The 57,671-nt window shown below is 54.5% G+C and carries 40 protein-coding genes, 4 tRNA genes, 3 rRNA genes and 1 pseudogene (1 of these 48 running past the window's edge); 5 read left to right on the plus strand and 43 right to left on the minus strand.

The annotated features are described in order from the left end of the window. Window positions 1–26: 26 nt before the first annotated feature. Window positions 27–1,121 carry a DUF1648 domain-containing protein gene (locus tag D3H35_RS23335; protein ID WP_119151570.1) on the minus strand — a complete coding sequence of 365 codons (1,095 nt, stop codon included), beginning with the start codon at window positions 1,119–1,121 and terminating at the stop codon, window positions 27–29. Continuing rightward, a complete protein-coding gene (locus D3H35_RS23340) occupies window positions 1,118–1,516 on the minus strand; it encodes a GntR family transcriptional regulator (RefSeq protein ID WP_119151571.1) in 399 nt (132 codons plus the stop codon). The genes D3H35_RS23335 and D3H35_RS23340 overlap by 4 nt, the downstream gene beginning before the upstream one ends. A gap of 223 nt (window positions 1,517–1,739) precedes the next feature. Between D3H35_RS23340 and D3H35_RS23345 the strand changes: the two genes are divergently transcribed. The 3 genes from D3H35_RS23345 (at window position 1,740) to D3H35_RS23355 (ending at window position 3,795) form a co-directional block, all read left to right on the plus strand. Continuing rightward, window positions 1,740–2,888, plus strand: coding sequence for a glycerate kinase (locus D3H35_RS23345; protein ID WP_119151572.1), 1,149 nt, complete (start codon window positions 1,740–1,742; stop codon window positions 2,886–2,888). 76 nt (window positions 2,889–2,964) lie between these two features. Beyond that, window positions 2,965–3,041 (plus strand) — tRNA-Pro (locus tag D3H35_RS23350). A 106-nt stretch (window positions 3,042–3,147) separates the two neighbouring features. Continuing rightward, entirely contained in the window at window positions 3,148–3,795 is a 648-nt protein-coding gene (locus D3H35_RS23355; protein ID WP_158594243.1) for a LysE family translocator, read from the plus strand. Between the two features lie 147 nt (window positions 3,796–3,942). Here D3H35_RS23355 and D3H35_RS23360 read toward each other — a convergent pair whose 3' ends face one another. The 40 genes and pseudogenes from D3H35_RS23360 to glpK form a co-directional block, all read right to left on the minus strand. After that, window positions 3,943–14,937: an Ig-like domain-containing protein gene (locus tag D3H35_RS23360; RefSeq protein ID WP_233568152.1), complete on the minus strand. Its 10,995-nt coding sequence runs from the start codon at window positions 14,935–14,937 to the stop codon at window positions 3,943–3,945. 452 nt (window positions 14,938–15,389) lie between these two features. Then, window positions 15,390–16,508, minus strand: a complete 1,119-nt coding sequence (locus D3H35_RS23365; protein ID WP_119151575.1) for a hypothetical protein — start codon at window positions 16,506–16,508, stop codon at window positions 15,390–15,392. 132 nt (window positions 16,509–16,640) lie between these two features. Then, a pseudogene (locus tag D3H35_RS33670) lies at window positions 16,641–17,508 on the minus strand (YitT family protein). Window positions 17,509–17,653: 145 nt separating this feature from the next. After that, entirely contained in the window at window positions 17,654–17,803 is a 150-nt protein-coding gene (locus tag D3H35_RS23375; RefSeq protein WP_119151576.1) for a small acid-soluble spore protein P, read from the minus strand. A gap of 12 nt (window positions 17,804–17,815) precedes the next feature. Beyond that, the gene (locus D3H35_RS31430) at window positions 17,816–17,992 is read right to left on the minus strand and encodes a hypothetical protein (protein WP_199728588.1); all 177 of its coding nucleotides are present in this window, start codon (window positions 17,990–17,992) and stop codon (window positions 17,816–17,818) included. Between the two features lie 18 nt (window positions 17,993–18,010). Next, window positions 18,011–18,358: a hypothetical protein gene (locus D3H35_RS23380; protein WP_119151577.1), complete on the minus strand. Its 348-nt coding sequence runs from the start codon at window positions 18,356–18,358 to the stop codon at window positions 18,011–18,013. Window positions 18,359–18,489: 131 nt separating this feature from the next. Continuing rightward, window positions 18,490–18,578 (minus strand) — tRNA-Ser (locus D3H35_RS23385). A gap of 84 nt (window positions 18,579–18,662) precedes the next feature. Continuing rightward, a complete protein-coding gene (gene serS / locus D3H35_RS23390; protein WP_119151578.1) occupies window positions 18,663–19,949 on the minus strand; it encodes a serine--tRNA ligase in 1,287 nt (428 codons plus the stop codon). A gap of 14 nt (window positions 19,950–19,963) precedes the next feature. Then, a complete protein-coding gene (pdxT, locus tag D3H35_RS23395; RefSeq protein ID WP_119151579.1) occupies window positions 19,964–20,557 on the minus strand; it encodes a pyridoxal 5'-phosphate synthase glutaminase subunit PdxT in 594 nt (197 codons plus the stop codon). Between the two features lie 102 nt (window positions 20,558–20,659). Continuing rightward, window positions 20,660–21,544: a pyridoxal 5'-phosphate synthase lyase subunit PdxS gene (pdxS, locus tag D3H35_RS23400; RefSeq protein ID WP_233568154.1), complete on the minus strand. Its 885-nt coding sequence runs from the start codon at window positions 21,542–21,544 to the stop codon at window positions 20,660–20,662. Window positions 21,545–21,618: 74 nt separating this feature from the next. Beyond that, window positions 21,619–22,956: a D-alanyl-D-alanine carboxypeptidase family protein gene (locus D3H35_RS23405; RefSeq protein ID WP_233568111.1), complete on the minus strand. Its 1,338-nt coding sequence runs from the start codon at window positions 22,954–22,956 to the stop codon at window positions 21,619–21,621. Between the two features lie 115 nt (window positions 22,957–23,071). Further along, the gene (guaB, locus tag D3H35_RS23410) at window positions 23,072–24,529 is read right to left on the minus strand and encodes an IMP dehydrogenase (RefSeq protein ID WP_119151581.1); all 1,458 of its coding nucleotides are present in this window, start codon (window positions 24,527–24,529) and stop codon (window positions 23,072–23,074) included. Window positions 24,530–24,680: 151 nt separating this feature from the next. Then, a complete protein-coding gene (locus D3H35_RS23415) occupies window positions 24,681–25,874 on the minus strand; it encodes a putative glycoside hydrolase (protein ID WP_119151582.1) in 1,194 nt (397 codons plus the stop codon). Window positions 25,875–26,115: 241 nt separating this feature from the next. Then, window positions 26,116–29,045: ribosomal RNA gene (locus tag D3H35_RS23420) — 23S ribosomal RNA — on the minus strand. Window positions 29,046–29,209: 164 nt separating this feature from the next. Beyond that, window positions 29,210–29,285: transfer RNA gene (locus D3H35_RS23425), tRNA-Ala, on the minus strand. A 16-nt stretch (window positions 29,286–29,301) separates the two neighbouring features. Beyond that, window positions 29,302–29,378: transfer RNA gene (locus tag D3H35_RS23430), tRNA-Ile, on the minus strand. Between the two features lie 66 nt (window positions 29,379–29,444). Then, window positions 29,445–29,561: ribosomal RNA gene (rrf, locus tag D3H35_RS23435) — 5S ribosomal RNA — on the minus strand. Between the two features lie 103 nt (window positions 29,562–29,664). Beyond that, window positions 29,665–31,217, minus strand: a 16S ribosomal RNA gene (locus D3H35_RS23440). Together the 16S, 23S and 5S rRNA genes with 2 tRNA genes alongside form the textbook arrangement of a ribosomal RNA operon. A 374-nt stretch (window positions 31,218–31,591) precedes the next feature. Continuing rightward, on the minus strand, window positions 31,592–33,106 hold the full coding sequence (lysS, locus tag D3H35_RS23445) for a lysine--tRNA ligase (RefSeq protein WP_119151583.1): 1,515 nt from the start codon (window positions 33,104–33,106) through the stop codon (window positions 31,592–31,594). Between the two features lie 88 nt (window positions 33,107–33,194). After that, on the minus strand, window positions 33,195–33,671 hold the full coding sequence (gene greA / locus D3H35_RS23450; RefSeq protein WP_119151584.1) for a transcription elongation factor GreA: 477 nt from the start codon (window positions 33,669–33,671) through the stop codon (window positions 33,195–33,197). Window positions 33,672–33,859: 188 nt separating this feature from the next. Then, window positions 33,860–34,912 carry a tRNA dihydrouridine synthase DusB gene (gene dusB, locus D3H35_RS23455; protein ID WP_119151585.1) on the minus strand — a complete coding sequence of 351 codons (1,053 nt, stop codon included), beginning with the start codon at window positions 34,910–34,912 and terminating at the stop codon, window positions 33,860–33,862. Window positions 34,913–34,933: 21 nt separating this feature from the next. Further along, a complete protein-coding gene (folK, locus tag D3H35_RS23460) occupies window positions 34,934–35,419 on the minus strand; it encodes a 2-amino-4-hydroxy-6-hydroxymethyldihydropteridine diphosphokinase (RefSeq protein ID WP_119151586.1) in 486 nt (161 codons plus the stop codon). Between the two features lie 7 nt (window positions 35,420–35,426). Further along, a complete protein-coding gene (gene folB, locus D3H35_RS23465) occupies window positions 35,427–35,831 on the minus strand; it encodes a dihydroneopterin aldolase (protein WP_119151587.1) in 405 nt (134 codons plus the stop codon). Then, window positions 35,831–36,688 (minus strand): dihydropteroate synthase, encoded by an 858-nt coding sequence (folP, locus tag D3H35_RS23470; RefSeq protein WP_378125516.1) that lies wholly within the window; start codon window positions 36,686–36,688, stop codon window positions 35,831–35,833. Before folP ends, folB begins: the two co-directional genes overlap by 1 nt. A gap of 2 nt (window positions 36,689–36,690) precedes the next feature. Further along, window positions 36,691–37,575, minus strand: a complete 885-nt coding sequence (locus tag D3H35_RS23475) for an aminotransferase class IV (protein ID WP_119151589.1) — start codon at window positions 37,573–37,575, stop codon at window positions 36,691–36,693. After that, complete coding sequence (gene pabA, locus D3H35_RS23480; protein WP_119151590.1) at window positions 37,572–38,153, minus strand: aminodeoxychorismate/anthranilate synthase component II; 582 nt, start codon at window positions 38,151–38,153, stop codon at window positions 37,572–37,574. The genes D3H35_RS23475 and pabA overlap by 4 nt, the downstream gene beginning before the upstream one ends. Beyond that, window positions 38,150–39,757 carry an anthranilate synthase component I family protein gene (locus D3H35_RS23485; RefSeq protein WP_147355941.1) on the minus strand — a complete coding sequence of 536 codons (1,608 nt, stop codon included), beginning with the start codon at window positions 39,755–39,757 and terminating at the stop codon, window positions 38,150–38,152. Before D3H35_RS23485 ends, pabA begins: the two co-directional genes overlap by 4 nt. Window positions 39,758–39,851: 94 nt before the next feature. Further along, window positions 39,852–40,793, minus strand: coding sequence for a cysteine synthase A (gene cysK / locus D3H35_RS23490; RefSeq protein ID WP_119151592.1), 942 nt, complete (start codon window positions 40,791–40,793; stop codon window positions 39,852–39,854). Window positions 40,794–40,917: 124 nt separating this feature from the next. Continuing rightward, the gene (locus D3H35_RS23495) at window positions 40,918–41,883 is read right to left on the minus strand and encodes a peptidylprolyl isomerase (protein ID WP_119151593.1); all 966 of its coding nucleotides are present in this window, start codon (window positions 41,881–41,883) and stop codon (window positions 40,918–40,920) included. Window positions 41,884–41,907: 24 nt separating this feature from the next. Continuing rightward, entirely contained in the window at window positions 41,908–42,795 is an 888-nt protein-coding gene (gene hslO / locus D3H35_RS23500; protein ID WP_119151594.1) for an Hsp33 family molecular chaperone HslO, read from the minus strand. Between the two features lie 14 nt (window positions 42,796–42,809). Next, window positions 42,810–43,574 carry a type III pantothenate kinase gene (locus D3H35_RS23505; protein ID WP_119151595.1) on the minus strand — a complete coding sequence of 255 codons (765 nt, stop codon included), beginning with the start codon at window positions 43,572–43,574 and terminating at the stop codon, window positions 42,810–42,812. A 3-nt stretch (window positions 43,575–43,577) separates the two neighbouring features. Next, entirely contained in the window at window positions 43,578–44,474 is an 897-nt protein-coding gene (nadC, locus tag D3H35_RS23510) for a carboxylating nicotinate-nucleotide diphosphorylase (RefSeq protein WP_119151596.1), read from the minus strand. After that, window positions 44,467–46,080 carry an L-aspartate oxidase gene (gene nadB, locus D3H35_RS23515; RefSeq protein ID WP_119151597.1) on the minus strand — a complete coding sequence of 538 codons (1,614 nt, stop codon included), beginning with the start codon at window positions 46,078–46,080 and terminating at the stop codon, window positions 44,467–44,469. Before nadB ends, nadC begins: the two co-directional genes overlap by 8 nt. Before the next feature lie 36 nt (window positions 46,081–46,116). Further along, window positions 46,117–47,055, minus strand: a complete 939-nt coding sequence (gene nadA, locus D3H35_RS23520; RefSeq protein WP_119151598.1) for a quinolinate synthase NadA — start codon at window positions 47,053–47,055, stop codon at window positions 46,117–46,119. A 578-nt stretch (window positions 47,056–47,633) separates the two neighbouring features. Continuing rightward, window positions 47,634–49,646 (minus strand): ATP-dependent zinc metalloprotease FtsH, encoded by a 2,013-nt coding sequence (gene ftsH / locus D3H35_RS23525; protein WP_119151599.1) that lies wholly within the window; start codon window positions 49,644–49,646, stop codon window positions 47,634–47,636. Between the two features lie 97 nt (window positions 49,647–49,743). Then, window positions 49,744–50,286: a hypoxanthine phosphoribosyltransferase gene (gene hpt, locus D3H35_RS23530; RefSeq protein ID WP_119151600.1), complete on the minus strand. Its 543-nt coding sequence runs from the start codon at window positions 50,284–50,286 to the stop codon at window positions 49,744–49,746. A 52-nt stretch (window positions 50,287–50,338) separates the two neighbouring features. After that, window positions 50,339–51,796, minus strand: coding sequence for a tRNA lysidine(34) synthetase TilS (tilS, locus tag D3H35_RS23535; RefSeq protein ID WP_233568112.1), 1,458 nt, complete (start codon window positions 51,794–51,796; stop codon window positions 50,339–50,341). A 35-nt stretch (window positions 51,797–51,831) separates the two neighbouring features. Continuing rightward, a complete protein-coding gene (locus D3H35_RS23540) occupies window positions 51,832–52,761 on the minus strand; it encodes a protein kinase domain-containing protein (RefSeq protein WP_233568113.1) in 930 nt (309 codons plus the stop codon). After that, window positions 52,745–53,500: a vWA domain-containing protein gene (locus D3H35_RS23545; RefSeq protein WP_119151601.1), complete on the minus strand. Its 756-nt coding sequence runs from the start codon at window positions 53,498–53,500 to the stop codon at window positions 52,745–52,747. The genes D3H35_RS23540 and D3H35_RS23545 overlap by 17 nt, the downstream gene beginning before the upstream one ends. A gap of 249 nt (window positions 53,501–53,749) precedes the next feature. Then, entirely contained in the window at window positions 53,750–55,246 is a 1,497-nt protein-coding gene (gene glpK / locus D3H35_RS23550; RefSeq protein ID WP_119151602.1) for a glycerol kinase GlpK, read from the minus strand. 168 nt (window positions 55,247–55,414) lie between these two features. On the opposite strand from glpK, the gene D3H35_RS23555 reads away from it, so the two are divergent. Beyond that, entirely contained in the window at window positions 55,415–55,840 is a 426-nt protein-coding gene (locus tag D3H35_RS23555) for a type IV pilus modification PilV family protein (RefSeq protein WP_119151603.1), read from the plus strand. Window positions 55,841–55,849: 9 nt separating this feature from the next. Continuing rightward, window positions 55,850–56,485, plus strand: a complete 636-nt coding sequence (locus D3H35_RS23560) for a PulJ/GspJ family protein (protein WP_119151604.1) — start codon at window positions 55,850–55,852, stop codon at window positions 56,483–56,485. A 10-nt stretch (window positions 56,486–56,495) separates the two neighbouring features. Here D3H35_RS23560 and D3H35_RS23565 read toward each other — a convergent pair whose 3' ends face one another. Further along, window positions 56,496–57,671 carry the 3' portion of a hypothetical protein gene (locus D3H35_RS23565; RefSeq protein ID WP_119151605.1) on the minus strand. It continues 219 nt past the right edge of the window, so 1,176 of the gene's 1,395 nt are visible here — the last part of the coding sequence; the start codon falls outside the window, past its right edge — the gene reads right to left on this strand; its stop codon occupies window positions 56,496–56,498.

Consider the following 57,671-nt stretch of genomic DNA (forward strand, 5'->3'; position numbering starts at 1 on the left):
TTTTCATGAATTTCAGTATTGAAAAATTAACTGAACAGCACGGCAAAGAGTACAATGATCAATGGAATGGCGATAGTCCCCCCCATGATAACCCAGCTCATTGGACGCGCGAAGTTCAAGGTCCAGCCCATGCCGAAGCGCTTATCCACGAACAGCGCCGCATCGTCGGGATTGTAATAGATCATTCCCCCGCCTCGCCAATGCCGTTCGTCCTGAACGGGAGCGTTCGATTGCTGGTCCAGTCCTTTATTTGTAAGGTAGATGACCAATCCGATCACCGAACCGATCAGGAGAAGGGGCAGCGCTATCACGATGCCGTTCAACGCGTCCTGCGGCCAATCGTAAATCATGAAGGCCTGCACGATTCCGAAAAAAGTGACGATAACCAAGGACAGCGCCCATAGAAAAATGGAGTTGATTCGCCGGAATTTCCGCTGTTTCTCCAATGACTTCTCCGGATCCTTCGGGTCGAGCTGCAACTTGCTGACTCGAATGGAGTAATTAATGAACCAGAAGAGCCCGGCAAGAAACAACTGGATAAAATTCAGCATAAAGACGAATCCGATCGACTTGGGCGACACCGTGTCCGGCTTACCGTTCATACCGTAATGGGTGACCACCGTGTCGGGAATTCGATCCCACAGAGCGATAGCGAAAATAACGCAAACCGCTATAACAAGAACATGCACCAAAAACCAGCCATTGTGCAGCGTCATATTTTGCGGTCTGGGGAGGAGCGATGCCACTCTCCTTTCGGAAGGCGTAACGACCCAGCCCCGTTCGGATTTGAGCTTCAAAGCCGCTTGGCGGCACATTCCGAAAATGGATCCGAATAAAATCAACTGCAGGAAGGTGACTGTCAGGATAATCGCCGCTTCATCACCGCTCAGCGAATAGCTGACTCCGCCGCCCGCTCCGAAAGCAACGATTGCCGTTATCCAGATCCGCCATGCGAACCGTTTCCGGAGCGCCCGGATTTGGTCAAGCTCCCGATCTTCCTCCGGAACGGCCACCCCGAACAACACCGTCTTCATGCCATAATAAGGCTGTAAGCTGAATAAGAGTACTATTAACAACTCCACGATCCCAAGGGTCGTCCAATTCCACATTGCCATCGTCATGACAATCGCCCTCCCCCTTCTACCGCTGTTCGGAATACTTCCTTGCACCTATCGGCGAACGCTTCGGCGCTCATTCCCCTAACCGCGGATTCGGCTGCCAATACCTTGAGCTGTCTGGTCAGTTTGTCATCGAACGCGCTCGTTATTCCCGGCATGCCGCCCGGATTAACGACGACCCCTTGCTTGCGATGAACCTGCAGGAAGCCTTCTTGCTTGAGCAGCGTATAAGCTTTGTTCACAGTATGCAAATTAATGCCGAGATCGGCAGCCAAACCGCGCACCGACGGTAGCGGATCGCCGGGCTTGAGAGCGCCCGAGGCGATTCCTTCGATCAAGCTATCGACAAGTTGAGCGTATAAGGGCACTTCCGATTGCAAATCCATTTCCACGAACATGATAGCTTCCTCCTCCCTGATATGCTCTTCTCCAGCGAATCGTTCTTTGGCCTTTCGACTTATGCGAGTAGGCGATTACGGACATTCCGGGTAGTATAATGAGTAGAGCGATAAACTGTATCCCTATTCATCTTTGTTAATCTGTTATGCTATATATATAACAGATATAACGAATGAACACAACAACCAGTAACCTACTCACATGGAAAAAGGGGCGACCCACATGAAAATTGTCGTAGCTCCGGACAAGTTTAAGGGCAGCCTCACCGCCAAACAGGTTGCCGAAGCTATTCGTCGAGGCCTATTAGATGCGCATCCGAATTGGAACGTACGGACTTTTCCGATGGCTGACGGCGGGGATGGGACTATGGAGTGCCTAGTCGATGCGACAGGCGGGCACTATGGGTCTACAGTAGCGAAGGATCCTATCGGCAGATCCCGTAATGTCGAATATGGAATTCTTGGCGACGGCCTCACTTGCGTTGCAGAGCTTGCCTCTTCATCGGGTCTAACGCTATTGGCTCCCCACGAACGGGATCCTCTACGCGCCTCAACATTCGGCTTCGGGCAACTGATTCGGGCGGGACTTGACGCTGGCGCCCGACGCTTCATTCTATGTCTCGGCGGCAGCGCGACTAACGATGGCGGCGCCGGCATGCTGCAAGCGCTCGGATTCGGACTGCTGGGCGATAAAGGACTTCCGATAGGACTTGGCGGCGAGGAGCTGCGCGGACTGCGCATCCTTACTCGAGACGGTGCAGATCCGCGCCTCACGCAATGCGAATGGATCGCAGCCTGCGATGTCAACAATCCTCTTCTCGGCCTTCACGGGGCCTCGGCCGTCTTCGGTCCGCAGAAAGGCGCGACTGCCGAAATGGTCGGGCGGCTGGACGAGGCACTGTCGAATTGGGCAGACATCCTGACCGCGACGACTGGCATCCGCGTTCATGATATGCCCGGTGCAGGAGCGGCCGGCGGCGTAGCTGCAGCGTTGGCGGCTGCGCTCGGTGCCCGATTGGCACCGGGAGTGCGGATTTGCTTGGAGGCAAGCGGCATCGAGAGGGAATTGGCCGGAGCCGATCTCGTTATCACCGGCGAAGGCCGGATCGACTCGCAGACGCTTTCTGGAAAAACGCCGCTCGGCGTCGCCCAAGCGGCCCGCAATTTCGGAGTGCCTGTCCTTCTTGTGGGAGGAGACATAGCTGATGACGTAACATTGGAGCATTGGCAACAATATGGAGTTCGCCGAATTATCGGATTAAGAGAGAAGGAGATGTCTATGTTGGAGGCGATATCCCAGGCATCTCGGCTTCTGGAAAACCGTATGTTTTGCTTCTTCCGGGATGAATCCGAAAAATTTTTTCTTGCATAAATTTACGAAACTACCTCTTTCCTTTTGAAATCTGCTGTGCTATAATCTGTAATGTTCGCCGAAAAAGGCAGCCTTTCGAGACGTAGCTCAGCTTGGTAGAGCACCTGGTTTGGGACCAGGGGGTCGCATGTTCAAATCGTGTCGTCTCGACCATCAATACATCATTAATGCGACCTTCGCGGGTCGCATTTTTTGTTATATTCATTTGGAGCATTATGCTAGAATGGGAAAATCAAACAGGTCGAGAGGAACTATTCCAATGGCTGCCCTTCATTCTTTCACGCAAGGATTTTTGTTCTCACTCTCCCTGTGCTTCGATCTTGGCATCGTGAACGTTGCAATCATGAAGACCGGTATCGAGCGAGGTATCAAGCCTTCCTTCCTCATTGGTTTTGGCTCATGCTTTGGCGATCTGACTTATCTTGCCTTGGCGCTCCTCGGAGTCGGCGTTATTTTTCAAATTGCATGGGTCGAGTGGACGTTGTGGATCGTTGGATCAGTTGCGCTATTCTACTTGACGTTCAAGGCGCTTCGAGAGACTTGGCGTCCGAAGGAATTCGGCGCCTTGGGTGCAGCCGTCGTCCGATCGCCCGTGAAAGATTGGACCGCCGGTCTCGGTCTCGCCCTATCGTCGCCTTCGGTCATTGCGTGGTTCGCGTTGGTCGCAGGCCCCATCGTGTCCAGTATGCGCATCCACAGTGGATTTGACCTCACTTACTTCGTCCTCGGCTTCTTCGCCGCAGGAGTACTCTGGTCTCTGGCAGTCGCTCTCGTCAGCAGTTCGACCGGCAAGCTATTCCGCGGCTCCATCGTCCGTTTCCTCTCGCTTGGCTCCGCTATACTCTTCCTATACTTCGCTATCCGGATTTTTGCAGGCGGCCTGCAAAACCTGGTCCTTGCCCCTTAAAACAAAAGCGACCGCTTTTCGGAATGAACCCCGAAAAGCGGTCGCTCTGCATAGAAGACTAATTCTTGCCCCTGCTGGACGGAGCTTAGCCCCGTCTTGCAGAAAGCGTTTGTTCCGGTAGAAAAGCTCGTTTCAAGCTTCTCCGCGTTATTGCAGGTTATCCTCGATACTCTTCACAAACACTTCGCTGCCGTCCGGATTGCGCGTGGATTCGTGCGAACGGGACGCCTCCTCGACATACCCGAATCCCCAATTGGACTTCAGAACGTCCGGGAAGGATGGCGAGACGTTCGTCAACGGTCCGCGGAACAGCATGCGGTCGATCATCGTTACAGCTTCCAGACGCGGAATATTGTTGCCCGGTCTGAAGGAGCCGTCCGGATAGCCCGAAATCAGGCTGTTCCGGTTGAGCGCTTCGATGTACGGGGACGACCAGCGGCCCTTCGCATCTCCAAAGCGCGATTCGATTGGCTTGGCTACATCCAACTGCAAGTATTTCGCCATAACGACCGCCAGCTCTTCTCTCGATACCGGGTCGTTAGGGTGGAAGCTTCCATCGGGATAGCCCGAGAAGATGCCGTGGCGAGTTACCGTCTGGATGTACTTGTATGCCCAGAATTTGTTCGAAACGTCGGAATAATTTTTCGTAGTGCCGCTGTCATATTCGCCGAGCAGATGCGCGATAATGGTCGCCAGCTCAGCGCGGGTAAGCGATTTCTCCGGTTTGAACATCAGATCCGGGTACCCCATGACGAATCGGGTATGCCGTTCGTTGCCGTAGCGGTTGGAGAACACCAGCGCTTTGACGGACGATTTGGCGTTCTCCGGATGCAGGAGCTCTCCATCGACGACGAACTCCGCTTTTAGCGTCACTACCTTTTCGACGGCGTCGATATTCGGGAATTTGACCCGAATCCGATGGCTTACGATTTGACCGGCCGCCAGATCCTTCACTTCCCACACGATGACGTTGCCGGTCACCTTGCCGCCGTCTGCATCGATTACCGTCACATTGTCCGGCAGCGTCACCTTGAGTTGTCCAGCAGCAAGCGGCTTGTCCGCCTCATTCTTATAGAGAATGACGACAGGCGCTTCGCTGCCTTCCTCGTAGGTGCTGCGCTCCACCGCGATATTCACGGTGATGTCCGCTACCACTTTTTCCGTTACCGGTTCTTCAGGATCCACTGGCGGGAAAATAATCGGACCACCGCCACCGCCTCCAGGAGTCGTAACGACAGGGTTCATCTCGAAATCCCAACGGACGATATCCTGCTCAACCGAGATCACGGTGCTTCGATACTTTTGATAACCGGTTGCGGTCGCTTCGATCACATAGTCCGTATTGCCGTACACCATGAACGCGTAGTTCCCGGTCGAGGAACTGTTTTGCGGGTTGGCGTTATTCGCCGGCTCGAAGCCCGCAAGCGTAGGCAACAGGACGGTTGTGCCTGGCGTAATTCCTTTGCTGCGGTTTCTGGCCGTATCGGCATATTTCAAGACAACATGCGCATTTGGAATAATTGCATGGGTTACGCTGTCCGTAATTACGCCGAACGGATCGATAAGCTCTTCATTGATGTTCATCTCGCCGCTAACGCTGACTGTTACCGTCTTCTTGGCAATGACGATGAACTCACGCGTCACGCTGCCGTTTCCGTTCCTCACGTCGTAATAGTAACGGACTTGCAATTCATAAGTCTTGCCCGCCGTCAAACCGCCGGCTACGAATACCCCTTGACCGTTAATCGAAAATCCGTCGCTTTCGCCAGGTACGTCAACCGTACCGCCCGAAGAACTGACGTACTCGGCTCCGTCCTTGAGGAACATTCCGAATCCCGGATTTGCTCCTCCGTTGTTATTGCCTACGAAAGATCCGAAATCGATTGGCTGCATCGAACCGTCGGGACGCTTGCCGCCGATAATGCCGGCAATCGTCTGATCCGATACAAATTGCTGCCCCAAGCCGGAAATGCCGTCGTTAACCGCTACTTCTTGCACATAGGTAACGACAACTGCAGAGCTTCCGGTTCCTACCGTTTTCGATACTTGGACCTTATAAGTCTGATTTCCTTCCGTAATAGGAAGGGTGTACCTTCCATCCTCATCCGTTACGGCGGTCCGGCCTGGAATCGGCTGATCGTTCGCATCCAGCAACGTTACCGTTACTCCGGCAAGCGGCTGGTGATTCGCGCCATCCGTAATGATACCGGAGACTACAGCCGGTTCGAATACGACCGTAATTGTCGACTCGGCATGGATGTCGTGAACAGTGTCATGGACAGCTGCCTTTATGTCCACATTGACCGAGACGACGCTATGAATGGATTCGGATTGGAATCGAATCGTCGCAACGCCATTGACCGTAGTTGCTCTAGGTGTACCAAGCACTTGGCCGGCAGCGTCAACGAAGCGGCCTTTTGGCGTCGATGTACCCTGAATGACTGCGCTGAAATCGACATCTATTCCCGATACCAGGTTTCCTGCGCTATCCGTCACTTTGGCGGTCAGCACGGAAATGGAATGTCCATCGGCGACAAGCATAGCGGGACTTGGGATCAACGTGATGAAGTACGTAACCTTTACCTTGAACGTGCTCTCGGTGTCGGCTACGTTGCCTGCCGCGTCCGTAGCTTCAGCGGTCACCGTATAGGTGCCGTCCGCCAACGGGGTGTTAGGCGTAAACGTCCAGTTGCCCGTAGCCGAAGTGACGGCCAGGTGACCCGCCACCGTACTATTGCCGACGGTTACGATAACCGTAACCTGTGAACCGGGTTCGCTCGTCCCCGTAATTACCGTGCTCCGGTTGTTAGTTGTAGAGTCGTTGGCAGGGCTTACGATTGCGACGTTCGGCGCTTGCGTATCTACAGTGAACGTGCTGGTATCCGTGCCCGTATTGCCGTTCGCATCGGTAGCTTCCACAGTCACCGTATAGGTGCCGTCAGCAAAACCGGTCGTACCGTTTGGTGTAAACGTCCAGTTGCCCGATACCAGATCTACGGTCGGTGTTCCATCTACCGTAATGCCGCTGTTGTCCTTCACTACAATCGTTACTGTCGTTCCCGGATCACTTGTTCCCGTAATAACCGTGTTTGGATCTTTCGTTACCGAATTATTCGCAGGGCCGGTAATATCCACGTTCGGCGCTTGCGTATCCACTGTGAACGCGCTCGTGGCCGTTCCTGTATTGCCTGCCTCGTCGATGGCGTTCGCAACTACCGTGTACGAGCCGTCAGCGAGCGGAGCGTCCGGTGTGAATGTCCAGTTGCCTGTGTTCGTATTCACACTTAACGATCCTGTTACTGTGCCTCCGTTTACAGTGACCGACACATCGGAACCTTTTTCGCTCGTTCCTGTGATCACTGTGCCAGGATTGTTAGTGGTAGAGCCGTTAGAAGGACTGACAACCGCTACGTTCGGCTTGTTCGTATCAACCGTGAACGTGATGGTGTCCGTTCCCGTGTTGCCATGCGAATCTGTGGCTTCTACGGTCACGGTGTACTCTTCGTCAGGAAGCGGATCACTTGGCTCAAATGTCCAGTTGCCTGTTGACGAATCCGTGTCCAACGTTCCAGCTACAGGATGACCGCCGCTATCCTTCACAACAATCGTTACTGTCGTGCCAGGATCGCTTGTACCTGTGACTACTGTTCCTGGGTTGTTCGTTACCGAGTTGTCCGCAGGGCCTGTAATATCCACGTTCGGCTTGTTCGTATTCACCGTGAACGTGCTCGTGTCCGTTCCCGTGTTGCCATGCGAATCTGTGGCTTCTACGGTCACGGTGTACTCTTCGTCAGGAAGCGGATCACTTGGCTCAAATGTCCAGTTGCCTGTTGATGAATCCGTGTCCAACGTTCCAGCTACAGGATGACCGCCGCTATCCTTCACAACAATCGTTACTGTCGTGCCAGGATCGCTTGTACCTGTGACTACTGTTCCTGGGTTGTTCGTTACCGAGTTGTCCGCAGGGCCTGTAATATCCACGTTCGGCCTGTTCGTATTCACCGTGAACGTGCTCGTGTCCGTTCCCGTATTGCCATGCGAATCCGTCGCTTCTACGGTTACGGTGTACTCTTCGTCTGGAAGCGGATCACTTGGCTCAAATGTCCAATTTCCAGTTACTGAATCTACAACCAGCGTTCCGTCTACCGGATTGTCGCCGCTATCCTTTACAACGACTGTTACCGTCGTGCCCGTATCGCTTGTACCTGTGACTACTGTTCCTGGGTTGTTCGTTACCGAGTTGTCCGCAGGGCCTGTAATATCCACGTTCGGCGCCTGCGTATTAACCGTGAACGTGCTCGTGTCCGTTCCTGTGTTACCCGCCACATCCGTCGCTTCCGCCGTCACCGTGTAGGTGTCGTCCGCTAGCGGATTTGTAGGCGTAAACGTCCAGGCGCCTGTTGTCGCATTCACGGTCTTGTTGCCCGCGATCGTTGTGCCGCTGCTGTTCTTCACGACAATCGTTACTGCCGAACCGGGCTCGCTCGTTCCCGAGATTACCGTGTTCGGGTTGTTCGTCGTGGAGTTATCTGCCGGGCTCACAATCACAATGCTCGGCGCTACCGTATCCACCGTGAACGTGCTCGTATCCGTTCCCGTATTACCGTGTCCATCATTCGCTTCGACGGCTACCGTATACTCGCCGTCCGTCAGCGGATCGTCTGGCGTGAACGTCCAGTTGCCCGTCGTTGGATTAACCGTTAGCGTTCCGTCTACCGGGTCGCCGTCTTTATCCGTTACGACAATCGTTACTGTCGTGTCCGGATCGCTCGTTCCCGTAATTACCGTATCCGGATCTTTGGTCACCGAATTATTCACAGGACCCGTGATGTCCACGTTCGGCGCTTGCGTATCTACCGTGAACGTGCTCGTGTCCGTTCCTGTGTTACCCGCCACATCCGTCGCTTCCGCCGTCACCGTGTAGGTGTCGTCCGCTAGCGGATTTGTAGGCGTAAACGTCCAGGCGCCTGTTGTCGCATTCACGGTCTTGTTGCCCGCGATCGTTGTGCCGCTGCTGTTCTTCACGACAATCGTTACTGCCGAACCGGGCTCGCTCGTTCCCGAGATTACCGTGTTCGGGTTGTTCGTCGTGGAGTTATCTGCCGGGCTCACAATCACAATGCTCGGCGCTACCGTATCCACCGTGAACGTGCTCGTATCCGTTCCCGTATTACCGTGTCCATCATTCGCTTCGACGGCTACCGTATACTCGCCGTCCGTCAGCGGATCGTCTGGCGTGAACGTCCAGTTGCCCGTCGTTGGATTAACCGTTAGCGTTCCGTCTACCGGGTCGCCGTCTTTATCCGTTACGACAATCGTTACTGTCGTGTCCGGATCGCTCGTTCCCGTAATTACCGTATCCGGATCTTTGGTCACCGAATTATTCACAGGACCCGTGATGTCCACGTTCGGCGCTTGCGTATCTACCGTGAACGTGCTCGTGTCCGTTCCTGTGTTACCCGCCGCATCCGTCGCTTCCGCCGTCACCGTGTAGGTGTCGTCCGCCAGCGCAGCGTTTGGCGTAAATGTCCAGTTGCCTGTTGTCGCATTCACGGCTTTATTACCCGCGATCGTTGTGCCGCTGCTGTTCTTCACGACAATCGTTACCGCCGAACCGGGTTCGCTCGTTCCCGAGATTACCGTGTTCGGGTTGTTCGTCGTGGAGTTATCTGCCGGGCTCACAATCACAATGCTCGGTGCTACCGTATCCACTGTGAACGTGCTCGTGTCCGATCCCGTATTGCCGTGGCCATCATTCGCTTCGACGGCTACCGTATACTCGCCGTCCGTCAGCGGATCGTCCGGGGTGAACGTCCAGTTGCCCGTGGTTGGATTAACCGTTAGCGTTCCGTCTACCGGGTCGCCGTCTTTATCCGTTACGACAATCGTTACCGTCGTACCCGGATCGCTCGTTCCCGTAATTACCGTATCCGGATCTTTGGTCACCGAGTTATTCGTCGGACCCGTGATGTCCACGTTCGGCGCTTGCGTATCTACCGTGAACGTGCTCGTGTCCGTTCCTGTGTTACCCGCTGCATCCGTCGCTTCCGCCGTCACCGTGTAGGTGTCGTCCGCCAGCGCAGCGTTTGGCGTAAATGTCCATGCGCCTGTTGTCGCATTCACGGCTTTATTACCCGCGATCGTTGTGCCGCTGCTGTTCTTCACGACAATCGTTACCGCCGAACCGGGCTCGCTCGTTCCCGAGATTACCGTGTTCGGGTTGTTCGTCGTGGAGTTATCTGCCGGGCTCACAATCACAATGCTCGGTGCTACCGTATCCACTGTGAACGTGCTCGTGTCCGTTCCCGTATTGCCGTGTCCATCATTCGCTTCGACGGCTACCGTATACTCGCCGTCCGTCAGCGGATCGTCCGGGGTGAACGTCCAGTTGCCCGTTGTTGGATTAACCGTTAGCGTTCCGTCTACCGGGTCGCCATCTTTATCCGTTACGACAATCGTTACCGTCGTACCCGGATCGCTCGTTCCCGTAATTACCGTATCCGGATCTTTGGTCACCGAATTATTCACAGGACCCGTGATGTCCACGTTCGGCGCTTGCGTATCTACCGTAAACGTGCTCGTGTCCGTTCCTGTGTTACCCGCCGCATCCGTCGCTTCCGCCGTCACCGTGTAGGTGTCGTCCGCCAGCGCAGCGCTTGGCGTAAACGTCCAGGCGCCTGTTGTCGCATTCACGGCTTTATTACCCGCGATCGTTGTGCCGCTGCTGTTCTTCACGACAATCGTTACTGCCGAACCGGGTTCGCTCGTTCCCGAGATTATCGTGTTCGGGTTGTTCGTCGTGGAGTTATCTGCCGGGCTCACAATCACAATGCTCGGTGCTATCGTATCCACCGTGAACGTGCTCGTGTCCGTTCCCGTATTACCGTGTCCATCATTCGCTTCGACGGCCACCGTGTACTGTCCGTCCGTCAGCGGATCGTCCGGGGTGAACGTCCAGTTGCCCGTGGTTGGATTGACCGTTAGCGTTCCGTCTACCGGGTCGCCATCTTTATCCGTTACGTCAATCGTTACCGTCGTACCCGGATCGCTCGTTCCCGTGATCACCGTGTTCGGGTTGTTCGTGACCGAGTTATTCACAGGACCCGTAATGTCCACGTTCGGCGCTTGCGTATCTACCGTGAACGTGCTCGTGTCCGTTCCTGTGTTACCCGCCGCATCCGTCGCTTCCGCCGTCACCGTGTAGGTGTCGTCCGCCAGCGCAGCGTTTGGCGTAAACGTCCAGGCGCCTGTTGTCGGGTTCACGGTCTTGTTGCCCGCGATCGTTGTGCCGCTGCTGTTCTTCACGACAATCGTTACCGCCGAACCGGGCTCGCTCGTTCCCGAGATTACCGTGTTCGGGTTGTTCGTCGTGGAGTTATCTGCCGGGCTCACAATTACAATGCTCGGTGCTATCGTATCCACCGTGAACGTGCTCGTGTCCGTTCCCGTATTACCGTGTCCATCATTCGCTTCGACGGCCACCGTGTACTGTCCGTCCGTCAGCGGATCGTCCGGGGTGAACGTCCAGTTGCCCGTTGTTGGATTGACCGTTAGCGTTCCGTCTACCGGGTCGCCATCTTTATCCGTTACGTCAATCGTTACCGTCGTACCCGGATCGCTCGTTCCCGTGATCACCGTGTTCGGATCTTTGGTCACCGAGTTATTCACAGGACCCGTAATGTCCACGTTCGGCGCTTGCGTATCTACCGTGAACGTGCTCGTGTCCGTTCCTGTGTTACCCGCCGCATCCGTCGCTTCCGCCGTCACCGTGTAGGTGTCGTCCGCCAGCGCAGCGTTTGGCGTAAACGTCCAGGCGCCTGTTGTCGGGTTCACGGTCTTGTTGCCCGCGATCGTTGTGCCGCTGCTGTTCTTCACGACAATCGTTACCGCCGAACCGGGCTCGCTCGTTCCCGAGATTACCGTGTTCGGGTTGTTCGTCGTGGAGCCGTCTGCCGGGCTCACAATCACAATGCTCGGTGCTATCGTATCCACCGTGAACGTGCTCGTATCAGTTCCCGTATTGCCATGGCCGTCCGCAGCCGTTGCAGTCACCGTGTACGTGTCGTCCAGCAGCGGATCGTCAGGCGTGAATGTCCAATTGCCCGTTACCGGATCTACGGTTTTAATCCCCGCTATCGTCGTGTTGTCGCTATCCTTCACGACAATCGTAACTATCGATCCCGGATCGCTTGTTCCCGTAATTACCGTGTTCGGGTTGTTCGTGATCGAATTATTCGCCGGACCCGTAATATCCACGTCCGGCGCTTCCGTATCCACCGAGAAAGTACTGGCGGCCGTACCTTTGTTATCCGAAGCATCGGTAGCTACCGCGGTAACGGAATACGTGCCGTCAGCCAGCGGACTGGCAGGCGTAAACGTCCAGTTGCCTGTGGCAGGTACAACCGTCGTACTGCCCGCTACCGTATGATTGCCGCTATCCTTGACAGTGACCGTAACCGTCGAACCAACTTGGCTCGTACCGGTAATCACCGTATTCGGATTGTTCGTCGTGGAGCCGTTAGCAGGACTAACGATCGCGACGTTCAATATTTGTTGATTCGCGACAGGGAAGTTGGTCAGCCACTCAAGACTGCGCTGGCTGCCGTTCTTCTCTTTCACTCCTGCGCTTACAATGGTCGAATTGTAATTCAAAGTCACTGTGTCGCCGTATGGAACGCCCCCCGACGGGAGATTAGCGCCTCCCAGCGTTAGGATAAGCGTCTTGCCCGTCGCGTCTGAGCTGTCGATCGCAACATTCGATACGTCGATGAGACCGCCCTGACTGCTGATCCCGACCTTGAAAGCCGTCGCCAAAGTAGCGGCGGCACCCTGCAACTCAACCTCGGAACCGAAAACAACTTTAACCTTGTTTCGGTTCGCATCCGCGACTACGGCTGCCTGAGTCGGAGCCATCTGGTTAGCAACGCTGAAATCGGTCAACGCCTTCAACGTATGATGACCTGCGCTCAAGCCGTCGATAGTTACGTTGGTAACTTTGCCGCCGGAGCCCGGCACTACATAGTCCAACGTAACGGTCGCTCCAGCAGGAATGGCCGTTCCAAGCGTAAGCAAGAGTTTCTTGGAATCGGTGCCGTCCGATACGGCTCCGGTCACCGTTGCCAGAGTTTTACCGGAACCGGTATTGTAATACACCTTGAACGATCCCGGAGTGACGGCATTGTCCCGAACAGGGAAATTAAAGCTTACTTCCACCGTCTTCCGGGCTTGATTGTTGACGACGGCGGCTCCCTTAGGCGTGAACGGATAATCGTCCACAAAGAGCGTCTGATCTTGTACGAGCTGGGCGGCGGCGTCTTGCAAGCTTCCGCTCGCCTTCACGTATTGGAGCTTTACGTCATATCCAAAAGGCACGACTGTGCCGCTCGCAAGTTCCAGCACCAAGGGCTCGGTCGGCGCCCCGCTGCCGCCGACAATAGTCGCCGGTACGGAAACATACGCCCCTGGATTACTAACATCTGGTATCAAAACATTGAATCCGTTTGCATTCCATGTACTGGAATTACCCGCTACCCAGTTCTCCGGATGAGTCCGGTCAGTCGGGTAAAGAACATACTCGCTGAGGAAAGCTTTGACGTGATTCGGATTGCTAACGTCAACCGCAGCGCTAGTGATCGTAGGCGGCGCTGTGTCGGCGGCAAAGGTCACAGGTTTTTCGTCGTAAGCGCCGCCGCCGTTTACTCCGTTACCGTAATGATCGCCGACAATTGCTTTCACGTTCGAGTCGGTAATTGCGGTAGACAGCGTATTGGAAATTTGGATTGTCGCTACGCCGTTCGCATCCGACATAACGGTTGCGTACCGCATGCTGCTTCCATCCGCATTGGTTCTTCTCGACTCGCCCTTCAGCGCGACGCGGGTGTCATCGACGCGCGGCTTTAACGAGACTACCTGCGTAGAGCCGTCGGTTTTCGTGATCGTATAAGACTTGGCCGACTCTTCTTTAAAAAGAGAGAAGGTGACGGGATACGGACCGCTGCTCCAGTTCGACCCATCGTAATTTTTAAGCTGAGCCGTAATGACTCTGGATGTCGTAGATGTAGTCGATCCGTAAACGGCATAATCCGTGCTCGTAATGCTAATCAACGGAGGTGCCACTTGATAGTTGTAATTAGGATTTTCCGGTTCGATAGGAAGATCGTTATTGTTCAAATACCATTTCAAAATATCGTGGTTTTCGAATGCGGAACCCGTTGCCGCCGAAAAACCGACATAAGCCTCGTCCTGCTCCAAGTACTCTCTCAGGCCGAGTCCCGATTTTTTGATTTTCAGCTTGCTCGCGTCAAAAGTTCCGTTCTTGCCCATATAGACTTCAATCGTGTCCGTCGGACCGTTATACACAATCCAGGCATGATAGATTTCGCCGTTGTAGAAGGGAAACGCGTTATTAGAAGCCCACGTCCCGGTATCCGCCGTCTTGAAGTTATAGATCGGCACGGTTTCTCCCGCCGTTGGTGTCGCTATAATGGAAGGATTGGAGGTAGATCCTCCGACCGACGCAGGAAATACTTTGCCTTTAGGGCTAGTCGTAGATTTGCTGTGATCGACGTTGCCGTCGGCGACGACAGCGACATGGCTCGTGTCATAGGTGGTTGCGTTTCCTCCCCGGCTGGCATTGGCGGTGCCGCCGCTATTTACGCCAATGGCCTTGGGATCCAGCGGGTCTCCCGCGACCGTCGCGGAGTTGGCGAACGTATCGAATTCGATCCCGAAGCTGCGCTTCATGCCGCCGTAGCCCATTCCGCCGCCTTTGACACCCGCTTCCTTGGACAGCGTCTGGATCGAGAACACCAGACCGTCGCCTGCCGAGTAGGTGCTAGTGGAAATATCGGACATACGGAAAGTAAAATAAGTGCTGAACGATCGATCCTTGCCGAATGAAATCATATTGCCGTGAAAAGCACTGCCGGTCATGTTCGCCTGGTTCGGCGTAACCCTTAGCACTTTACGGCCTTGAGAATCGGTTGCTACTGCTGCATTGCCGTTTCGTTGTAGCCATTTTTCAGGTGATTTGCCTGGGATGGTCCCATCAACATCTTGGGTGGCGCTAAAATCGTCATGTTTGAGGGTCAAGTACCTCGTCTCGGGTGTAGATGCGCGTGCCTTCGCGGGAGCGAATCCCATCGAAGTGATGACGAGAACGGCTATCAACAGTAATAATGCGGACTTATTGAGGCTTCTGCACACACTGTTCGCCTTCCTTTTCTTTTGTCGTAGAATTCAAATGTTATCTTGCAAACCTGCCAAATCATTATGTAAAGGCTAGTAGCCGTTGTTTTTTGTACAAACGTTTGCGCAATATACTACATCGGTAATCAATTGTATCAATATTCCTAAATATTGGTCAATAAACGACACTTTCCGAGCAGGTACATGATTCTAAAGTCCCGAATTTCAACGCAATGAATAGAACGATAGTTTTTTGTGCATATTCCCCAATAATACCACTATACGATCATCTCCTAAACAATTTCTGAACAATATTCGACATAAAGCAAAACGCGAAAAAAAACCGAGAGATCAGCACTCTAATTAAGGTGCCTGTCTCTCGGTTTTCTTCGCGCAGAAAGCTTTCGTTAGTTCGCTGCGCCTTCCAGTTCTTGCCCAATCCCGCCCAGATTGCCGAACAGACCGCCAAGCTGCTCTTGCAGCTGTTCCATCGTAATGATGTCTTTCGGCACGCCGATCGTGAATTTCACTTCTTTATTAATGTCGCTCATCTGAGACACGGCTTTCAGGTCGATATTTCCGGATTTGCCGCCTTGCTCGATGCCCGCTTTCAGCGCGAAATCCGTATAGACCGGGTAATCGTCGCCGTCGATACCGATGTTTGCCTTCAAGTCCAGCGCCTTGAGAGTCTTCTTCATTTCTTCGAGCTTTTTGGACAGATCGCCCGATTGAGCCTCGCTCAGCTCTTTCTTGTATTTGTCCAAGTCCTCTTGCTTCAACTGGAACGCATCTTTGTAAGCTTGATTCTTGCTTAATAGATCGATGATTTCCGGAGCGATCTTCTCGACCGCCGTCTTAATGAACGGTTCCAGCTGTTCCTTCGTTACGTGCAGTTGAATCGCCTGATCGAGTCCCGCGTCTTCCGGCAAGCCGGCCTCTTTCGGCTTGATGGAGGAAAGATAGTCTTTCTCCTCGACGTTATTGAACACAATTCCCAACACATCGTTGCCGAGTTTCTTGGTAGTGTTCTGATCGACCTTCGGAATCGGTTGTCCGGATTCCTTAGCCAATTGCTCCAAATCGAGCTCCAAAAATTTGTTCGTAATCGTATCCGGCAACGGGAATATCGGAATGCTCGGAATCTTGACCCAAATCTTCTTGTCGTTCATGACGACCGGTATGTTGATCGTGATCGGCATATCGCCCTTCAGCATCAGCGACAGATTCACTTCCGACATCATCGGTTCCGCCTGGTAAACACCGGTCCAAGACAGATCGGCGTTCTTAAGAAGTTTGATGCCCATCGAAGTGCCAAACGAATTTTCCTCGTCAACCGCTTGGTCCGGCAAATTCAATTCATTAACCTTCAAGGTGCCTTTGAAGCTATAGGATTTAATGTCGGACGACTTCGCAAAGGACGCCTCCAATGCTTCCTTCGGCGTTTTCGAGCTCGTGCATCCGCTTAGAACTACCGCCGTCATCAGAAGAAGCGCCATCAACGATAAACACACTTTGGATTTAACCAAAAGCGAAAAACTCCCCTCATGTAACAAGATCTAATGAACACCGTTCATTTTATCTTAATTCCGGCCATGCGGAAAGACTTTTCAAGTTAAAGTGACGTTAAAATCGCTGTGGATTCGAATATATAGCAGCCGTTAGTGAATGTCTTTTTTCTTGAAGCGGCCGCCTTTGACATCATGGATATTGCCGACGGCAAGAAACGCGGAAGGATCGAGGTCGTTAACGATCGATTTCAGCTTGGCTTCCTCCAACCGGGTAATGACGCAAAAAATAACGCTTTTTTCATCTCCTGTATATCCGCCTTCTCCATGTAAATAGGTAACGCCGCGACCAAGACGGTCGACGATCGCGCTTCCGATTTCACGGAAATTATCGCTTATGATCCAGACCGATTTGGATTCGTCGAATCCTTCTATCGTCAGATCGATAACCTTAAATGCGATGTAATAAGCGATGAGAGAAAACATGGCGCGGTCCCACGTATAGACGAATCCGGCGCTTCCCAGAATGAAGAAGTTAATGAACATGACCGTCTCGCCGACGGAAAAGGGGTTTTCTTGTTGACGAGAATGGCTACGATCTCCGTCCCGTCCAGCGCGCCTCCCGCACGTACGACGATACCGGTTCCCATGCCGAGCAGAATGCCCCGAATACCGCTGCAAGCAGCGTCTCCGATGTGAACGGTTGAACGTGATGCAGCAAGGATGTCGTGACGGACAACGTAATAATGCCCAGCAAGGTCGATAACGCGAACGTTTTTCCGATCGTCTTATACCCGATAAGCAGAAACGGAAGGTTGAGCACGAAGAGGAATATGCCTAGCGGTACTCCGGATAGATAGGACGACATGATGGAAATACCGGTAACACCGCCGTCAATAATCGAGTTATTGACGAGGAATATTTCCAGGGCTACGGCGACTAGTACGGCGCCTAACATGATGAAAGCGATGCGCCTAATGATCTCGAACGGAGTAAGCTTCGAATGGCGCACCGGCTTCATCTGGTTAGGCGGATGAGGGGGAATGTGCATTTCTTTAGCTGTCATTCAGTACTACCTCCTTTTATCCATTTCTTCTATTATACCAGTATGGGGTATCTGTGTCTTGCAACGCACAATAAAAATCCCGGCATCTGCCGGATTTTCTCTAGCCTTGCGGATTATGATGGCTGACATGGTTGCGGTTTTTTACTTTTTTGGAACCGCTCAACGGCTCGTTCGGTTGATGTCCGCGGTCCAGATCATGCGCATTATGTTCGCCCGGCTGCGGCACCGGCTGCGTTTTCGGCTTGCTCATTGGAAAACCTCCTTACGTCTGTGGGTGCTCCAAATCAACCGGGTTATCGTGATTGAGCGCATCTTGGTGCCGGCGGTCGTTTTTATCCTGCTGAAGCTGCTGTGCATGGTGAGAGTTTACCGGGTTCTGCTCCAAGCTTTCGACAACATTGCTCAAATTTTTGTCGGCGCTTCCGTTCGAGTCTGACATTGCGGGATTTTCCTCCTTCTAAGCGTGCGTAAAATGATGCAGCGCCTGCGCGCACTCATGCAGATGGCGGCGATAGTCCGCGATCAGCTCCTGGATCGTATCGTTGCGTTCGTCCACCGTCTGCCCGTCCTTTTCCACGTCGGTCAGCTCCACATGGATTTCTCTGCTGTCCACATATTGAACCGAAAAATCAAAATCCAGCATTTGATGTCCCGCCGATTGAATGTGCACCCTCAACGTCTGAGGATCCGCTCCATCGGCCAGCACCTCCGCCTTGTCTCCACCGTGCAGACGTTCCGGGAGCGTTCGCTGCCAAGCTTGCGCCAAGTCCTCCTGGGGAACGGTCAGTTCGTCGTTGCTTGCCATTATGAATGCACCTCCGCTCTCTTAGGTTGGCCTGACGCTCTTTTCTTATGCAAATAAGACGGAATGCCTTCTGCGCGCAACAAAAAAAGCCGACCCGGCATTGCCGGACCGACTTGCTGCTTCAAATAAAGTGGCGGAGAGAGTGGGATTCGAACCCACGTGGGCTTGCACCCTAACGGTTTTCAAGACCGCCCCGTTATGACCGCTTCGGTATCTCTCCGTAACAAGAGCACGTTCCGCCGCTTCCGGGCAAGCCGGCTGACGGATACTGCCCCGTTATCATATCACATGGCCGTTTCGTTCATCAACCCCTGCGTTGACCGATCACTTCGATACCGCCCATATAAGGACGCAAAGCTTCCGGAATAACGACCGTGCCGTCTTCTTGCTGGTAGTTCTCGAGGATCGCGGCGACGGTGCGTCCTATCGCAAGTCCCGAACCGTTCAGCGTATGGACGAATTCCGGCTTCGCACCGTTCTCCGGGCGATAACGGATAGCTGCGCGACGCGATTGGAAGTCCTCGAAGTTCGTACACGACGAGATTTCCCTGTACGTCCCGGCACTAGGAAGCCATACTTCAATATCGTACGTCTTCGCCGAGCCGAAGCCCATATCCCCCGTACAAAGCGCCAGAACGCGGTAAGGCAATCCCAGCAGCTTCAGCACGCGCTCCGCATGGCCGGTTAGCTGCTCAAGCACGTCGTAAGACGTCTCCGGGGCGACTAGCTGCACAAGCTCGACCTTATTAAATTGGTGCTGACGGATAAGACCGCGTGTGTCGCGGCCAGAAGCGCCCGCTTCCGACCGGAAGCAAGAGCTGTACGCCACGAATTTCTTAGGCAAATCTTCAAGGGTCAGTATTTCGTCCCTGTGGAAGTTCGTAACCGGCACTTCCGCCGTAGGAATAAGGAAATAATCCGTGCCTTCGATCTTGAACAGATCCTCCGCGAACTTAGGCAGCTGAGATGTCCCTACCAGGCTGTCGCGGTTGACGATGTAAGGCGGAAGAATCTCTTCGTAACCGTGCTGGTCCGAATGCAAATCCATCATCAGGTTGATGAGCGCACGTTCCAGACGAGCCCCGAGACCTTTGTAAAATACGAACCGGGAGCCTGTTACTTTAGCCGCCGCTTCGAAATCGAGGATGCCGAGTCCGGCAGCGATGTCCCAGTGCGGCTTCGCCTCGAAGGCGAATTCGCGCGGACGACCGTCCTTGCGCAGCTCCACGTTATCCTCTTCGGAGGCGCCTACCGGCACGCTCTCATGAGGAATATTCGGCATAGCGAGAAGAAGCTCGTCCACCTTCGCTTCCAGCTCGCGGATTTCTTCATCGAGCTGTTTGATTCGATCGTTCGCTTCGCGCATCTCCGCGATAAGCTCGTCCGCGTCGCCGCCGCTTTTTTTTAGCTTCGCCACTTCTTGCGAGACGATGTTGCGGCGGTTTTTCAGCCGATCGCTCTCCGTCAGGTTCTCGCGGCGAGCGCTATCCAGCGCCGGGAACGGCTCGATAAGCTCCAAGGAAGCTCCCCTGTTCCGAAGAGCGATTGCGACCTTCTCGTAGTCATTGCGGAGCAATTTGACGTCCAACATTGGAGGATCCCCCTCTATTTGGCCTTCGGAGCAGCCTCTGCGGCTTTCCGTGCCATATCCAAAAACAATCCGTGCAGACGATAATCATCCGTCAGCTCCGGGTGATACGAAGATGCAAGCAGATTGCCTTGACGAGCGGTGACGATTTCCCCGTCGTAGGTAGACAGCACCTCAACCTCCGCACCGACTTCCTTGATGAGCGGGGCCCGGATGAATACCGCCCGCAGCGGCGTCTCGATTCCTTTGACAGGCAAATCCGTCTCGAAGCTTTCGCGCTGTCTTCCGAACGCATTGCGGGCAACAGTCATGTTCATCAAGCCCAAATGAGCCTCTTCTCCGCCTTCCAGCCGGTTAGCCAATACGATCAACCCGGCGCAAGTTCCGAACAGCGGCTTTCCTTGCTCATGAAATTCGCGAAGCGCTTCGATGAAGCTATACTTGCGCATCAGCTTGCCGATGGTCGTGCTCTCGCCGCCCGGAATAATGAGTCCGTCGATTTCGGCCAGCTGCTCCGTGCGCTTGACCGCCACCCCTACTCCTCCGGCCAGCTCCACGCTTCGAATATGTTCGGCAACCGCACCCTGCAGCGCCAGTACCCCGATTTTCATCGCCGATCCATCCTTTTTCCGTTTCCTTGATAAACCGATATGGGCGGCTCCACGCGGCGAATGGTTCGCCGTTAGGAAGCCGCCCGATGGCTCTCGCGATAATTAGATGCCGCGTTCCTGCATCCGCTCGGCCGCTGCCAGCTTGGAAATCTCGATACCCTTCATCGGCGTGCCAAGGTTCTTCGACACACGCGCAATCAATTCGTAATCTTCGTAGTGCGTCGTCGCTTCGACGATCGCACGAGCGAATCTCTCCGGATATTCCGATTTGAAAATACCGGAACCGACGAATACGCCGTCAGAGCCAAGATGCATCATAAGCGCCGCATCGGACGGAGTCGCTACGCCGCCGGCAGCGAAGTTAACGACCGGCAGACGTCCCGTCTCGTGAACGCCCAGCAACAAGTCGTAAGGAACGCCGAGCGTCTTTGCTTCGTGGTACAGCTCGTCCTTGGACAAATTCTGAGCATGGCGAATTTGGCCATTGATCAGACGGATATGACGAACGGCTTCGACGATGTTGCCCGTTCCCGGCTCGCCCTTGGTGCGAAGCATCGACGCGCCTTCTTGAATACGACGGAGAGCTTCACCCAAATCTTTGGCGCCGCATACGAACGGAATCGTAAAAGCGGATTTGCTAATGTGAAATACTTCGTCCGCCGGAGTCAGCACTTCGCTCTCGTCGATGTAATCGACGCCCAGAGATTCCAGAACTTTCGCTTCTACATAATGCCCGATGCGGGCTTTCGCCATGACCGGGATGCTGACGACCTTCATGACTTCCTCGACGATCGTCGGATCGGCCATGCGGGCAACCCCGCCTGCCGCGCGAATGTCGGAAGGTACGCGTTCCAGCGCCATAACGGCTGTTGCGCCTGCCGCTTCGGCGATTTTAGCTTGCTCGGCGTTCATGACGTCCATGATGACGCCGCCTTTTTGCATTTCGGCCATGCCGCGTTTAACTCTCGAAGTACCCGTTTCCATGATTACATGCCTCCCGAAGATTCTAACCATTAATTTTACATGAAGACCATCTAATATACAACCTATTTTGTCGGAATTTAGAAAAGATCAGCAATTCCTCTAAATAGACTTCCGAAGAAATTCCCGATGCCGCGGAAGAACAGGCGCCACCAGCTGCCCTTCTTCACTTCTTCCGCCGCGACCAAATCGACGGTTGCCGATTTCATCTCTTGCGTCGCCGGATCTTTATATTCGTACGTGACCGTTCCAACCTTGGCGCCTTGCTCGATCGGAGCCTTTAACGTCTCGCTCTTCACTTCCTTGACAGTCGCTTCGACCGTTGCTCCCTTAGGAACGAGGAAGGAAACATCCGTTGCCGTAATAACGTTGACTTTCTTAGACTTGCCCTTTTTCACTTTGAGCGTTTCGTGCTCCGGAACGGCCTTCTTTGCTTCGACAGCCGTCTTCTTCTCGAAGTTATTGAAGCCGTAATCGAATAGCTTCGCCGTTTCGAGGAACCGCTTGCCGTCGTTCGTTCCGCCGGGAACGCCCATTACGACGGCGATCAGACGCGTTCCGTCGCGCAATGCGGTTCCGGTAAAGTTGTTGCCGGCGCGGCTCGTATGGCCCGTTTTGAGACCGTCGACGCCCTTGTACGCAAACTTTTTCTTCGTCTTGCTGGTCAGATTCGATTCCAGCATCCAATCCCAGTTGTCGATCAGTTGATTCTCGCCTTCACGGAACTGAAAGTTCGGCATCTTGGAATAATCCAGAAACTCAGGCGTTTCCTTCAATATATGATAACCCAGAATCGCCGAATCGCGAGCCGACATTTCCGTCTCTCCATCGATCGAGGTCGGCTGATAAGCAGCCGGCATATCGGCGCGATCCAATCCTGTCGCATTGATGAATCGGGAATGAGTCATGCCGAGCTCTTTCGCCGTATCGTTCATCAATTTCGCGAACTCTTCCTCGGTGCCTCCAACCACTTCGGCCAATTGCGCCGTTGCATCGTTCGCGGAACCGACAGCCATCGCGATGTAGAGATCCTTAACCGTATGTTTATCTCCTTCGGCCAAGAAAATGCGGCTTCCGATTTGCTTGGCGGCATTTTCAGTGGTTGCGACTTCTTGATCCCAAGTAATCTTGCCGGCTTGAACCGCTTTAATAACAAGATACTCGGTCATCATCTTGGCCATGCTTGCAGGAGGATGCGGATCGTCCGCTTTGAATTGGTAAAGTACTTGGCCGCTTGCCGCATCCATTAAGATGGCCGCAGTGCCATTAATTTGAGGCTCCCCCGCGTTAGTCGCAGCGGCCGAAGCGGAAGATAGGAGCAATGACGTCGACAAAACGCTTAACAGGGCTACCGAAGCAATAATTCGCTTCGAAAAGACAGGCAAACGACGGATAAGCGAATGATGACGATAATTCAAAACGTTCTCCCCTTTATATCCTATTGCGTCTCTCAATTGTATCATAGGTTCGCGCAAAGAAAAAAGCCGCGGGCGCGCATAACTCGTGCCCACGGCTCCCTATCGATCGTTATCGTTACATCGAGTAGTTCGGCGCTTCCTTCGTAATGAGAACGTCATGAGGGTGACTCTCGCGAAGGCCTGCTCCGGTAATTCGTACAAATTGGGTATCGTTCTTCAGCTCGTCGATCGAGCCGGTTCCGCAATATCCCATTCCCGAGCGCAAGCCGCCGATCAACTGATGAATCGTATCTTTAAGAGGCCCTTTGTAAGGAACGCGGCCTTCGATCCCTTCCGGAACGAGCTTGCTCTCGTTCTCTTGGAAGTAACGATCCTTGCTGCCTTCCTTCATTGCGCCGATGGAGCCCATTCCGCGGTACGATTTGTAACGGCGGCCTTGGAAAATCTCCGATTCGCCAGGGCTTTCTTCCGTGCCTGCGAACAAGCTGCCCATCATGACGGCCGTAGCGCCCGCCGCGATGGCCTTCGTTACTTCGCCGGAGTACTTGATTCCTCCGTCCGCAATAATAGGCACGTTATATTCGCGAGCAACCGTCGCGCAATCGTAAATAGCCGTAATTTGCGGTACGCCGATCCCTGCGATAACGCGCGTCGTACAAATCGATCCCGGTCCGATCCCGACCTTGACGACGGAAGCGCCAGCTTCGATCAGATCGCGCGTCGCCTCGCCCGTAGCGACGTTGCCGGCGACGATCGTGAGCTCCGGATACTTGTCGCGAAGCTTGCGGACCATGCTGACAATATCGATATGGTGACCGTGCGCCGAGTCGACGACGAGAAGATCGATGCCCGACTGCACGAGCGCTTCCGCACGCTCGAACGTATCTTTGGAGACGCCGACGGCAGCTCCGACAAGGAGACGACCATGACGGTCCTTGGCGGCATTCGGGAACTGGATCGCTTTTTCAATATCTTTAATCGTAATAAGACCTTTAAGCGTATTCGCTTCGTCTACGAGCGGCAGCTTTTCGATCTTATGCTGTTGAAGGATGACTTCCGCTTCTTGAAGCGTCGTACCGACAGGAGCCGTTACGAGGTCTTCATGAGTCATGACTGTGCTGACCTTGATCGAATAGTCATGCACGAAGCGAAGATCCCGATTCGTTAGAATACCGACGAGCTTGCCTGCATTATCCACGATAGGCACGCCGGAAATGCGGTATTTGCCCATCAGTTCTTCAGCGTCGTAGACATGGTGGTCGGGAGTAAGGGAAAAAGGATTCGTAATAACGCCGCTTTCCGAACGCTTAACCCGATCGACTTCTTGAGCTTGCTGTGCGACCGACATATTCTTGTGAATAATGCCAACGCCGCCTTCGCGAGCGATTGCGATCGCCAATGCCGATTCCGTGACCGTGTCCATCCCCGCGCTGACCAACGGAATATTCAGCTTGACCGAAGGACTGAGCACGATCGATACATCCACATCCCGGGGTAAAATCGTCGACTTCCGGGGCACGAGCAGGACATCGTCAAACGTGAGTCCTTCCTTGGCGAATTTGTTTTGCCACACGAGTAAAAACCTCCCTTGCCGGCCGCTTGCCGGCGAATATGTCCGATTGATTATCTGCAATCTTAGCAGAGGCATAATGGGCTGTCAAGCACAAACCCAATCGTCTGGAAACCGCATCCTGCAAGCCTTTTGACCGTTTAATCCCGACTGATTAGGTGTGGAAAATGGGGTAGCGGCTGGCCGAATTCCACAGCATATACGAGGAATATCCCGCCTTTCTTGCCGCTCTGATCTGCTCTTGAATTTGATCCTTACCGTAGGTTTGATGCGGTCTTACCCACCCTGCCGTAAAGCCTTGAAGCCAAGGCCGAACGCGGGCGGCATGCTTGCCGGCGCTTAGCAGCTTGGCGTTCTCCCGTGTTGCATCGGCAAGGGCGCGGGAGACAACGAGGCCAGGAGTCAAATCAGGATGACGGATCCCCCACATCCCGTTCGAATAATGCGAAGGATAGATCATCGGAGATATAACGTCTACCTCGGAGGAAATTGCGCCCCATCGTTGACCGATTCCCATATCCGCCGTGGAAGTAACCAAACCGAAGACGTCGGCGGAAATTTTCGCTCCTTTGGCATGAACTTTGTCGGTTGCGGCACGAAGGAATCGACTAATCGCTTCGCTCTTGGACCATCCATGCTTGTTCGCATATTGCACTTCCCGATCCACCTTGGAGCCATTCTCGGGAAAACGGACATAATCGAACTGGACCTCATCGAATCCCATGGAGCTTGCTTGCTCAGCGAGCGCTATCGGGTATGCCCACGCTTCTTCGCGAAAAGGATCGATCCACGCGTTGCCGCCGCGATCCTTCCAAACCTTGCCTTCCTTGCTCCGGATAGCCCATCGCGGATTACTATCGGCTAGAGCGGCATCCTTGAACGTAACGATCCGGGCAATCAAATAAATATGGTTCTCCTTCAGCTTCTTCACGAGCCGACTCATGGACGATACCGAGCGAGTTTGCGCCATTGGATACGATTGCGATCCTGCCGGGCGAGATAAGCCGGTCAATCGGGCGCCGCTATTAACATCGATTACCAGCGCGTTCAGCTCGGTCTCGTTCACTAATTCAATTAGTTTGTCCATTCGTCCGCTTAACGCAGCGAAGGAGGACACATATACCGCTCGCACAGGCTGGCCCAGAGGTTGAAATACTGGCGCGGGCGGCTTCCCCGATGAGAGCTTCAGCACTCGCAAATTCTCTCGGGTTTCCATGCTTTTCGGCAAAGGCAGCCTCTGCTCTTGTTCATTCCCGCATCCAGACATGAACATCAGAACCATCGCAAGATTAAGGACAAAAATGGATTTAAAAAAGGAACAGCGAGGAGCGAGCCGATGGCCGTTCATTGTTGTTCGGTACCTCCCTCGTGCGAAGTACCGCTAGTATTGGCTTGCCTTGAATCGGAGCAAGCCGTGGATTGATGGAGCATTAGGAGGCTTCTGCTTTAACTGGAAGGCTGGCCCGAAAATAAATGCAAAAAAACCACCCTGAAAAGGTGGCTGCTAAGTCGTTGTTTTCGTAGGCTTGCGCCCTGAAAACCGGATGCGAAAACGAAATGAGCGATTAACATCGTCTTACCTGTGTTTGTAGGATAAGCCCTCGACCGATTAGTACTCGTCAGCTGCACACGTTGCCGCGCTTCCACCCCGAGCCTATCAACCTGGTGTTCTTCCAGGGGTCTTACATACTGGGAAATCTCATCTTGAGGCGGGCTTCGCGCTTAGATGCTTTCAGCGCTTATCCCTCCCGCGCTTGGCTACCCAGCGATGCTCCTGGCGGAACAACTGGTACACCAGCGGCGCGTCCATCCCGGTCCTCTCGTACTAAGGACAGCCCCTCTCAAATTTCCTACGCCCGCGACAGATAGGGACCGAACTGTCTCACGACGTTCTGAACCCAGCTCGCGTACCGCTTTAATGGGCGAACAGCCCAACCCTTGGGACCTACTTCAGCCCCAGGATGCGATGAGCCGACATCGAGGTGCCAAACCTCCCCGTCGATGTGGACTCTTGGGGGAGATAAGCCTGTTATCCCCAGGGTAGCTTTTATCCGTTGAGCGATGGCCCTTCCATTCGGTACCACCGGATCACTAAGCCCGACTTTCGTCCCTGCTCGACTTGTAGGTCTCGCAGTCAAGCTCCCTTATGCCTTTGCACTCTTCGCGCGATTTCCAACCGCGCTGAGGGAACCTTGGGGCGCCTCCGTTACTCTTTAGGAGGCGACCGCCCCAGTCAAACTGGCCGCCTGACACGGTCCCTCCACCCGATAAGGGTGGCAGGTTAGAACTCCGATACGATCAGGGTGGTATCCCAACGGCGCCTCCACCTAAGCTGGCGCTCAGGCTTCCAAGGCTCCCACCTATCCTGTACAGACCGTACCAAAGTTCAATATCAAGCTCCAGTAAAGCTCCATGGGGTCTTTCCGTCACGTCGCGGGTAACCTGCATCTTCACAGGTACTAAAATTTCACCGGATCTCTCGTTGAGACAGCGCCCAAGATCGTTACGCCATTCGTGCGGGTCAGAATTTACCTGACAAGGAATTTCGCTACCTTAGGACCGTTATAGTTACGGCCGCCGTTTACTGGGGCTTCGGTTCACAGCTTCGGGTTGCCCCTAACCGCTCCCCTTAACCTTCCAGCACCGGGCAGGCGTCAGCCCGTATACTTCGCCTTACGGCTTCGCACAGACCTGTGTTTTTGCTAAACAGTCGCTTGGGCCTCTTCACTGCGGCCCCCTCGTGCTATTCACACTACCGGGGCACCCCTTCTCCCGAAGTTACGGGGTCATTTTGCCGAGTTCCTTAACGAGAGTTCTTCCGCGCGCCTTAGACTATTCATCTCACCCACCTGTGTCGGTTTACGGTACGGGCACCTTCATCTGGCTAGAGGCTTTTCTTGGCAGCGTGAGCACGGGACCTTCGGTACTGCAATTTTCCCTCCCCATCACAGCTTGAGGTTACGTAGCACGGATTTGCCTATGCTACCCTCTTGCTGCTTGGACGAGCTCTTCCATCCGCTCGCGTCCTTGCCCTCCTGCGTCCCCCCATCGCTCGTAACGATTTACGGTGGTACAGGAATTTCAACCTGTTGTCCTTCGACTACGCCTTTCGGCCTCGCCTTAGGTCCCGACTTACCCTGGGCGGACGAACCTTCCCCAGGAACCCTTAGGTTTTCGGCGGATCAGATTCTCACTGATCTTTTCGTTACTCATACCGGCATTCTCACTTCTATGCAGTCCACCAGTCCTTACGGTCTGACTTCTACCCGCATACAACGCTCCCCTACCCAAGCATACTAAGTATGCATGCCATAGCTTCGGTGGTGTGTTTAGCCCCGTTACATTTTCGGCGCAGAGTCACTCGACCAGTGAGCTATTACGCACTCTTTAAATGGTGGCTGCTTCTAAGCCAACATCCTGGTTGTCTTCGCAACTCCACATCCTTTCCCACTTAACACACACTTGGGGACCTTAGCTGATGATCTGGGCTCTTTCCCTCTTGACGACGGATCTTAGCACTCGCCGTCTGACTCCCGAGTATACATACATGGCATTCGGAGTTTGACTGGACTTGGTAACCCTTGGCGGGCCCCGCACCCAATCAGTGCTCTACCTCCATGATGCTTAACCTCGAGGCTAGCCCTAAAGCTATTTCGGGGAGAACCAGCTATCTCCGAGTTCGATTGGAATTTCTCCCCTACCCCCACGTCATCCCAGAGCTTTTCAACGCTCACGAGTTCGGGCCTCCAGTGCGTGTTACCGCACCTTCACCCTGCACAGGGGTAGATCACACGGTTTCGGGTCTACGACCACGTACTTATTCGCCCTATTCAGACTTGGTTTCCCTTCGGCTCCGCCTCTTCAGCTTAACCTTGCACGTGAACGTAACTCGCCGGTTCATTCTACAAAAGGCACGCCATCACCCCTAGATCGGGCTCTGACTTCTTGTAAGCGCACGGTTTCAGGTTCTTTTTCACTCCGCTCCCGCGGTGCTTTTCACCTTTCCCTCACGGTACTGGTTCACTATCGGTCGCCAGGGAGTATTTAGCCTTGGCAGATGGTCCTGCCGGATTCCCACGGGGTTTCTCGTGTCCCGCGGTACTCGGGATCCGTCTCGGAGGGAGCAGACTTTCGACTACAGGGTTGTTACCTTCTTTGACGGGACTTTCCAGTCCTCTTCGTCTACCCTGCTCCTTTGTAACTCCATGTGAGACGTCCCACAACCCCTGAGAGCAAGCTCTCAGGTTTGGGCTAATCCGCTTTCGCTCGCCGCTACTGACGGAATCACTCTTGTTTTCTTCTCCTCCGGGTACTTAGATGTTTCAGTTCCCCGGGTGTGCCTCCAATGACCTATGTATTCAGTCAAGGGTAACTGCGCATTACCGCAGCTGGGTTTCCCCATTCGGAAATCCCCGGATCAAAGCCCACTTACGGCTCCCCGAGGCATATCGCTGTTCGTCGCGTCCTTCTTCGGCTCCTGGCGCCTAGGCATCCTCCGTGCGCCCTTATTAGCTTAACCTGTTGCAACTGCTAGCGTTAGCCAAAGGCTAATGCTCCGTTGTCAACTTCTTGATTCACAACTTCCGTTGCAAACCAACAGCAAGTAAGGCGAATGATGTCTTTCGCGCATTTCGTTTTCGCTATCCGGTTTTCAAGGTACAAACCAATCCGTAAAAGTGGATCTGGTGGAGACTAGCGGGATCGAACCGCTGACCCCCTGCGTGCAAGGCAGGTGCTCTCCCAGCTGAGCTAAGTCCCCATGGGAAGTATGAAGATGGTTGGCCTTAGTGGACTCGAACCACCGACCTCACCCTTATCAGGGGTGCGCTCTAACCAGCTGAGCTAAAGGCCAATATATTGCCTGCCTTTAGTCGGCTAGGCTTACGCCCATACGCATAAATGCGAATGGTAAAGCCCGGCTTGGCGACGTCCTACTCTCCCAGGACCCTGCGGTCCAAGTACCATCGGCGCTGGAGGGCTTAACGGTCGTGTTCGGGATGGGTACGCGTGGAACCCCTCCGCCGTTGCCACCAAACCGGCTGAAAGATTGCTCTTTCAAAACTGAACTCGAGCGCAATACGGATTGCCACCTCGCTGACGCGAGCTGTGGACTTTGTTAGCCCTTGCGGGCTCCTTAGAAAGGAGGTGATCCAGCCGCACCTTCCGATACGGCTACCTTGTTACGACTTCACCCCAATCATCTACCCCACCTTCGGCGGCTGGCTCCCTTGCGGGTTACCCCACCGACTTCGGGTGTTGTAAACTCTCGTGGTGTGACGGGCGGTGTGTACAAGACCCGGGAACGTATTCACCGCGGCATGCTGATCCGCGATTACTAGCAATTCCGACTTCATGCAGGCGAGTTGCAGCCTACAATCCGAACTGAGACCGGCTTTGCTGGGATTGGCTCCGGATCGCTCCTTCGCAGCCCGTTGTACCGGCCATTGTAGTACGTGTGTAGCCCAGGTCATAAGGGCATGATGATTTGACGTCATCCCCGCCTTCCTCCGGTTTGTCACCGGCAGTCAACCTAGAGTGCCCACCTTAACGTGCTGGCAACTAAGTTCAAGGGTTGCGCTCGTTGCGGGACTTAACCCAACATCTCACGACACGAGCTGACGACAACCATGCACCACCTGTCTCCTCTGTCCCGAAGGAAAGGTACATCTCTGTACCGGTCAGAGGGATGTCAAGACCTGGTAAGGTTCTTCGCGTTGCTTCGAATTAAACCACATACTCCACTGCTTGTGCGGGTCCCCGTCAATTCCTTTGAGTTTCAGTCTTGCGACCGTACTCCCCAGGCGGAGTGCTTAATGTGTTAACTTCGGCACCGAGGGGTGGACCCCCCCAACACCTAGCACTCATCGTTTACGGCGTGGACTACCAGGGTATCTAATCCTGTTTGCTCCCCACGCTTTCGCGCCTCAGCGTCAGTTACAGTCCAGAGAGCCGCCTTCGCCACTGGTGTTCCTCCACATCTCTACGCATTTCACCGCTACACGTGGAATTCCGCTCTCCTCTTCTGCACTCAAGTCTCCCAGTTTCCAGTGCATCACGGGGTTGAGCCCCGCACTTAGACACCAGACTTAAAAGACCGCCTGCGCGCGCTTTACGCCCAATAATTCCGGACAACGCTTGCCCCCTACGTATTACCGCGGCTGCTGGCACGTAGTTAGCCGGGGCTTTCTTCTCAGGTACCGTCATCGAATGTGCAGTTAACACACCCTTATTCTTCCCTGGCAACAGAGCTTTACGACCCGAAAGCCTTCCTCACTCACGCGGCGTTGCTCCATCAGGCTTGCGCCCATTGTGGAAGATTCCCTACTGCTGCCTCCCGTAGGAGTCTGGGCCGTGTCTCAGTCCCAGTGTGGCCGTTCACCCTCTCAGGTCGGCTACGCATCGTCGCCTTGGTGAGCCGTTACCCCACCAACTAGCTAATGCGCCGCAGGCCCATCCCTAAACCACAGATTGCTCCGTGTTTCCCAAGCCCGTCATGCGACAAGCTTGCGTATCCGGTCTTAGCATTCGTTTCCGAATGTTATCCCAGTCTTAGGGGCAGGTTGCCTACGTGTTACTCACCCGTCCGCCGCTAACCTTATCGGGAGCAAGCTCCCTCAAAGATCCGCTCGACTTGCATGTATTAGGCACGCCGCCAGCGTTCGTCCTGAGCCAGGATCAAACTCTCCATTAAAGTGTTACACTTTATTGAAGAACCTCGATGGCTCTTTCAAAGCTGGTCTTACTTTTTGGTCCTTCCGACTCGGCCTAAGCCTCATCTTCGGGGATCCGTATTACGCTCGATGTTCAGTTTTCAAGGAGCAATCGCTTGGCTTCTCAGCCTCACTTTTTGCGCCGCCTCTCGAAGCGGCTTAATGAATATACCATAGGCGCTAAACCAATTGCAACCCTTTTTATACTGGAATTTTATACCTTTACGATATGCCCTCCAAACATCCTTACGACGAACATCTATTAAGCTGGCGGTGCGCGCCTTCCGGCCCTGGCCTCCCCGCTAAAATAACAAAAGCCGCCCCCCTGCAAAGGGAGGCGGCTGAAAGCCCATCTCTACTCGCTGCGCTCTTCGCGCATATGAGGGAACAACAGCACGTCGCGAATGGACGGCGCATCGGTCAGCAGCATAACCAGACGGTCGACCCCAATTCCGAGACCGCCGGTCGGAGGCATGCCGTACTCCAAAGCGCGGATGAAATCGTCATCCATCTCATGCGCTTCGTCGTTGCCCGCTTCTTTCTCCGTCAACTGTGCCTCGAAGCGCTCCCGCTGGTCGATAGGATCGTTAAGCTCGGTGAACGCATTGGCATGCTCCCGCGCGACGATGAACAGCTCGAACCGATCGGTAAATCGAGGATCCGCTTCGTTCTTTTTCGCCAGCGGCGATATGGCCACCGGATGACCCGTTACGAACGTCGGCTGAATAAGCGTATGCTCGACGAACGTCTCGAAGAACGCGTTGACGATATGGCCGAACGTCATGTGAGGCTCGACAGCGACCTTATGCTCCTTCGCCAAAAGATGAGCTTCCTCGTCCGACATCTCTTGCTTGAAGTCGACCCCCGTCGCTTCGCGAACGAGATCGACCATGGATACGCGTCGCCAGGACGGCGTCAAATCCACTTCCTGCCCTTGATATGAGATCTTCGTCGTTCCATGAACTTCCTGTGCGATATGCGCGATCAAGTTCTCGGTCAGACGCATGATATCCTCATAGTCGGCATACGCCTCGTACAGCTCGATCATCGTAAACTCCGGATTGTGTCGCGTCGAAATGCCTTCGTTCCGATACACGCGGCCGATTTCGTACACTTTTTCCAGCCCGCCTACGATGAGACGCTTCAGATGAAGTTCAATGGCGATCCGCATATAAAGCTGCATGTCCAGCGCATTGTGGTGTGTAATAAAAGGACGAGCAGCCGCTCCACCGGCAATTGTGTGCAATGTCGGCGTCTCCACTTCCAGATAACCGAGGTTGTCCAAATAACGGCGCATCGACTGAATAATCCGCGAACGGGAAATGAACGTTTTTTGCACGTCGGGATTCACAATCAGATCGACATAGCGCTGGCGGTAACGGGTTTCCACGTCTTTGAGGCCGTGGAATTTGTCCGGGAGCGGAAGCAGAGACTTCGTCATCACTTCCAGTTCCTTCACCTTAACCGATGTCTCGCCGGTCTTCGTCTTGAAGACGACGCCGCGAACGCCGATCATATCCCCGGTGTCCAGCAGATCGAAAGCGGCGAATTTATTCGCAGCGACCGAATCCTCGCGTACGTAGATTTGAATTTTGCCGCTCAGGTCCTGAATGTGCGCGAACGCGGCTTTCCCCATTCCGCGCTTCTGCATGATGCGGCCGGCCAGACTGACTTCGATCGCTTTCTCGTCTAGCTCTTCTTTGGTCAGATCGCCGTACAAAGACAGCACTTCCCCCGCCTGATGCGAACGGACGAATTTCGTTCCGAACGGATCGACGCCAAGCGCGCGAAGCTCGTCCAATTTGTTGCGTCTGATCTGCAGCAGCTCGCTTAGTTCGGCCGCCTCTTGTTGTTGTACCTCTTGATCCATCGCTACCGTGCTCCTTCACCGTATCTAGGGCTGAAACAGTTAAAAAAGCTTCCTGAGGAAGCTTTTTCACCGTTTCTTACGCCTGAAATCACTTTTTGATATCGACGATTTTATATTGGATGATGCCCGCCGGAACGTTGACTTCTACCGTCGTTCCCTTTTTCTTGCCGAGGATCGCTCTGCCCACAGGGCTCTCGTTGGAAATTTTGTTTTTCAGCGGGTCTGATTCGGCTGTGCCGACGATCGTGTATTCCATCGAGTCGCCGAACTCCAAATCCTCAACGACGACGGTGGAGCCTATGCTGACCGTGTCCAAGTCAATCTCGTCATTATTGATGATGCGCGCATTGCGAAGCATCTTCTCAAGCGTAATGATTCGGCCTTCGATAAAAGCCTGTTCGTTCTTAGCGTCCTCGTATTCCGAGTTCTCGCTAATATCGCCGTAGCCGATGGCGACCTTGATGCGCTCCGCCACTTCGCGGCGTTTGACCGATTTCAGGTTCTCAAGCTCTTCTTCCAGTCTCTTGAGCCCGTCCGGAGTAAGAAGGACTTCCTTATCGCTCATCTTACCGATCTCCTGTCGTGGAATGGTTTAATGCGGCCTACGATTGTGATTTCAAGTATATGGCGGTTCAGTGATGACATGACTCCAGGACGGAGATTTCCCGTCGACCTTGTGAATATTGGTACTGATTATATTTCAAGCCCCGGTAAATGTCAATTCGCCCCAAATGGGTCGAAAGTCCGGATTTCCTAGTGCACAAGCACCTCTCCGGGCTCTGCGCCTTCCGAATTTCCGCCCTCGGCTGCTTCGCGTTCCTCGCTGGCTCTAAGCTCCTCCAAGGAATAAACATAGTCTCTCAGCGCCGCCTCAACCGCCGAACGAGCCGTCAATTCCATCAACGAATCCTTCACGCGCGCCGCTCCCGGCATCCCCTTCAAATACCAAGCCATATGCTTGCGCATCTCTCTAACGGCCTGGTTCTCCCCCTTGAGGTTGGCGAGACGGTCGAGATGGAGCATGGCGATACGAATTTTCTCTGCCGGCGACGGGTCGGGAAGCATCTCACCGCGAGTCAAATAGTGAACCGTACGGTACAGCATCCAAGGGTTGCCCAGCGCCCCCCGTCCGATCATGACTCCGTCGCAGCCCGTATGCTCAAGAAGACGCTTCGCGTCCTCCGGAGTGACGACGTCGCCGTTGCCGATTACCGGAATGTTCACGGCCTGTTTGACGTCCCTTATGATGTCCCAGTTCGCTTTGCCTGTATACAATTGTTCCCGCGTACGACCGTGCACGCTGACGGCCGCTCCGCCCGCCCGTTCCACGGCTCTGGCATTCTCAACCGCATAAATATGCTCGCTGTCCCAGCCGATCCGCATCTTGACCGTGACCGGCTTGTCCACGACATCCGTGACGGCGGATACCATATCATATATTTTGTTCGGGTCGAGCAGCCAGCGCGCGCCCGCGTCGCATTTGGTTACCTTCGGCACGGGACAGCCCATGTTAATGTCGATAATATCCGCATTCGTATTCTTATCGACATATTGCGCCGCAGCAACAAGAGACTCTTTGTCTCCCCCGAAAATTTGCAAGCTTAGAGGCTTCTCCCGTTCATCGACAAACAGCATCTCCAGCGTGCGTTGATTGCCGTGGAGAATCGCTTTGTCACTCACCATTTCGGCGCAGACGAGACCGCAGCCGAATTCCTTGGCGATCAAGCGAAAAGCCGGATTGCAGACGCCCGCCATCGGCGCGAGCACCACGTTGTTGGGCATTTCGATGTTGCCGATTTTCAACATGACGGCAACTCCTTTCCTTCGTCAGCCTTCCCGCAAGCCGTCGATTCGGCCCCAGAGGCATATTCCTTCTTGCTGCTCGGCGGGAATGTCCCATGGAAATGAGCTTCCCGTCCATATATCGCGAAGCGGAACAAGCACGAACGCCCGCTCCCCCATCCGGGGATGCGGGAGCGCCAATTCCTCCGTATCCATCGTAACCTCGCCGTAGAGCAGCAAATCCAAATCGATGCTCCGCGGTCCCCAACGAATATCCCTAACCCGCCCCATCTCATGCTCAATAGCGAGCAGCTTGCGCAGCAGCTCCAGAGGGGATGCCTCGGTCGAAACCTGGACGGCCATGTTCAAAAAAGCGGGTTGATCAGTATATCCTACGGGGTCCGTCTCGTACACGGATGAAACGCGACGAACCTCCACGCCGGGCTCGGCGGCAATGCGGCGAACCGCTTCTTCCAACGAGGCCTCTCGCAATCCAAGATTGGCGCCAAGCGCCACATAAGCTTCATTCACGTCAGATTCAATCCTCTTCGGCCGCGGGAACGGCCTCAATACTCCCGTCCGCGTTTCGTTTTCGCCGAAGCTCTACGACGACGCCGTCGAACGTAATGTCGAACGGCGGATGCGGCTTAGTGACCGATACCGTAGCTTCGTTGATACTAGTATACGTACCGAGTACCCCATGCGCAATATTCGCCGCCAGCTTCTCGATCAGCTTAACGGGAGGGCCCTGTACGATTTCCTTCACGAGAGCGTGAATTTCGGCGTAATTAACCGTATCGTTCACATCGTCCGATTCCGCGGCCTTCCCCAAATCAAGGCGCAAATCCAAATCGACAAAAAACTGCTGGCCAAGCTTGTTCTCCTCCGGAAAAACGCCATGATACCCGTAGAAAACCATTCGTTTCAGCTTCATCCGATCCATTAAATCCCTCTTCTCCCCGCTTGGCGGTAACAAATAGCGTCGGTCATCGCCGCTACCCGCTTCATCTGCTTCACATCGTGCACCCGGACGATCTGGCAGCCTTGCGAGATGCCCAGCGATACGGTAGCGCCCGTTCCTTCCACCGTATCGCCTGCGCCGACGTTTAAAGTGTTCTGGATGAACCGCTTGCGCGAAGTTCCGAGCAGCACCGGATAACCAAGCGCGGCAACCTCGTCCAAGCGACCCATCAATTCAATATGCTCGTCGTAATCCTTGGCGAACCCGAAGCCGGGATCGAGCCAGATCAAATCGTCGGCGACGCCTCCGGCATGCGCCCGTGCGACGCACCCTCTCAAATCGGCCAATACGTTCGGAACAAAATCCGTATAGTCGCGCGCTTCGCGATTATGCATCAGAATAACGGGACATCCGTATTCCGCAGCGACATAGGCCATATTCGGCTCTCGCCGAAAGCCCCAAATATCGTTAAGAATATGCGCGCCCGCTTCGAGCGCTTGCCGAGCGGCTTCGGCTTTGTAAGTGTCGACGCTAATCGGAAGCTTCACCGCTTCGCGAACGGCGCGAATAGCCGGAACGATTCGGCGCAGCTCCTCCTCAAGAGGAACGGGGGTGTGGCCCGGACGGGTCGATTCCCCTCCGATGTCGATGATGTCCGCGCCTTCCTCGGCCATTTTTTTCGCTTGCTCGACGGCCCGTTCGACCGCATCGTATCGACCGCCGTCCGAGAACGAATCGGGTGTTACATTCAAAATTCCCATAATCAACGTGCGTCGGCCCAGCTCGAGCTCAAGACCGTCGTCAAACGTATAAGACCGCTCGTAAAATGTCGGTTTAATCGTCATTTCCGCCCTTCTTCCGCAGCCATCCGATATTCGCGCATCAAGCGGGCCGTTGCGCGCCCGACAGCCAGCGAACGAATCGGCTGTTCGTTCCCCGAACCGCCGCCGTCCAGCGCCGTCACGGGGACGATCTCTTGAATCGAATTGGTCAAAAACGCTTCGTCGGCACGGTAAAGCTCATCCCATCGATACAGACCTTCGAGTACGTCCATACCGAGTCGCCCGGCAAGCTCGATAACGAACTTTCTCGTTATTCCCGGAAGAGGCCCCGTCTCCAGAGACGGCGTATGAAGCGTCCCGCCGGATACCCAGAATATGTTGCTGACCAGCCCTTCGCACAGGTAGCCCCGATAATCCAGGAACAGTCCTTCCGCCCCGGGAGGGGCATCGGAGGCAGAGAGCTCTCTCTTGGCAACCATATTGTTCATATAATGGAACGATTTTAACCGCAATGCCCCATTCTCGGGCGTGCTGCGCGGCGTCCGAAGCAATCGCAGCGGCTTTCCGGCGCGCGTATCGGGGCGATCCGCCGCCAGCGGCTTCGCATAGACGATCTCTGCCGGAGCGTCGTAAGGATCGGTCGGAAGCCCGATAATGCCTTCTCCGGCGGATACCGACCAGCGAATATATCCGTCCGCAAGCTCGTTCGCCTCCAGCAGCGCGCTAATCTGCTTCTCCATCGCCGCAACGTCGGGCCGATAGGTAATGCCGATCGCCTCGCAGCTCTCCGCCAGCCTCCGGGCATGGCGATCCAGCAGCCAAGCTTTGCCGCCGTAGGTTCGGAACGTCTCGAACAACCCCATCCCGTACAAAAAGCCGTGATCGAATACCGAGATCACGGCTTCCTTGCTGCCCGTCCGTTGACCGTTCAGCAGAACGATCATGCCCGGACGCCTTCCTTGTAGCTCAAGAAATTGCGAAGAATGCGCAGGCCGTAGTCAGTCATGATCGATTCCGGATGAAACTGCACGCCCTCGACCACATACTCCTTGTGCCGCAAGCCCATGATTTGCCCGTCGTCGGTCTGCGCGCTGATCTCCAGGCAATCCGGAAGCGTGTCGCGCTTCACGACGAGCGAATGATAGCGAGTAGCCGTAAACGGAGAAGGAAGCCCCTCGAAAATCGTCCGGCCGTCGTTCGAAATTTCGGAAGTCTTGCCGTGCATCAACTGGTCTGCGCGCACGACGTCTCCGCCGAACGCTTGTCCGATCGATTGATGGCCCAGACAGACGCCGAGAATCGGGATTTCGCCTTTGAATCGCTCGATCAACCCCAGGCTGACGCCCGCCTCGTTAGGCGTGCAAGGACCCGGCGAAATCAGAATGTGATCCGGCGCAAGCTTCGCTATGCCGTCCAGATCGATCTCGTCGTTGCGGCGAACGATAATCTCTTCGCCCAGCTCGCCGAGATACTGCACCAGGTTATACGTGAACGAATCGTAGTTGTCGATGACCAAAATCATGTCGGTTCCCCCTTACGTTCGCAGACCGGCAATTTCTCTCCGTACTGCACCGCTTTCCAGAGCGCTTTCGCTTTGTTCAAGCTTTCGTGAAATTCCCGCTCGGGGTCGGAATCGATGACGATGCCGGCTCCGGCTTGAATATGGCATACGCCGTCCTTGACGACCATCGTGCGGATAATAATATTAAATTCCATATCTCCCGCATAGTCAATCCATCCCATCGATCCGGTGTAAGCTCCCCGCTGCAGCGGCTCCAGCTCTTCGATAATTTCCATCGTGCGGATTTTCGGCGCTCCGGTAATCGTTCCTCCCGGAAAGACAGCCGCCATCACGTCGAAGGCGTCCTTCCCCGCCGCGATTCGCCCTTCCACCTGAGACACGAGGTGCATGACATGAGAGTATCGCTCGACAGTCAGCAGCTCCGGCACCTTCACCGTGCCGTATGCGGACACGCGTCCAAGATCGTTGCGTTCCAGATCGACGAGCATGACGTGCTCGGCTCTCTCCTTCTCGCTCGCAAGAAGCTCGAGCTCCATGGCGCGATCCTCCTCCGGCGTGTGTCCGCGTCTCCGGGTGCCCGCGATCGGACGTGTCGACAAACGGCCGTCCTCCAGCTTCACGAGCAATTCGGGCGACGCGCTCACAAGCGAAAACGAAGGCGTACGGATCATCCCCATGTAGGGCGACGGATTGACGAGGCGGAGCCATTCGTACAGCTGCTCCGGCTTTGTCGGCGAAGGACAGCTTTGACGGAGGGAGAGATTCACCTGGAACACGTCCCCTTGCCCGATGTAATGCTGAATTCGCCGCACCGCTTCCTCGTAGGCCCGCTTGCTCATCGAGGTCACAAGACCCGGAACGGCTTCCACATCGATCTGCAGCTTATCCTGCTCCATGAGGCCGCGCATTTCTGCATGTCTTGAAGAAGCCTCTGCATCGGTTCCAATATCGCACCAATGCCGCCATTGCCGCTCCATTCGTTCCGCCCGTCTGGCCGCCTCCCGATATGCAAGCTCCAAGTCGGACGTTCTCTGCAACGTCGACGCCCCGTTCACATGAAGGTGAACGGACAAATAGACGAACCCGGTCGCCTGATCGGCGATCCACAATTCCTCGAAGCGCGAGAACAAGTAATCCGGCAGCTCCAGATCGTCTCTCGCCGTCGACGGAATCCTCTCCAGACTCCGCACGATGTCATAGCTCCAGAAACCGAAAGCTCCGCCAAGGCAATCGGGCAGCTCCTGCTTCTGGCGTTCCTCCAGCTGCGGTGCTCGCCACTCACGGCCCCATTCGCGCACCGCTTCAAGGGGTGCCGCGTCCCATTCCCGAACGACGTCCCACCGCTCGGCGACGCCCTGAACGGCAGACCGCTCCAGCGATTGCGCGCGTCTCCCCTTGCCATGAACGACGGACACCGGACGAAGAGCGGCGGTCGTATATCTTCCGCCCTTCCCGCTCTCGAACAAGCAGCCGTATGCGGACGCTTCCTCCCAGAAGCGGTCCCAGAACAGCGGGATAGCGCCTTCGATTCGTCTTACGTATGGAAGAAGAGAGAACGGCTCCGGATCGCGGATCCATTGCTCCCATTGTTCAAGCGTTATCATCTCCAAGGGCCGTTCCTCCGGTTACCTTTATTACGATTGAAAAAACAGCCCCCGCCGCCGGCGGGAGCTGCCTCGCATGATACGCATTATACAATTAGTTGTCGAAGTTGAACAGCGGCGTGCTCAAGTAACGTTCGCCGTTGGAAGGAACGACTGCCACGACACGTTTGCCTGCGCCCAGCTCTTTCGCGACTTTCAGCGCTGCGAAGATTGCCGCGCCGGAGGAAATTCCGACGAGAAGTCCTTCTTTTTTGGCCGATGCGCGAGCGGTTTCGAACGCTTCTTCGTTATCGACGGTAATAACCTCGTCGTAAACTTCGCGGTTAAGAATCTCCGGAATGAAGTTCGCACCGATCCCTTGGATCTTATGCGGACCCGGGTTGCCGCCGGAAAGCAGCGGGGAAGCCGTCGGCTCAACCGCAACGATCTTGATGCCCGGGAAGTTCTGCTTCAGAACTTCGCCAGCGCCGGAGATCGTGCCGCCCGTGCCGATTCCCGCGATGAATGCGTCCAGCTTGCCGTCCAAGGAATTAATCGCTTCGACGATTTCCGGGCCAGTCGTTTCGCGGTGAATTTTGACATTGTCAGGGTTTTTGAACTGTTGCGGCAAGAAATAATTCGGATTCTCGGCGGCGATTTCTTCCGCTTTCTTAACCGAACCGTTCATACCCTCGGAGCCTGGCGTCAACACAAGCTCGGCGCCGTAAGCGCGAAGCAGGTTGCGACGCTCCAAGCTCATCGTTTCCGGCATAACCAGAATCGCACGATAGCCTTTGGCCGCTGCGACAAGAGCAAGACCGATACCGGTGTTGCCGCTCGTAGGCTCAACGATCGTCGTTACGCCTGGCTTAATATCGCCGCGCTTTTCAGCTTCTTCGATCATGCTGATTGCAATGCGGTCTTTAACGCTGGAGCCCGGGTTCTGGTACTCGAGCTTCACGTAGATTTCGGCAGATCCTTCCGGTACGAGACGATTCAAACGCACGAGCGGCGTATCGCCGATCAGTTGGGTAACGCTTTGTACAATTTTAGCCATGAACTTTATTCCCTCCCGATGATAATGGACGAGTTTCGACACGTCCGCTTTAATCCGACCAAATCAGTAGGCTTTTCATATGTTTTCATCTTATCAACCGTGCGCGGGATTGTCAATAGCTGGCTTACGGTTGAAGCGCCGGATCGAGCACCCGGGCTTCGTACTTGTCGAGCAGCGACTGCTCAAGCTCGCTCAAGGGCGCCGCTTTCTCTAACGCCAGCGTTCGCCGGATTTGCTCTTTAATATCGCTTTCGTCGGCTTTCTGGATCGTGTTCGTTCCGCTGAGCCGAATGATGGCGTAACCAGATTCCACTTCGATAGGACCCGTCGTTTCGCCAATGCTCATTCCTTTCGCCTCTTCGAGTACGGCACCGTCCTCGAACGGGTCGTTCTCGTCGACCCAGCCTAATTCTCCACCGTTCGAGGCGGTCAGATCATCCGTTGAATAGCGCGCCGCCATGGCCGCGAAATCGGCGCCCCCGGAGAGCTGGTCAAGCACGCTCTCGGCCGTCCGGCTGTCGTCCAGGACAATCTTGGCCAGTTGGAACTGCTTGCGAGGCTCGAACTCCTGCTCATGAGCTTTACGATAGCCGGCGATTTCTTGCTCCGTGACGGAAATATCCTTGGTAGCTATTTTCTCCAGCAGCAGCCGATCGCGAGCGTCCTTCCGGACCTCGTCCCGATTCATGCCGAGCTGCTCTTTCATAGCCGCGTAATACTGCTCCTCGCTCTCGTACCCTTCGCTCATGCCGCGAAGCTCGCGTTCCAGCTCGTCGTCCTTCAGCTCCAGTCCCAGCGCTTCCGATTCAAGACGAATCGCCAGTCGGAGCATCATGGCCCGCACCGTCTGGGACCCGTACGCCGTCAACAGCCGTTCCATCAATTCGCTGCGGGGAATCGACCTTCCCCCTACGACGGCAACGTCCGGATCGGCCGCTCCTACCGGCTTGCCGGATGCGTCGGGAGGGGGAGTCTCCGAGGGCTGCGTTGGCGAAGGCGACAATTCCGAAGTGCATCCCGACAGTCCTAACAACGTCAAGAGGAGGGCAGCCATAACGAGAGGCCATATCGGACGCATCGTCTCCCCCATGTCCTTCCTCCTTTTTTGCTTTTCCTACTGGAGTTCCGACGATGCCCTATTATGTAAGCTCTCCAGTTGTTCACCCGTAAAATGATAAGCCTCGTTGCAAAAAGGACAGACTACTTCCGCTTCCCCATCCTCGTCGATCAGGCTCCGCAATTCCTTCGGTCCTAGAGTGAATAATGTACGTTCCACCCGTTCCCTTGAGCATTTGCATTTAAAAATAGGCTCGATCGTTTCATGTATCGTTACGTCGTCGCCCAGAAGGAATTTCAAAATCGATTCCGGCGACTCGCCTTGATCCAGCAGCGCAGTTACATGCGGCATGGAAGCCAAGGCATGCTCCAGCCTATCCAACTGCTCGTCCGACAGCCCCGGAAGAACTTGCACGATAAAGCCGCCCGCATGCACGACGGAATTGTCTGTCTCGACCAGCACGCCTACTCCTACCGCCGACGGAGTCTGCTCCGAATCGGCGAAGTACAGGGTGAAGTCCTCGCCCAGCTCCCCGGAAATAATCGGCACGCTGCCGCCGTAAGGCTCCCGCAGCCCCAAATCCTTGATAACGTAGATGAACCCGCTTCTCCCGACCGCCCCTGCCACATCCAGCTTGCCATGCTCATTGCTCGGAAGATGAACGTGAGGATGGTCGACGTAGCCGCGCACTTCTCCGATCGCATTGGCGTCGATGACGATTTGACCAAGCGGCCCGTCGCCCTTGACTTGAATAGTGAGCTTATTATCGCCCTTCATCATAACGCCCATCATAGCCCCGATCGTCGCCGCGCGCCCAAGCGCGGCGGTCGCCGTCGGGAACGTCCCGTGACGGCGCTGCAGCTCGGATACGAGCCGGGTCGTACGTGCTGCGAATACCCTCAGACCGCCGTTCCATGCCGTTCCGCGTACCAACTCGTCCAACATAATCGCCTGCCTCCTTACGCGTTCCGTTCGTATACGATACGCAATCCTTCCAGAGTCAGCAGCGGATCGACCTTCTCGATCGTCTCCGACTCCGCCGATATTAACTCCGCCAGTCCTCCCGTCGCGATAACGCGCGGCTTTACTCCAAACTCTTTGCCGATCCTTCTTACGATGCCGTCAACCTGCCCGGCATATCCAAAAATGATGCCGGCCTGCATAGCCGCTACCGTGTTGCGTCCAATAACCGTACGCGGCCTCGCAAGCTCGATTCTCGGGAGCTTGGCTGCCCTCTGATACAACGCTTCTGCGGAAATGCCGATTCCCGGAACGATAGCTCCGCCGATATAGGCCCCGGTAGCATCGATGTAATCGAACGTCGTGGCCGTTCCGAAGTCGACGACGACGAGCGGCGTTCCGTATTGCTCGATGCCCGCGACCGCGTTCACGATCCGGTCGGCGCCGACCTCACGCGGATTTTCGTATCGAATGTTCAATCCGGTCTTAATGCCGGGTCCGACGACGAGCGGCTGCTTTCCTACGTATTTGACGGATAATTGCTCCAGAGTGTTCATAATCGGAGGAACGACGCATGACAAAATAACGCCTTCGATCTGCGAGGATCGTACGCCCGCTATCTGGAACAGATTGAAGATCAGAACTCCGTACTCATCAACCGTCGAAGAGCGATTCGTGCTGAGCCGCCAGTGATGAGTAAGAGTGCGGCCTTCGTACAAGCCGAGAACGATGTTGGTATTCCCCACATCGACGACCAAAATCACGGGTTATTCCCCCTTCTTCTTAGCGTTCAAATCCAGACTGATATCCAACGCTTCGAACGAATGCGTCAAGCTTCCGACAGATATGATATCGACGCCGCTAGCTGCTACATCCGCGATCTGCTCCGGCCTCATGCCGCCCGATGCCTCCAGCACGACGTAAGGAGCTATTTCCCGAACGCGCTTGACGGCTTCCTTCATTCGTTCCGGACTCATGTTGTCGAGCATGACGATGTGAGCGCCCGCTTTGGCCGCTTCCTCCGCTTGCTCCGCATTCTCCGCTTCGACTTCAATGACCATCGTATGGGGGATGCGGGACTTGGCCGCTTGTACCGCTTCCGTAATGCCGCCTGCGGCTTTAATATGATTGTCCTTGATCATGACCGCGTCGTATAAACCGAAGCGATGGTTCGAGCCTCCTCCTACGCGTACCGCATACTTCTCCAATGTGCGATGCCCCGGAGTCGTTTTCCGCGTATCCGCTATTCGTACCGAAGGATAGTCTTGAGCCGCTTGCGTATATTGTGCGGTCTTCGTCGCTATTCCGGACAGTCGCTGCAGCAAATTAAGAGCGAGCCTCTCCCCCGTCAAAATACTGGCTGTCGATCCTTCGACAACGGCCAATACCGCGCCTTTCTCGATGCGCGCTCCATCCGTCGCATAAGTTTCGACCGTTAGGGACGGATCGACGACTCCGAACACAAGTCTAACAAGAGGAAGACCCGCCACGATGCCCGGTGCCTTCGCGTGAATGATTCCTTTCGATTGATGGCCCGCAGGTACGGTCGCCATCGTCGTAACGTCGCCAGTCCCGACATCCTCGGTCAACCAGGCGCGAAGCTGCTGCTTAACCGACTCGAGCGCAGGTCCCGCAATCAGCCAGTCGCTCTCCCGTTCAAACATAGTTCACCTGCTCCTCTCCAACGCCTTGCTCCCGCTGCAGTGTCGTATGCTTCCGCCACTCGTCGTCGTTCTTGATAGGGAAATCCTCTCTGAAATGCGCGCCTCTGCTCTCCTCGCGAGACAATGCCGCCTCTGTCGTCAGCACGGCGCAAGTCAGAAGATTGATGAACTCCAGCTCTTCCCGGCGGGTAAGAGCCGTCTGAAAAATCGGCAATTGGCGTTTAAGCTCTTCCAGACCCTTCTCAAGCCCGGCGCGATCCCGACGCAAGCCCGCATAACGCACCATTAGCTTCTGCAGCTTCAAGCGGCGCTCGATAACCGTGCCTGCGGGCAGAGTATGGCGTTCCAGATCGATTTTAAGCTTCATTGTACGACTTGACTTCGGCAGCTCATTAATCCGGTCAACGATCCGTTGTCCGAACACGATCGCTTCGCTCAGCGAATTGCTTGCCAATCGGTTAGCTCCGTGTACGCCGGTCGAAGAAGCCTCTCCGCAGGCGAACAGACGCTTGATGTTCGTCTCCCCGTACAGATCGGTTCTAACGCCGCCCATCATGTAATGCGCTGCAGGTGCTACCGGTATCCAATCCGTCGTCAAATCGAGGCCGTATTGCAAGCAATATTCGTAAATCGTCGGAAAACGGTGCCGAACCATGTCAGGGGACTCGTGAGTAATGTCGATATATACGTAAGTCGATTTAGTCGCTTCCATTTCGCTGACGATCGCACGCGCGACGACATCCCGCGGAGCAAGCTCAAGCTGCGGGTGGTACCGTTCCATAAATCGCTCTCCGCGAATATTGCGCAAGTATGCTCCTTCGCCGCGAACGGCTTCGGAAATAAGAAAACGCGGGGCTCCCGGATAACATAACGATGTAGGATGAAATTGAATAAATTCCATATCGCGAATAATGGCGCCTGCCCGGTACGCCATGGCAACGCCGTCGCCCGTCGCCACCTCGGGGTTGGTCGTGTAACGATAAAGCTGCCCGGTGCCGCCCGTGCACAGAATGATTGCGTTGCCGAATACGGCGACGCGAGACCCGTCCGGCTTTTGGACGATCGCTCCTCGGCATTCCCCGTCTTCGGTCAACAAATCGATGACGAAGTGATCGTCCCACAGCTCCACGGCCGGATCGTTCTGCACTTTTTCGGCCAGCGCTCTGACGATCTCGAATCCGGTCGCATCCCCGTTGGCATGCAGGATTCGCCGTTGGCTGTGAGCGCCTTCCTTGGTCAGCGCGAACTGACCGTCTTCCTCGTCGAAATTGGTGCCGTAACGGACTAGTTCCTGCACGCCCTGCGGCCCCTCATGAACGAGCACGTCAACCGCAGCGGAATCGCACAGACCCGCTCCGGCGATCAGCGTATCCTGACGATGAAACTCCGGCGAATCGTCCTCGGAGATGACCGCCGCGATACCGCCTTGCGCATAGCGGGTATTGCTGTCGAAGAGCGATTTTTTCGTTATCATGAGCACTTTCTTCGTCTCGCTGACTTTGAGCGTCGTGAACAGACCCGCTATGCCGGCTCCGATGACAATGACATCGGTGTCTACTCTAGGCAGGTTGTCCAGGTCAAAATCAACCACATAACGTGGAATCATCGGTTGTTCCCCACTCCAACAAGAGAGTAGCGCATGTTACTTGACGAGTAACATGCGCTCCAGTGACAAACGGGCTTTGTTCGCTACATCTTCAGGCACGTAGATTTGAGGCTGCATCGTTTCCAAGGCGCGGACGACCTTTTTGAGATTGTTGACCTTCATATTCGGGCACACAAGAAATTTGGATGCAAAATGGAAGGTCTTGTCCGGGCTGTCCACGCGAAGCTGATAGCCTGTACCATCCTCCGTGCCGACGATGAATTCCTTGCAATCGGACTCCTTGCAATATTTCAGAATTCCGGTCGTGCTTCCGACGAAGTCGGCCATTTCTACAACTTCGGGACGGCATTCCGGGTGAACGACGAATTGGGCGTTCGGATGCTTCGCGCGCATCTCTACGACGTCCTTCACCGTCAGCATGTCGTGCGTATTGCAGTAACCTTCCCAGATGATCATCTTCTTGTCGGTATGCTGGGCGACATAATGGCCGAGGTTTTTATCCGGGCACCAAATGACTTCGTCTGAATCGACAGAATTGACGACCTTGATCGCGTTCGCCGACGTGCAGCAAATGTCGGTTTCCGCTTTCACATCGGCCGAAGAGTTAATGTAAGTGACGACCTTCGCGTTCGGATGCTTCGCCTTCAGCTCGCGAAGGCCGATCGGATTGACCATATCCGCCATCGGACAGCCTGCACGCTCGTCCGGAACGAGGACAGTTTTGTGCGGGGCGAGGATTTTGGCGCTTTCCCCCATAAAGTGAACGCCGCAAAAAACGATAACGTCCGCGTCCGTAGCCGCCGCCTTCTGAGCGAGCAGGAACGAGTCGCCGCGAAAATCGGCTACTTCCTGTATTTCATCACGTTGATAATAATGGGCAAGAATGATGGCGTTGCGCTCTTTCTTCAGCTGCAGAAGACGTTCGCGAAGCTCGCGATTCTGCTCGGCCTTGCGCTCAAGTGCCAGTGCTTCCATTGTTAGTCTCCTCCCTACGGCATCCTGGGCCGCGGACAGTTGCGAGTTTGTGAATATAAGCACAAAGATTGCCGAAGCCGTACCTCTAGTTTGGACGAAATGAAGCTTTTTCATCTGTCCGGTCAGCGTACGATTCGGCTGTTTAACAACTAATTTACACTTGCCGGGAAAGGCTGTCAATTGAAACAAGACGCATATTAGAAAAGTGGGCGTCTGCCGCCCGAATAACCAGTCCATCGCTGCCCGTAGCTACTCCCGCTATCGACTCCCCGTTATCGCAGTCTTAACCCGCCGACAGCAGGATGCTTCAACCACCACGCCGCCTTCAAGCAAATTTAACCCCACTACAGCAGGCTACTCCACCCAACACATCGCCTCCACGCTACTTTAACCCCACTACAGCAGGCTACTCCACCCACCGCACCGCCTCCACGCTACTTTAACCCCACCACAGCAGGGCTAACGTCAATCCGCGTTTCCTCTTTCGGCGTCATCACGTTCCCCCTGGAGCACCAGCGCCACCACAAAAAACCTCCACCCCGCATAAGCGGAATGGAGGCTCTAAAAACATCTTGACGTTATTTCGGATCTTCCGTACCGTCGTCGTTCCGGTTGTCCGGAGCGGGAGGCGTAAGCTCGTCATCGCGGGTTTGGATGCGCACGCGCACTCCGCTGCCCAGCGTGTCGACGATCGGTTCGGCTTTGGATTCTTCCACGGAAGAATCAGCAGAGCCTTCCCCATTGTCTTCTCCGCCTTCCAGCGTGCCCGTCTCGATGAGACGTTTGATCTGCTCAAGCTCCAGCGTCTCTACGCTAAGCAATGTTTGGGCGATCTTGTGCACGGCGTCGCTCTTCTCAGTGAGAAGCTTTTTCGCGCGGTCGTAGCAGTCCTGGATGATGCGCTGCATCTCCTGATCGATCTCGTAAGCAATCGCGTCGGAATAGTTCTGCTCATGGCCGATATCGCGTCCGAGGAACACTTGGCCTTGCGAGCTGCCGAACTGCATAGGTCCGAGCTTCTCGCTCATTCCGTATTCCATAATCATGCTGCGCGCAATTCCCGTCGCTTGCTTGAAGTCGCTGTAAGCGCCGGTGCCGATTTCGCCGATGAACAGCTCTTCCGCAACGCGGCCGCCGAGCAAGCCCGTAATCTTGTCGAGAAGCTCTTGCTTCGTAACGAGCATCCGGTCTTCCTTCGGAAGCATGATGACGTATCCGCCCGCGCGTCCGCGCGGAATAATCGTAACCTTATGAACCATATCGGCATGCTCAAGGAAAAACCCAAGAATCGTATGACCGGCTTCGTGGTACGCCACGATCCGCTTCTCGCGATCGCTGATGACGCGGCTCTTCTTCTCCGTGCCGACGATGACGCGGTCGATCGCTTCGTCCACTTCCTGCATAGCGATGTCTTTCTTATTCTTCCGCGCGGCAAGCAACGCGGCTTCGTTGAGCAAATTCTCCAGGTCGGCGCCGGTAAATCCGGTCGTCCGCTTGGCGATCGTGCCAAGTCTCACGTCTTTGTTAAGCGGCTTGTTGCGGGCGTGAACTTTCAGAACCGCTTCACGGCCTTTCACGTCCGGACGATCTACCGTGATTTGACGGTCGAAGCGGCCCGGGCGCAACAGCGCCGGGTCGAGAATGTCCGGTCTGTTCGTCGCGGCGACAATAATGATGCCTTCGTTCGCGCCGAAGCCGTCCATCTCGACGAGCAATTGGTTGAGCGTCTGCTCCCGCTCGTCATGACCGCCGCCAAGGCCTGCGCCCCGTTGACGACCGACGGCGTCGATCTCGTCGATGAAGATAATGCAAGGCGAGTTCTTCTTCGCATTCTCGAACAGATCGCGTACGCGCGATGCGCCGACGCCGACGAACATTTCGACGAAGTCCGAGCCCGAGATACTGAAGAACGGAACGCCCGCTTCGCCCGCTACTGCGCGAGCCAGCAACGTTTTACCGGTACCCGGCGGCCCTACAAGGAGCACGCCTTTCGGAATGCGGGCGCCAAGCGCCGCGAACTTCCGAGGATCCTTCAAAAACTCGACAACCTCGACGAGCTCCTGCTTCTCTTCGTCCGCTCCTGCCACGTCCTCGAAGGTAATCCGCTTTTTCTCTTCATTATAGAGACGGGCTTTGCTCTTTCCGAAATTCATCACCTTGCCGCCGCCACCCTGCGCCTGATTAATCAGGAAGAAGAACAGGATGAACATAATAATGAACGGAATAATCGAGGTGAGGAACGTAAGCCAGAAGCTCTCGCCCGGCATCTTCTTGTTCTTGAAATCAAAACCCTTGGACTTGCTCAAGGCTTCGAAATTCTGAGGAACGTATTCCGCCAGAGGCGCCCGGCCGACGAACGTCTCCGATTTAATGTTCGACGGTTTTTCCTTATATTTACCGGTGACCAGGTAAGAACCGCCCTGGATCTGCAGCGTCAACTCCGAGACGTTGCCTTGTTCAACGACTTTCACGAGTTGGCTGTAACTCAGTTCCTCGGTCGTCTCGTTTTTGCTGATGAAAAATTGGACGATACCGACGGTAACCAAAAAGATGAGCAGATAAAAGCCTGTATTCCGGATGATCCGATTCATCCCTGACCTCCTCCCGACACGCTTACATCATTTTACCATAGCCTGTCTTGGCATCACAATAGAACCGGCCGCTCGCGCGACCGCAGTCCGCAAGCCGTCACCGATTCGAATAAACCTCTGGTTTCAGCACTCCCACATAGGGCAAATTGCGGTATTTCTCGGCATAATCCAGACCGTATCCGACGACAAAAGCATCGGGGATGACAAATCCCGTGTAGTCGGCCTGCAGCTCGACCGTGCGGCGTCCCGGCTTGTCGAACAATGCGACGACGTTCACCGAAAGCGCGTTGCGGCGCTCGAGCACATCGATCAAATAACTAAGGGTAAGACCGCTATCGATAATATCTTCCACGATGAGCACGTCGCGTCCCTCGACCGATGCGTCCAAATCCTTGATGATTTTTACTTCTCCGGAAGAACGAGTCGCGTTGCCGTAGCTCGATACCGCCATGAAGTCCAGTTCGATCGGAATCGCGATGTTCTTGGACAAGTCCGCCATAAAAATAAATGCGCCTTTCAAAACGCAAATAACAAGCGGGTTGCGTCCCTCGTAATCGCGGCTAAGCGCGGCGCCAAGCTCCTGGACCTTGGCTCGAATCTGTTCTTCGGAGTAAAGGACTTCTTGAATGTCGTTCTGCAACAGAGGGGACCTCCCAATCGGATTAATACACGGTATGATGGCTGGGCCCGGTTCATGACGGCATGTCAGCGTTCGGATGCGGAATGTTCATCGACTCCGGCGAATCATCGACAGTCACGACAAGCGTAGACCGCGTCTGGGCGCCAACCGGAGCATGACCCGACCTTCGAAGGCCGGCAATCCACAAAACGCGTCCGTCGCCGTCCGCGAGCAATAGGTACCGATCCCTCTCGGATCGCGGAACCTTAGCGTCAACGAACATATCTTGCACTTTTTTCGTGCCATTTAGTCCATAAGGCTGCATCCTATCGCCGGGGTGCCGGCTGCGGATGATGAGCGGCAGGCGCAGCTCGTCTTCGTCAAAAAAAGCCTCCCACCGGTGACCCGGCGGCGAGGAAACCGCTCCTTGAATACGCCGAACCCGGAGCCGATGGCCTGTCTCCGCGATTGCAAGCTCGCCGTCTCTATCCGGCAAAGGATAATGAAAGCTCCGAGCTTGCTCCCGTTCAGGCCCCGCGTACAGCTCGTCGTATTCCCTAACGAACACCCGGTCTTCGCCCAGCTCGATTCGCGCGACGGATCGGCGATCTTCGGCGACGGCGTCGAGTACCCGCTCCACCTGATGAAATTCCAAAGAATAACGAGAACCTTTTGAACAATTTAATATTAGTTTAATCAATCTTCGTTGTAAAGCGACGTGCAGGCTGCGGAACCGGCGCCGCTCCCAGCGGAAGCCATTCCCGGCAGGCGATACGATCTCCGCGAAAACCTTGGCGGCTTCCGCTTCCATATAGTCATTATCCTCCGCCGCCAGCTTGGAGAGCCTGACAAGCGACTCCTTCAGCCCTGGATTGTAAGACTCCAGCACCGGCAAAATATCCAATCTGACGGAGTTGCGAAAGTAATGACGATCAAGATTGCTGCTATCTACCGCGTACGGCACCCCGTTTCGCTCACAATAAGCTAGAAGCTCACGTTTGGTAATACGCAGCAGGGGGCGAATCAGTTCCACATTTTGTTCGAAGCGGCGATAGGGAATTCCAGCCAACCCGCCGACTCCCGTCCCTCTCAAGAGCCGCATAACTACCGTCTCCGCTTGGTCGTCGGCGTGGTGGCCGAGGATCAGCTTTGACGCCCCGTGCCGCCTTGCCGTCTCCGTTAAGAAAGCGTATCTGCGTTCGCGGGCCGCTTCCTGCGGATTCATTCCCGTCTCCGCGATGTAGGCCGGCAAATCGATGTCCGCCGTCTCCGCGACAGCCCCCCACCGCTCGGCCGTCGATCGAACGAGCACGGCTTCCGCCGCCGATTCCGCGCCGCGGAACATATGATTGACGTGAGCGGCTACGAGCGGGAAGGGCTCTTCATCCCGCCAGCGGCACAGCATATGCAGAAGCGCCATCGAGTCCGGCCCTCCGGAGACCGCGGCAACCAGCGTCTCCCCTTTTTGCCGCCATCCGTCTTTAAGCGCGTCTTCCATGAAACGCTCGAGCAACTCGTCCCGAATGCGCACGCGACATTACCCCTTCTTCCATTCCGGGAACCTTATTAATAGAAAAGCAGCCATACCGCCGCCGCAGACACGAACAACACGAGAGAAGCGGCGAACAAGCCGGTCATCCAGCCCATCACTTTGCCTCCGCTCGCAGCAAGAGCGTCCCGATCCGCTTGCCGCAAGCACGACCGCCAATGTAAACAGGCGTCCGCCGTGTCCTGGAATTGCCCGGCGAAAGCTCGCTCCATCCACGTCTCTACCGGACGTAAGTGCGGATTCGTGCGAACCAGCTTCAACAGCTCCCGGGGATGCCGATTTTGCGGCAGCAGCGTCTCCGTCAAGCGAATAAGCCGCTTGCCATCCGTTGCATGAACCCATAGCATGGCCGCGGCGAACCAGTCGTAAGAGGGCTCCGCCGTACGGCTCCCCGCCGACCAATAGCCTCTGTCGTATATTTCCGTGAACTGGCGGACGCTTCGCCCGATCGCCGTCACGCCTCCGTAATCGACAAGCCCCACCTTACCATAATCATGCACGAGAACGTTCTCGTTTTTAATGTCGCCGAATACCCATCCCGCGTCATGAAGCTGTGACAGCCTCTCCAGTAAACGATGGCCGATGACTCCTAACCACTCCGAGCCTCGTTTGCTTAAATAAGCGGAAGCCGGCATTCCCGGCACGACCCGCATGACGTAGAACGGCACCTTCCGTCCGTTCAACTCGAAATCGTCGACATCCAGCAAAAAAGGCGGACGCCCCCGCTCAGCATGATCGAGAGATGCGAGCACGTTTGCCTCTCCTTGCAAGTCGGTTACCTCGAAGCCGAGCTTCATCGCGTATTGGGAACGGCCGTTTGCCGCCAAGTACACATGACCGTTGGCGCCTGTGCCCAGCAAGCGCTCCAAGCGATAGATTCTTCCGTTCCAAATGCCCTTCACAGTCGTTCCGGAAGGCAGTTGCGTTCTGTTAGACGACGTAGTCACTCCGCACCCCGTCCGGATCGCCCCGTCGCAGTTGAGGAGGGGCTTCCATTAGTTCTGTCTTGATATTACCACATGTGTCGCGGATAAAATCAACTACCTGCATGAGCGCCGGTCCGGTCGGAGTCGTTCCTTTCATCTGGATGCGCGCAAAGAGCGAAGATATTCGGCGGGAATCGGTCGTCCAATCGCAGTCCATTACGCAAGGAAGATGCGAGTAGTCGCCGGGAAAATGAAACACGGCTACGGCGCTGTTCCCCACCCTGGCTTGGAGGCTGAGCACAAGATCGCGAATGGCGTCCTCGACCGAATGGAGCTTCGGCTTCATGCTGGCGCTCGCGTCAATTAATAGAACAATCCGAAGCGGAGACGTCTCTTCCATTTCCTCCATCACTTTCACGACCTCCGCCCGTTTCGGAGGCGGCAGCGCTCCGACGGAGTCAAGACCGAACAGCTGTCTCAGCTCCTGATTGACCGCAGTGCGGATCGTCCCGGCCACCGTCTGCCTCGTCATCATCTGCACGGTCTGGGACAGCTGCCGCGTCGAGACGACCCGGCTCATGCCTCCGCCCGCCTTGGCAATCTCGGCGATTTCGGCAGCCCCGTGTTCGCCGATTGCGCTCTCGTCCACCACCCCGACCACGTTCACCGTCACTCCTTCGGTCAGCGCCCGCGCAGCGGCCACAACCGGACTTTCCCCGACATTGGAACCTCCGTCGGTAATGAGCAATATTTGTCTCATCTTTCCTCACTCCTTGTCCTCTCGGCTCTATTAGCATTGTCGCCAAGGCGTGGGAGAATTAACCTCCTCATGAATTGTCGGGGAAAATAGGCAGCGAAAAAGGAGCTCCCGGCGATGGGGGGCTCCTTCTCTTACGGCGGGGCGGAGAGTAACCAAAAATAGTTGGGCTACGACGGTCCCCAACCGATTCCGATTGGCGGCCGAAGCCGCCAATAACGGATCTCATGTCGCAAACCGGTAATTCACTTTTCAAACTCCTCGTTTGAACGATCTCGCAGCGCTTACCGCCCTTCTCCAGCCTTCGTAAAGCTCCCGGCTGCGGCCTTCCTCCAGCATCGGCCGGAAGAGTCGCTCCACTCTGCGCAAGCTTCCGATTTGCTCTCTATCCTGCCAGTAGCCAACAGCCAGCCCGGCCAAATAAGCGGCGCCAAGGGCTGTCGATTCGACCTGCTCGGGACGCTCCACAGGCACTCCGGCGATATCGCTCTGAAATTGCATTAAAAAATCATTTTTCGCAGCGCCCCCGTCTACCGCGAGAGTGCGAAGCTTCAACCCAGAGTCTTTCTCCATCGCGTCCAGCACGTCCTTCGTCTGGTAGGCGAGCGACTCCAGCGTTGCGCGCACGAAATGCGCTTTCGTCGTCCCCCCTGTGATCCCGAACACGGAGCCGCGAGCGTCGCTATCCCAATAGGGAGTTCCGAGTCCGACGAACGCTGGCACGACGTATACGCCTTCCGTCGACTCCACCGACTGCGCCAGCTTTTCGCTATCCTCCGAGGCTTCGATCAGCCCCATTCCATCTCTAAGCCACTGTATAGCCGCCCCCGCCACGAACACGCTGCCTTCCAGCGCATATTCCGTTTTGCCTCCCAGTTCCAAGGCAATCGTCGTTAAAAGGCCGGACGAAGACGCTACCGCCTTTCTGCCCGTATTCATCAGCATGAAGCAGCCCGTGCCGTAAGTGTTTTTCGCACTGCCTTCCTCGAAGCAGCCTTGGCCGAACAATGCCGCTTGCTGATCCCCTGCCACTCCAGCAATAGGGACGGCCTGTCCGAACCATTCGGCATCCGAATACCCGTAAATCTCGGAGGAAGACCGAACTTCCGGCAGTATTGCAGAGGGTATTCCGAGGATAGCCAGCAGCTCATCGTCCCAGCGTCTGTCGTGAATATTGTAGAGAAGAGTTCGCGAAGCATTCGTCGCATCCGTGACGTGCACACGTCCGCTCGTCAGCTTCCAGATTAGCCAGCTGTCGATCGTCCCGAACAGCAGCTCTCCCCGCTCCGCCTTCTCCCGAGCCCCTTCAACCTGTTCCAGAATCCAAGCAATCTTCGTTCCTGAAAAATAAGGATCGATCAGCAAGCCCGTCTTGTCCCGAAAAATGCGCTCCAACCCTCTAGCCCTCAGTTGCCCGCACAGCTCCTCCGTCTGCCTGGATTGCCAAACGATCGCAGGATATACTGGTAGACCGCTCTCTCTGTCCCACACGACCGTCGTTTCCCGCTGGTTCGCGATTCCGATCCCGGCTATCGCCGCTGCCGTTACACCTGTATCGTCGAAAAGCTGGCGGACCACCTCGACCGACGAACCAAAAATCCGTTCCGCGTCCGCTTCCACCCACCCCGGATGAGGATAGCTTAAGCGCGTTTCCTGCTGAACCATGCCCGCGATCTCGCCTCGTTTATTCACCAGCATCGCCCGAGTGCTGGTCGTCCCTTGATCCAGCGCCAATATGTAATGTTCCATAAGGTGCGATTCCCCTTCCATCTGCCGGATCGAGCCAAATTCTGCTATAATAAGACGGCCTCATTTCCTCCAATATGCCAGATTTTTTTTGCTGTATCAACAACGCATGACGCAATCGACAAAATGTTTTATAATGGTATTGTAATCGCTTTCAAAGGAGCTGCGACCATGGTTCTTCAACGGATACGCAACGAGCAAGGGACGACTTTAATTCAAGTTCTCGGAGCTACTATTATTCTTACAATGATTATACTGGCTTTCGTGTCGCTATCCCAATTCACGACGGCTTCCAATAAGGATACCGACCGAAGGGATCAGGCTTTGCTTATTGCGGAGCAGATTGTTAATGAGATTCGGGCGAGTACTACTACAACATATACGACGGGTAATTTGACTCCTTGGTCTGACAATACTTATAGCTATAAGATCATTAAGACTGCTCTTACGAATGGAAACGAACCCTCATTATCAGCAAAGATAATAACAGAATCAGGAGTCTCGGTTCGGAATCAGGTATCCGTGCAATCCATCATGCTTGATGGCACTGGCACTGTACCTCAGTTGCTTACGGTCAACGTTTCATGGAAAGGATGACTGAGAACAATGTTGAAATACGCAAACAACCAAAAGGGGCTTACCTTGATCGAGCTTCTAGGAGCCATAGCACTCTCAGCTATCGTTACGACCACGGCTTTTTTCATCTTTTCCGGCCTAACGAACTTTACACAAGCCTCAAGCAAGGAAGGTCGTCAGGCTCAAAACGAAGCCAAATTCGCTTTGTCACAGCTCTCGACTCGGCTTCAAGACAGCATAGGCATCTTTGCTCCAACCGATAAAAACGAACTGCGCTATTCCGTCTTCGTAGATGAAACTAAAGTGGCCTATAAAGCGGTTTACTATGAAAATGGCACATTGACTTTGTACGACTTTGTTGGGACTACCGGGGACTGGTCTGATGACAAAGTCAGCCTTAAATCCACCCCCCCTGCACCTAGAACTTCTTATGCGGATCTGTACAAAAAAAAATACACGTTGGCGCAAAACTTGTTCGCCGCGCCTACTTACAACACAAAAAGCGCCGGAGCTCTAACGGCGCTTGTAGGATCTGCAACGAAAAATAGCCTTATCGAAATTTCTATTAAATACAAAAATACAAGCAGAGCCTTCGACGGTACGCTTCAATTTACTGGAGAAAAGACATTGCAAACGACATTCAAACGGTTCAACGACGGCTTGTGATTCTCTCGGCTTACTTTCTTTTGTACTGGAAAGCAAGATTTCCAGAACTGCATTTTGTAAAGATTGATGACCCATCCGAGCATTGCAAAGCTGTTGCTGCACCTGACGCCGTTATACTTCCTGTGGTTCTGTTTCTATCGATCCAATATCCGCCTGCTATTACCCCTCCGGCACTAATATTATAGGAGTTATTTAATTTGATGGATGTTGCAGCCAATAGATCCGACTTAGTCACTGTAATATTCATTTGATCCGTACTTATTCCTTCAAATGCATTAACAATGATAGAATCATTAATCGTCAAGGTTACTTTACTATTGCCTCGAATGTAGAGATTAGTCGCCACTATCGACTCTGCTGTTACTTTAGTTACTTTTGTTGTGTCAGAGGGGCCTTCAATTTGAAAAGTATCTTTGGCATATATTCTTCCGTCTACAATAAGTTCATCTCCTGGGTTATTGAGATTGATACCATTCTTAGAATAAAGATTACCTTTAATGTATAGTTTACCTGGTCCATTATTTATGGTTGCAATACTATCTGCTATTACATCGCCGTAGACAGTAAGCGTACCGCCAGAAGCCGCAACGTTAATACTTCCAACAATTAAAATAACAGGATCACTTGGACCTCCACGAGATATACTCCCTGAAACTGTGAGAGTACCCGGTTCCTTTTTAATCGTAGGATTACCTAGGCAATCACCACATTTTAAATTATTACCAATCGCTTCATACTTAGTTATATTTGCTTTAATTTCTGTAACCAAAGCATCTCTTTTATTATTGATAGCTGTATAAAGCTTTTCGTCGTCCCACTTAAAGGCGACTGGAGCGGGAGGAGTGGTATTTTGCTCATTGGCTGTCAATACATATTTTATTCCCGGTGATAAGCTATCTGTGATTTTCTTGGGTTGACTCGAGTTTACCGTCGGTACACTACTAGTAGCCGAAAGATTATATCGATATACTTTGGAGCTTGATTTACCGCTTGTTGCTTCAATGGTAACTATTAAAGGATCTCCAGTATTAGTAAGAGTGTTTATATTAATACTGCTTGCGCTCACTGGGCCTGATGCGTTTTTGGCGGATTGTTTCAAGACGACTTTATTGCCATTCGGCAGTGTGATCGTCTTTTCGCCCCAACCCTGATATGTTGTGATCTTAGAAATATTTCCATTAGTGCC

The organism is Cohnella faecalis (genome assembly GCF_003570905.1).
GTDB classification, from domain to species: Bacteria; Bacillota; Bacilli; order Paenibacillales; family Paenibacillaceae; genus Cohnella; species Cohnella faecalis.

Coding starts and splice junctions, on each gene's coding strand:
- D3H35_RS23335 (WP_119151570.1), bottom strand. CDS start 1,121: ATGACGATGGCAATGTGGAATTGGACGACCCTTGGGATCGTGGAGTTG.
- D3H35_RS23340 (WP_119151571.1), bottom strand. CDS start 1,516: ATGTTCGTGGAAATGGATTTGCAATCGGAAGTGCCCTTATACGCTCAA.
- D3H35_RS23345 (WP_119151572.1), top strand. CDS start 1,740: ATGAAAATTGTCGTAGCTCCGGACAAGTTTAAGGGCAGCCTCACCGCC.
- D3H35_RS23355 (WP_158594243.1), top strand. CDS start 3,148: ATGGCTGCCCTTCATTCTTTCACGCAAGGATTTTTGTTCTCACTCTCC.
- D3H35_RS23360 (WP_233568152.1), bottom strand. CDS start 14,937: ATGGGATTCGCTCCCGCGAAGGCACGCGCATCTACACCCGAGACGAGG.
- D3H35_RS23375 (WP_119151576.1), bottom strand. CDS start 17,803: ATGAGCAAGCCGAAAACGCAGCCGGTGCCGCAGCCGGGCGAACATAAT.
- D3H35_RS31430 (WP_199728588.1), bottom strand. CDS start 17,992: ATGTCAGACTCGAACGGAAGCGCCGACAAAAATTTGAGCAATGTTGTC.
- D3H35_RS23380 (WP_119151577.1), bottom strand. CDS start 18,358: ATGGCAAGCAACGACGAACTGACCGTTCCCCAGGAGGACTTGGCGCAA.
- serS (WP_119151578.1), bottom strand. CDS start 19,949: ATGTTGGACGTCAAATTGCTCCGCAATGACTACGAGAAGGTCGCAATC.
- pdxT (WP_119151579.1), bottom strand. CDS start 20,557: ATGAAAATCGGGGTACTGGCGCTGCAGGGTGCGGTTGCCGAACATATT.
- D3H35_RS23415 (WP_119151582.1), bottom strand. CDS start 25,874: ATGAACGGCCATCGGCTCGCTCCTCGCTGTTCCTTTTTTAAATCCATT.
- lysS (WP_119151583.1), bottom strand. CDS start 33,106: ATGGATCAAGAGGTACAACAACAAGAGGCGGCCGAACTAAGCGAGCTG.
- greA (WP_119151584.1), bottom strand. CDS start 33,671: ATGAGCGATAAGGAAGTCCTTCTTACTCCGGACGGGCTCAAGAGACTG.
- dusB (WP_119151585.1), bottom strand. CDS start 34,912: ATGTTGAAAATCGGCAACATCGAAATGCCCAACAACGTGGTGCTCGCG.
- folB (WP_119151587.1), bottom strand. CDS start 35,831: ATGGATCGGATGAAGCTGAAACGAATGGTTTTCTACGGGTATCATGGC.
- D3H35_RS23475 (WP_119151589.1), bottom strand. CDS start 37,575: ATGATCGTTCTGCTGAACGGTCAACGGACGGGCAGCAAGGAAGCCGTG.
- pabA (WP_119151590.1), bottom strand. CDS start 38,153: ATGATTTTGGTCATCGACAACTACGATTCGTTCACGTATAACCTGGTG.
- D3H35_RS23485 (WP_147355941.1), bottom strand. CDS start 39,757: ATGATAACGCTTGAACAATGGGAGCAATGGATCCGCGATCCGGAGCCG.
- cysK (WP_119151592.1), bottom strand. CDS start 40,793: ATGGCTAAAATTGTACAAAGCGTTACCCAACTGATCGGCGATACGCCG.
- D3H35_RS23495 (WP_119151593.1), bottom strand. CDS start 41,883: ATGGGGGAGACGATGCGTCCGATATGGCCTCTCGTTATGGCTGCCCTC.
- hslO (WP_119151594.1), bottom strand. CDS start 42,795: ATGTTGGACGAGTTGGTACGCGGAACGGCATGGAACGGCGGTCTGAGG.
- nadC (WP_119151596.1), bottom strand. CDS start 44,474: ATGTTTGAACGGGAGAGCGACTGGCTGATTGCGGGACCTGCGCTCGAG.
- nadB (WP_119151597.1), bottom strand. CDS start 46,080: ATGATTCCACGTTATGTGGTTGATTTTGACCTGGACAACCTGCCTAGA.
- nadA (WP_119151598.1), bottom strand. CDS start 47,055: ATGGAAGCACTGGCACTTGAGCGCAAGGCCGAGCAGAATCGCGAGCTT.
- ftsH (WP_119151599.1), bottom strand. CDS start 49,646: ATGAATCGGATCATCCGGAATACAGGCTTTTATCTGCTCATCTTTTTG.
- D3H35_RS23545 (WP_119151601.1), bottom strand. CDS start 53,500: ATGAGACAAATATTGCTCATTACCGACGGAGGTTCCAATGTCGGGGAA.
- glpK (WP_119151602.1), bottom strand. CDS start 55,246: ATGGAACATTACATATTGGCGCTGGATCAAGGGACGACCAGCACTCGG.
- D3H35_RS23555 (WP_119151603.1), top strand. CDS start 55,415: ATGGTTCTTCAACGGATACGCAACGAGCAAGGGACGACTTTAATTCAA.
- D3H35_RS23560 (WP_119151604.1), top strand. CDS start 55,850: ATGTTGAAATACGCAAACAACCAAAAGGGGCTTACCTTGATCGAGCTT.